Origin of the sequence: Corallococcus sp. AB038B (assembly GCF_003668955.1) — a bacterium.
Lineage (GTDB): Bacteria > Myxococcota > Myxococcia > Myxococcales > Myxococcaceae > Corallococcus > Corallococcus exiguus.
Genome location: NZ_RAWO01000020.1, coordinates 57,672 through 100,780, shown reverse-complemented (window position 1 = coordinate 100,780; position 43,109 = coordinate 57,672). Strand labels below are relative to the sequence as shown.

At 69.7% G+C, this 43,109-nt stretch carries 35 protein-coding genes; 16 read left to right on the top strand and 19 right to left on the bottom strand.

The genetic code is table 11. The features are described from left to right. Window positions 1–139 precede the first annotated feature (139 nt). Together D7Y04_RS44740 and D7Y04_RS41305 are read right to left on the bottom strand one after the other, a co-directional pair. Window positions 140–1,081 carry a hypothetical protein gene (locus D7Y04_RS44740; protein ID WP_158627682.1) on the bottom strand — a complete coding sequence of 314 codons (942 nt, stop codon included), beginning with the start codon at window positions 1,079–1,081 and terminating at the stop codon, window positions 140–142. A gap of 70 nt (window positions 1,082–1,151) precedes the next feature. After that, window positions 1,152–1,868, bottom strand: a complete 717-nt coding sequence (locus tag D7Y04_RS41305; protein ID WP_120599968.1) for a DUF429 domain-containing protein — start codon at window positions 1,866–1,868, stop codon at window positions 1,152–1,154. 78 nt (window positions 1,869–1,946) lie between these two features. Here D7Y04_RS41305 and D7Y04_RS41300 point away from each other — a divergent pair, with 78 nt between their 5' ends. Beyond that, window positions 1,947–2,966 (top strand): aldo/keto reductase, encoded by a 1,020-nt coding sequence (locus tag D7Y04_RS41300; RefSeq protein ID WP_120599969.1) that lies wholly within the window; start codon window positions 1,947–1,949, stop codon window positions 2,964–2,966. A gap of 429 nt (window positions 2,967–3,395) precedes the next feature. Here the strand turns inward: D7Y04_RS41300 and D7Y04_RS41295 are convergent, their stop codons facing one another. Next, window positions 3,396–4,118 carry a head GIN domain-containing protein gene (locus tag D7Y04_RS41295; RefSeq protein WP_120599970.1) on the bottom strand — a complete coding sequence of 241 codons (723 nt, stop codon included), beginning with the start codon at window positions 4,116–4,118 and terminating at the stop codon, window positions 3,396–3,398. Window positions 4,119–4,239: 121 nt separating this feature from the next. Next, on the bottom strand, window positions 4,240–7,356 hold the full coding sequence (locus tag D7Y04_RS41290) for a protein kinase (RefSeq protein ID WP_121762907.1): 3,117 nt from the start codon (window positions 7,354–7,356) through the stop codon (window positions 4,240–4,242). A gap of 249 nt (window positions 7,357–7,605) precedes the next feature. Between D7Y04_RS41290 and D7Y04_RS41285 the strand changes: the two genes are divergently transcribed. The 6 genes from D7Y04_RS41285 to D7Y04_RS41260 all read left to right on the top strand — a co-directional run bounded on the left by D7Y04_RS41285 (window position 7,606) and on the right by D7Y04_RS41260 (window position 12,196). Then, complete coding sequence (locus D7Y04_RS41285; RefSeq protein ID WP_233601821.1) at window positions 7,606–8,616, top strand: hypothetical protein; 1,011 nt, start codon at window positions 7,606–7,608, stop codon at window positions 8,614–8,616. A 35-nt stretch (window positions 8,617–8,651) separates the two neighbouring features. Further along, complete coding sequence (locus D7Y04_RS41280) at window positions 8,652–10,550, top strand: ribonuclease R family protein (protein WP_121762910.1); 1,899 nt, start codon at window positions 8,652–8,654, stop codon at window positions 10,548–10,550. Window positions 10,551–10,552: 2 nt separating this feature from the next. Continuing rightward, window positions 10,553–11,002 carry a hypothetical protein gene (locus tag D7Y04_RS41275; RefSeq protein WP_121754775.1) on the top strand — a complete coding sequence of 150 codons (450 nt, stop codon included), beginning with the start codon at window positions 10,553–10,555 and terminating at the stop codon, window positions 11,000–11,002. 258 nt (window positions 11,003–11,260) lie between these two features. After that, window positions 11,261–11,578 carry a hypothetical protein gene (locus D7Y04_RS41270; protein ID WP_147477310.1) on the top strand — a complete coding sequence of 106 codons (318 nt, stop codon included), beginning with the start codon at window positions 11,261–11,263 and terminating at the stop codon, window positions 11,576–11,578. Next, window positions 11,571–11,915: a hypothetical protein gene (locus tag D7Y04_RS41265; protein ID WP_147477309.1), complete on the top strand. Its 345-nt coding sequence runs from the start codon at window positions 11,571–11,573 to the stop codon at window positions 11,913–11,915. The genes D7Y04_RS41270 and D7Y04_RS41265 overlap by 8 nt, the downstream gene beginning before the upstream one ends. 2 nt (window positions 11,916–11,917) lie before the next feature. Next, on the top strand, window positions 11,918–12,196 hold the full coding sequence (locus tag D7Y04_RS41260) for a hypothetical protein (protein ID WP_121762903.1): 279 nt from the start codon (window positions 11,918–11,920) through the stop codon (window positions 12,194–12,196). Window positions 12,197–12,405: 209 nt separating this feature from the next. Here D7Y04_RS41260 and D7Y04_RS41250 read toward each other — a convergent pair whose 3' ends face one another. Together D7Y04_RS41250 and D7Y04_RS41245 are read right to left on the bottom strand one after the other, a co-directional pair. After that, window positions 12,406–13,143 carry a VCBS repeat-containing protein gene (locus D7Y04_RS41250; protein ID WP_233601820.1) on the bottom strand — a complete coding sequence of 246 codons (738 nt, stop codon included), beginning with the start codon at window positions 13,141–13,143 and terminating at the stop codon, window positions 12,406–12,408. Between the two features lie 39 nt (window positions 13,144–13,182). Beyond that, window positions 13,183–13,674, bottom strand: coding sequence for a YkgJ family cysteine cluster protein (locus D7Y04_RS41245; RefSeq protein ID WP_121762901.1), 492 nt, complete (start codon window positions 13,672–13,674; stop codon window positions 13,183–13,185). A gap of 424 nt (window positions 13,675–14,098) precedes the next feature. Here D7Y04_RS41245 and D7Y04_RS41240 point away from each other — a divergent pair, with 424 nt between their 5' ends. Then, window positions 14,099–16,141, top strand: coding sequence for a PilZ domain-containing protein (locus tag D7Y04_RS41240; protein WP_121762900.1), 2,043 nt, complete (start codon window positions 14,099–14,101; stop codon window positions 16,139–16,141). A 33-nt stretch (window positions 16,142–16,174) separates the two neighbouring features. On the opposite strand, the gene D7Y04_RS41235 is transcribed toward D7Y04_RS41240, so the two are convergent. Further along, window positions 16,175–17,155: an NYN domain-containing protein gene (locus D7Y04_RS41235; RefSeq protein ID WP_120597755.1), complete on the bottom strand. Its 981-nt coding sequence runs from the start codon at window positions 17,153–17,155 to the stop codon at window positions 16,175–16,177. Between the two features lie 205 nt (window positions 17,156–17,360). On the opposite strand from D7Y04_RS41235, the gene D7Y04_RS41230 reads away from it, so the two are divergent. Continuing rightward, the gene (locus D7Y04_RS41230; RefSeq protein ID WP_120597756.1) at window positions 17,361–17,792 is read left to right on the top strand and encodes a hypothetical protein; all 432 of its coding nucleotides are present in this window, start codon (window positions 17,361–17,363) and stop codon (window positions 17,790–17,792) included. On the opposite strand, the gene D7Y04_RS41225 is transcribed toward D7Y04_RS41230, so the two are convergent. From D7Y04_RS41225 to D7Y04_RS41210, 4 genes are all read right to left on the bottom strand, one after another. Continuing rightward, window positions 17,789–18,808 (bottom strand): ABC transporter substrate-binding protein, encoded by a 1,020-nt coding sequence (locus D7Y04_RS41225; RefSeq protein ID WP_120597757.1) that lies wholly within the window; start codon window positions 18,806–18,808, stop codon window positions 17,789–17,791. The two genes, D7Y04_RS41230 and D7Y04_RS41225, sit on opposite strands and share 4 nt — an antisense overlap. 68 nt (window positions 18,809–18,876) lie before the next feature. Beyond that, complete coding sequence (locus tag D7Y04_RS41220) at window positions 18,877–19,638, bottom strand: ABC transporter permease (RefSeq protein ID WP_120597758.1); 762 nt, start codon at window positions 19,636–19,638, stop codon at window positions 18,877–18,879. A 14-nt stretch (window positions 19,639–19,652) separates the two neighbouring features. Further along, window positions 19,653–20,570, bottom strand: coding sequence for an ABC transporter ATP-binding protein (locus D7Y04_RS41215; protein WP_121762899.1), 918 nt, complete (start codon window positions 20,568–20,570; stop codon window positions 19,653–19,655). 133 nt (window positions 20,571–20,703) lie between these two features. Then, window positions 20,704–21,249, bottom strand: a complete 546-nt coding sequence (locus D7Y04_RS41210) for a hypothetical protein (protein ID WP_120597760.1) — start codon at window positions 21,247–21,249, stop codon at window positions 20,704–20,706. 215 nt (window positions 21,250–21,464) lie between these two features. Between D7Y04_RS41210 and D7Y04_RS41205 the strand changes: the two genes are divergently transcribed. The 4 genes from D7Y04_RS41205 to D7Y04_RS41190 all read left to right on the top strand — a co-directional run bounded on the left by D7Y04_RS41205 (window position 21,465) and on the right by D7Y04_RS41190 (window position 26,292). Continuing rightward, the gene (locus D7Y04_RS41205) at window positions 21,465–22,559 is read left to right on the top strand and encodes a glucose 1-dehydrogenase (protein ID WP_120597761.1); all 1,095 of its coding nucleotides are present in this window, start codon (window positions 21,465–21,467) and stop codon (window positions 22,557–22,559) included. Next, window positions 22,556–24,409, top strand: coding sequence for a glycoside hydrolase family 15 protein (locus D7Y04_RS41200; RefSeq protein ID WP_121762898.1), 1,854 nt, complete (start codon window positions 22,556–22,558; stop codon window positions 24,407–24,409). The genes D7Y04_RS41205 and D7Y04_RS41200 overlap by 4 nt, the downstream gene beginning before the upstream one ends. Window positions 24,410–24,441: 32 nt before the next feature. After that, entirely contained in the window at window positions 24,442–25,584 is a 1,143-nt protein-coding gene (locus tag D7Y04_RS41195; RefSeq protein WP_121762897.1) for an App1 family protein, read from the top strand. Between the two features lie 126 nt (window positions 25,585–25,710). Then, complete coding sequence (locus tag D7Y04_RS41190) at window positions 25,711–26,292, top strand: hypothetical protein (protein ID WP_121762896.1); 582 nt, start codon at window positions 25,711–25,713, stop codon at window positions 26,290–26,292. Window positions 26,293–26,304: 12 nt separating this feature from the next. Here the strand turns inward: D7Y04_RS41190 and ppk1 are convergent, their stop codons facing one another. After that, window positions 26,305–28,470, bottom strand: a complete 2,166-nt coding sequence (gene ppk1 / locus D7Y04_RS41185) for a polyphosphate kinase 1 (protein WP_120597765.1) — start codon at window positions 28,468–28,470, stop codon at window positions 26,305–26,307. Between the two features lie 212 nt (window positions 28,471–28,682). Here ppk1 and D7Y04_RS41180 point away from each other — a divergent pair, with 212 nt between their 5' ends. Then, the gene (locus tag D7Y04_RS41180) at window positions 28,683–29,183 is read left to right on the top strand and encodes a hypothetical protein (RefSeq protein WP_120597766.1); all 501 of its coding nucleotides are present in this window, start codon (window positions 28,683–28,685) and stop codon (window positions 29,181–29,183) included. Window positions 29,184–29,195: 12 nt separating this feature from the next. On the opposite strand, the gene D7Y04_RS41175 is transcribed toward D7Y04_RS41180, so the two are convergent. The 3 genes from D7Y04_RS41175 to D7Y04_RS41165 form a co-directional block, all read right to left on the bottom strand. Beyond that, window positions 29,196–30,395 (bottom strand): peptidylprolyl isomerase, encoded by a 1,200-nt coding sequence (locus tag D7Y04_RS41175; protein ID WP_121762895.1) that lies wholly within the window; start codon window positions 30,393–30,395, stop codon window positions 29,196–29,198. A gap of 149 nt (window positions 30,396–30,544) precedes the next feature. Continuing rightward, window positions 30,545–31,558 carry a hypothetical protein gene (locus D7Y04_RS41170; protein ID WP_120578678.1) on the bottom strand — a complete coding sequence of 338 codons (1,014 nt, stop codon included), beginning with the start codon at window positions 31,556–31,558 and terminating at the stop codon, window positions 30,545–30,547. A gap of 154 nt (window positions 31,559–31,712) precedes the next feature. After that, window positions 31,713–33,941 carry a tryptophan synthase alpha chain gene (locus D7Y04_RS41165; RefSeq protein WP_121762894.1) on the bottom strand — a complete coding sequence of 743 codons (2,229 nt, stop codon included), beginning with the start codon at window positions 33,939–33,941 and terminating at the stop codon, window positions 31,713–31,715. 271 nt (window positions 33,942–34,212) lie between these two features. Here D7Y04_RS41165 and D7Y04_RS41160 point away from each other — a divergent pair, with 271 nt between their 5' ends. Next, complete coding sequence (locus tag D7Y04_RS41160) at window positions 34,213–36,483, top strand: ATP-binding protein (RefSeq protein ID WP_121762893.1); 2,271 nt, start codon at window positions 34,213–34,215, stop codon at window positions 36,481–36,483. Between the two features lie 6 nt (window positions 36,484–36,489). On the opposite strand, the gene D7Y04_RS41155 is transcribed toward D7Y04_RS41160, so the two are convergent. Next, window positions 36,490–37,389: an MBL fold metallo-hydrolase gene (locus D7Y04_RS41155; protein ID WP_121762892.1), complete on the bottom strand. Its 900-nt coding sequence runs from the start codon at window positions 37,387–37,389 to the stop codon at window positions 36,490–36,492. Between the two features lie 170 nt (window positions 37,390–37,559). Beyond that, window positions 37,560–37,994, bottom strand: coding sequence for a cupin domain-containing protein (locus D7Y04_RS46115; protein WP_217277931.1), 435 nt, complete (start codon window positions 37,992–37,994; stop codon window positions 37,560–37,562). Window positions 37,995–38,297: 303 nt separating this feature from the next. Between D7Y04_RS46115 and D7Y04_RS41145 the strand changes: the two genes are divergently transcribed. Next, window positions 38,298–40,841: a hypothetical protein gene (locus tag D7Y04_RS41145; RefSeq protein ID WP_121762891.1), complete on the top strand. Its 2,544-nt coding sequence runs from the start codon at window positions 38,298–38,300 to the stop codon at window positions 40,839–40,841. Window positions 40,842–40,851: 10 nt separating this feature from the next. Here D7Y04_RS41145 and D7Y04_RS41140 read toward each other — a convergent pair whose 3' ends face one another. Both D7Y04_RS41140 and D7Y04_RS41135 read right to left on the bottom strand, forming a co-directional pair. Beyond that, window positions 40,852–42,384, bottom strand: coding sequence for an ATP-binding protein (locus D7Y04_RS41140; RefSeq protein ID WP_121762890.1), 1,533 nt, complete (start codon window positions 42,382–42,384; stop codon window positions 40,852–40,854). Window positions 42,385–42,531: 147 nt separating this feature from the next. Then, window positions 42,532–43,014 carry a hypothetical protein gene (locus D7Y04_RS41135; RefSeq protein WP_121762889.1) on the bottom strand — a complete coding sequence of 161 codons (483 nt, stop codon included), beginning with the start codon at window positions 43,012–43,014 and terminating at the stop codon, window positions 42,532–42,534. Between the last annotated feature and the right edge of the window lie 95 nt (window positions 43,015–43,109).

The following is a 43,109-nucleotide window of genomic DNA, read 5'->3' as shown; positions in this document are numbered from 1 at the left end:
TCACGTACGAGGTCGCAAGCGAGCCGAAGCCGCGTGGTTGCTCGCACTCGTCGCCCACAACCTCCTGCTCGCCATAGCGCAAGGCTGGTTCGACGAGTCGGAAGGCTCATTTCTTCTCACGCCCTGAGTCCTCACGGGCTCACGGCGTGAGCGCGGTCCAATCGCTGTTGGGCACGGACACCGAGAAGTTGTATGTGCCGTTGGTCCAGCACAGGCCGTAGGGGCCCAGCTGGGTGCTGTTGCTGGTGGTGAGCGCGGGCCAGGCGCTCACGGTGTAGATCTGGATGCCAGAGGCGCGCACGCGCGGGAACGCGGGGCAGCGCTGGGCCACGTCCATCAGGTAGTGCGACTCCCACATCGTCCAGCCGGTGGCGAAGCCGGAGTTGCCGCAGATGGGCGTCAGCTTCTCCTCCCAGAGCCCCAGGGTGAAGTTGTAGAGCAGGCCGTGCGCGCAGCCACTGCCGTCCTTGTAGGCCTCCGTGAAGTAGCGCTCCTCGCCGTCCAGCACGCGCACGTACTTGCCCTTCCACGTCGCGTCCATGCCCTCGAAGGTCTGCCAGCCCGTGGCACCGTCGAAGCCGCAGTGGTCCCAGAAGCCGTGCGCGTGCGCCGTCGTCGCCATGCCCGAATAGCGCCAGTGTGCCGTTACCGTCTCCACGCACACGTTGCCCGCCGGCATGTGCGTGGGCGCATAGATGGTCGTCCCAATCGCGTTGTCCGGGATGACCAGGTCCGTCTGCGCGTCGTTGGCCGCGAAGATGCCCTGGCCCTGCGTCACCCAGAAGCCCCGGTCCCCGGAGCCCGGGAAGATGTCCGGGATGGGAACGCGCGGACGCGGCCGGCTGGCGCGCTCCGGCAGCCGCGCCGCCACGCCCTTCAACACCTCGTTCGCCTGCGGCTGGGTGTTGGGAATCGCCCGGCCGTGCACCGACTCGTCGAAGGGCTCCGGCGCCGCCGTCAGCTCCTGACCCTCCGGCACCGGCACGCCGTATGGCAGACGGGCCGTCGCGTCCTCCGCCAGCACCGGCGCGCCCACGAGCCCCACCACCACCGTCACGGCCTTCCACGACGTTCCACGCATGAGATGTCCCTCTCCAGTTGGAGTTGAGAGGGATTAAAACAGCTTAAGCAGTAAAAATAGCAATAGTGGATTATCGTCGACCGAGCAGATCCAGGATGCGCCCCTCGCGCAATGTTTCATCCGCGACACGCGTGAGGGGCAGGCCCACCGCGATGACATCCCGGGGCCGGGTGCGCGTGAGCCATCCCAGCCAGGCGCAGAGCGCGGCATCCAGCTGGTCGTGTGTGCACGTCCCCGAGTCCTCGAATCGCAGTCCGGATGCCTCCAGCAGGGCCTGTCTCCGTGCACGTCCCTCCGGCGTGGACTTTGCCCCCAACTTCTCCACAGCCAGCGCGCGCCAGGTGGCACCGGGGAAGGCTTCGAACAGGCGCGCGTGTGACAGCGACGGCGTGTCCAGGTCCAGCATGGGCACCCGGGCATGGGCCCGCAGCGCGGCGAACAGCAGCACGCTGCCGCGCACGAAGCCCGCGAAGGGCGCACCGGGCATGGGCAGCACGTCCGGGGTTCGGCCCGGGGCGCGCAGCTTCCGCTCCGCGTCCCGCACCTTCGCGCCGGGGTTCGCCAACGCCTGCGGCCCGTCCACCACCACGACGTCGCCGGGCCCCACGGCGAAGGCCTCCGCGAGCGCCTCCGGGTCCAGCCCGTACCGCTCCCGTGCCGAGGGCCAGACGCGCTGGGAGAAGCGCACGCGTCCGTCACCGTCCACGATGGCCTCGTCCACGGGGCGGGGCGCGCGAGCGAAGGGGTCCGTCAGGTCCCAGCCCACGAACCGGTGCGCGTCCGTCATCGCGTGTCTTCCTGCTGCGGGATTGCGCACCGGACGTTAAGAGGGGCCGCCTTCACTTCCACCCAAGGTGACACGCACATGCACTACCGTCCGCTGGGCCGCACTGGCCTGTTTGTCTCTGAACTGTGTTTCGGCGCCATGACCTTCGGTGGCGAGGGCTACTGGAAGAACATCGGGCAGCAGGGCCAGTCGGAGGCTGACGCGCTGGTGGGCCGGTGCCTGGACGCGGGCATCAACTTCTTCGACACCGCGAACGTTTATTCGTACGGGCAGTCGGAGGAACTGCTCGGCAAGGCGTTGGCGGAGAAGCGTTCGCAGGTGGTGCTGGCCACCAAGGTGCGCGGCCGCATGGGCCCGGGCCAGAACGAGACCGGCCTGTCGCGCTACCACATCTTCGACTCCGTGCACGCGAGCCTGAAGCGCCTGGGCACGGACCACATCGACCTCTTGCAGATCCACGGCTACGACGTGGCCACGCCGCTGGAGGAGACGCTGCGCGCGCTGGACGACCTCGTGAGCCAGGGCAAGGTGCGCTACCTGGGCGCGTCCAACCTGGCCGCGTGGCAGCTGATGAAGGCGCTGGGCCTGAGCGACCACCGCGGCCTGTCCCGCTTCGAATCGCTGCAGGCCTACTACTCCATCGCCGGCCGCGACCTGGAGCGCGAGCTGGTGCCGCTGATGAAGGACCAGCAGGTGGGCTTGATGGTGTGGAGCCCGCTCGCGGGCGGCTTCCTCTCCGGCAAGTACCGCCGCAACGCCGAAGGCCCCGAGGGCGCCCGCCGCACCACCTTCGACTTCCCGCCCGTGGACCGCGAGCGTGCGTACAACGCCATCGACGTGATGGATGAGGTCGCGAAGGAGACGGGCACCACCGTGGCGCGCGTGGCGCTCGCCTGGCTGCTGCACCAGCCGCACGTAACCACCGTCATCCTCGGCGCGAAGACGCAGGCCCAACTCGAGGACAACCTGGCCGCGTCCGAGCTGCGCCTCAGCGCCGAGCAACTCGCGAAGCTGGACGCCGTCTCCAAGCTGCCTCCCGAGTACCCGGGTTGGATGGTGGAGCGTCAGAACGCGGACCGCTTCCCGCCGGCCCGCTGAGCGGTTGCTCACGGAGTCCCACGCATGCGGAGTTTTCCATCATCGCTGGATGGACCCGACCTGACGCGTCTCAACGACGCACCGTGTGAGCGCGGTGCTTTCGTATTTACAGCCCGTCGGGGATGGCAGGCGTGGCGGGACGCGGGTTCCCCTGCGAGTCCTGCGGCGAAAGCGACGCTGGGTGTTTGGGATTGGGACGGGTTCCCGATATCTTGGGGACTGCGAAGCGTTCGGTCACTCGAGCGCGTTCCATGGGGCCCACGCGCCTGTCCGACGGCACTCCGGTGTGGTCGGCATCCACGTGGAAGGTAGGACGGTCGCCCGGATGACCTTGGAGGTCCGGTGTGCGGCGTCTCTTTTGCTTCGTGGGGGGCCTGTCCGGGCCCCGGGAACTCCCCGGGGCCCGGCTAACCTTTCCCGGTACCGCTGCTAGTTCGAGGCGTCGAGGCGCGAACCGCCGCTGACGTCCACGTTGGAGTTCTGGGGCCGCTTCGACAGGCGGATGATGCTGCCGCCGGAGGCGTCACCGGAGACGCTGGCGGGGGCATCGGCCTCCACGATGGAGCCGCCGCTGGCCTCTACCTTCAGGTCGGTGATGCCCTGGAGCTTCTGGGCGTGCACCTGCGCGCCGCCACTGGCCTCGGCCTCCAGCTGCGTCGCGCGGCCGGTCAGCGTGATTTCGGAGCCGCCGCTGGCCTCGGCCTCCACCTGCTTGGCGTCCACGCCGCGCACGGTGAGGACGGAGCCGCCGCTGGCCTCGGCGTCGAACTCGCCGGACGCGGTGACGTCCGCGTTCATGTGGCTGCCGCCGCTGGCCTCCAGGTGGTCGATGCGGGGCGAGGACACGATGAGCTTCACCTTGCCGTTGAGGCCGCTCCAGCCCTTGCGCTCCACGCGCGTGGTGAGGATGCCGTCCTCCACCTCCAACTGGAGGCGGGAGAGGTTTTCAGGGGAGCCCTCCAGGCGGACGGACTTGGGGCCCACCTTCACCTCCGCGTGCATGCCGTGACTCACGGAGACGCCGTGGAAGTCCTCCACCTGGCGCGTCTCGCCGGCGCCCTGGGAGGGCCGGGTTGCGTCCTCCGCGTGGGCGGTGCAGGCGGAGGTGACGAGGCAGCAGGCGGCGAGCAGGGACAGCGAGGACATCCTCATGGGCGGCTCCGGGCGAGGCGCGAGGACGTGGGAGCACGTCCCGGCGGAATGCCTCGGGTACGGAGGACCCCAGCGGATGATTGCGTGGCAAGGCGCGAACTTGTCCGACAGCCGGACAGGTTCAGGGACTGTCCAGCATCTCCAGGGGGACCCGGACGGAGGTGACGTCGTCGGGTTTGATCTCCACGAGGAGCCTCAAGGGGCGGCCGGTGCCGTCCATGAGCTTCAGGGTGTGCCTGCCCACCGGGAGGGCGACCTTGTTGAGAGGCGTCTCGCCCAGGGAACGGCCGGCCAGGGACACGCGGGCGGAAGGTTCCGTGACCAGGGTGAGGAAGCCCTGGGGCGCGGCCGCTTCGGTGGCGCCGTCATCCGGGGCAGGGAGGTCGGCATCCGAGTCGTCGACGGGCGCGGCGGTGCGGGACTTGCCGCGGACTGGAGTGGCCGTCGGGTCGCTGGCGTCGCGCTTGCCGGTCTTGCGGACAGGGGTGCGCGTCTTCGCCTTCGGGGCCTGGGCGTCGTCGGTGGCGGTTTCGTTGCTGGGAGGCGGCGGGTCCGAGGGCGCCGTTTCCGTGGGAGTCGCGGGGTCGGCGGGAGGCGTGACCTGGGCGACTTCCGTGGAGGGTTCCGGTGAGGCGGGTTCGGTGGGGGCGGGCTTCTGGGCCCCGGGCTCGGAAGGGGGCGGTGGAGAAGTTGTGGATGAGTTCGTGTCCGGCTTGCGCGAGAGCACGGAGCTCCACAGCGCGGACACGCGACCGCCGTCGAGTCCCAGGGCGACGGTTGTGCCGAGCCCCGCGATGGCGAGGAACACGATGCCGGCCGCGATGAGCCCGCCCTTGCCTCGGCGGGGGGCGGGGGCATCGGCGAGGAAGTCGTGCGGTTCGGTGGGGCGGCCGGAGGCGCGCGCCGGGGTGGAGCGTGCGGGAGGCGAGGACTGCTTGCGGCGGGAGGACGGGGAGCGGCGGACCGCGGGCGTCTTCTCGGGGGCCTCTTCGGGAGGCTTGGACGGCACGCGGGAGATGGCCGTCTCGCTGTCGTTCAGCAGGGCCTGCGGCGCGGTGTGGGGCTGGGTGACGCGGAGGCTGTCCTGTGTGGCGGACCGTGAGGGCCGGGGACGGGAGTCCTCGGAGCTGGTGTTCGAGGCGTCACGAGGAGGGCGGGGACGGGAGTCTTCCGCGCCGTTGTGCGAAGCATCGCGGCCCGACCGGGCACGTGCATCGTCCGCGGATCCGTTCGAAGCATCACGGCCAGACCGAGCACGCGCATCGTCCGCGGATCCGTTCGAAGCATCACGGCCAGACCGGGCGCGTGCATCGTCGGCGGATCCATTCGAGGCATCGCGGCCAGACCGCCCGCGCGCGTCCTCGGATCCATTCGAGGCATCGCGGCCCGACCGGGCGCGTGCATCGTCGGCGGATCCATTCGAGGAATCACGAGGAGGGCGGGGACGGGAATCCTCAGCGGACCCATTCGCGGCATCCCGCGCGGAGCGGGACCGCGCATCCTCACCGGACGCGCTGAAGGCTTCACGCGGCGGTTTCGGCCGAGCCTCCTCGGGAGGCGCGTTGAGGGCTTCGCGCGGCGGACGGGGCCGCGAGTCCTCGGCGGATCCATGGGCCGCATCACGTCCGGAGCGCTGCCGTGCATCGTCCGAGGCTCCAGACCGGGCACGGCCTTCCTCGGACTCCCGTCCACCCCGGGCGCGAGGCTCGTTGGGCGGCGGCACGAAGGCTGGAGGCTCCTTCGCATGGCGCGCCTTCGGCTCCTCGGGAGGCTGCGTGCCCATGCGCGACAGCGGCGTGAGGATGGTCTCGCTCTCGACGTGGCCGGGGGACGCCGTCACGGGCGCCGTGATGCGCAGCGACGAATCCAGCATCACCGGAGGCAGGGCCGGCTGGGTGCGCACGCCCGGTTCGGAATCGTCGGGCTGCGCGGACATCTCATTCGTGGGCGGAGGCGGCCGGAGCGGCTCCGTGGGAGGCGACACCCGGCGCGAAGGAGGCATCGCCGCGGGCTTGCGGACCGCCACCTCTTCCGTCGTGTTGCGGCGGCCCCCCGCGGCGGCAGCGGGAGCCGGCGGCGCCTTCGCCGGAGCGGGTGCCTTGGCAGGCGCCGCGGGCGCGCGAGGCGGCAGCGTGGAGGAGATCTGCGGCAGCGGACTCGCGGGCGGAAGCGTGGCCGGCTCCGGGACCTCTCCGCCCCGGGCGAGCACCTGCGCCACCTGCGTCTCGCTGGAGGTTCCGTCCCCGGTCGACTGCCCGCTCATGAGCAGCAGGCGGGTCTGGTCGCGGCGCTCGGTGAACAGCCGCAGCATCAACTCGCTGCTCTGTTCGGGGTGCCAGATGCGCTGGCCCACGGCGCGCTCGATGGCGCGGGCGAACTCCAGCGTGGTGCCGTAGCGGTCCTCGCGCCGTTTCGCGAGCGCCTTGAGGACGATGGCGTCCAGCTCCGGCGGCACTTCCTTGTTCACGCGCGAGGGCGGAGGCACGTCGCCGCTCAGCACGGCGTTCATCATGGCTTCGGCGCTCTTCGCGTAGAAGAGGCGCATGCCGGTGAGGCACTCGTGCAGCACCACGCCCAGGCTGAACAGGTCGCTGCGGGCGTCCAGCGGGTCGCCCATGATCTGTTCCGGGGACATGTAGCCGCTGGTGCCCTTCACCATGCCCACGGCGGTGCGGCCCGCGCGCGCCAGGCTCTTGGCGATGCCGAAGTCGAGCAGCTTGGTGACGCCCTCGTACGTCACCATGATGTTCTTCTCGGCCACGTCGCGGTGGACGACGGGCGAGGGCCGGCCCAGCGGGTCGGTGAAGCTGTGCGCGTAGTTGAGCGCCACGGCCGTGTCGCGCACGGCCATCAGGCTCAGGCCCATGGGGATGGGCTCATGGGCGGTGCGGCACGCGCGGGCCACCTCCACCAGGGTGGCGCCCGGGACGAACTCCATGGCGAGGAACAGCTCGCCGTCCGCCACGTCCAGGTCGTACACGTGGGCGATGTGCGGGTGGTTGAACGCGGCCGTGACCTTGGCCTCGTCCAGGAACATCCGGACGAACTCCTCCTCGCCGCGGATGTCGGGGAGGATCTGCTTCAGCACCACCATCTTGCGGAAGCCGGCCAGGCCCTTCTGGGCCGCGAGGAAAATCTCCGCCATCCCGCCTGTCGACAGGCGGCAGAGCACCTCGTACTTGCCCAGCACCCGGCCGCGGAACCCGTCCGGGGTGAGCGTCAGCGTCGTCCCAGCCATTGAAGGGGTCCGACTCTACACCGGTGCAGGCACCGGCGCGAAAGGCCCGGACCCCCGTTTCTGGCCGGATGCCAGGGTTTACGAGGATGCGCCTTCGTCCGGGCGAGGACAGGGTTTCTGGAACGGAGGCGCACGAACTGTCCGACACCGGAGGGGTCGCCTCCGGGACGGAGGGACAGCGGGAGGGGCACCAGTACTGTGCGTGCCATGCGGCTGCGAGGGCATCAGTCAGGCAGGTGGGGACGGCGCGTGGGGGCGCTCCTGGGGGTGCTCCTGGGGTGGGGTGGGGCGGAGGCGAAGGGGCTCCACGTGGAGTACGACCTGCAGACGCCGCTGTTCCTGGACCGCACGTACCTGTTCGTGTCGCCCAGCCGCATCCAGCGGCAGGGGGACCCGGACTCGCCCTTGCCGCTGGTCTTCGAGGGCCAGTTCGCGCCGAACCTCTTCCTGCCGCAGTTGAAGCTGGACGACTTCAAGGAGGACGGGCGGGAGACGCTGTTCTCGGCGGTGTTCACGCCGAACATCCGGCTGCGGATGGCGAACACGGACAGCAACCCCATCCTGCCGCCGTCGTACCTGATGAAGTTGACGCTCCAGGCGGCGCACCTGCGGCTCCTGCACGGCCCCGACAAGGACGGAGCGCCCCGGGTGCTGGCGCTGGGGTTGAACGTCATCGCGGGGCACTACTCCAACGGCGAGGACGGGTGCTTCTTCGCGAACCAGACGGGGACGGACCCGAACTGCGAGCCCGCGGAGGGCACGCTGCCGTTGAATGAAATCACGGGGAGCTTCTCCACGAACGTGCTGCGCTTCGAATTGCACAGCCGGCTGGGGTTCGGAGTGGATTTGCACCGGCTGAGTGCATGGCTGGTGGGGGCGAATGCCTTCTACGAATTGAACTCAGCCATTGGACCCGGAGGGATGAGCCCGGCGCAGCGCCACGTGTATGGGAATGGGCACTGGGGGGTGGGGTTGGTGGGGGAGCGCGAGGTGAACGGGAACCGCTTCCGGCTGGAGGGTTCGTTCTCGCATCCATTCGGTGAGACGCCGGCGCAGCGGGGAACGCTGAGCGTGGAGGTGGCGGCGAATCCGCGCTGGGCGTCCGGCTTCGGCGTGTTCGCCAGGTATGTGCGGGGGCAGGACTACTACAACATCCTCTTCCTGGAGCGCATCAGCCTCTGGCAGTTCGGGCTCGTGTTCGAGCTGAACCCGGGAGCGAGGTTGAAGACAGACAGTGGGAAGCCCCCTGGCTTCCAGTGACGTTCGTCCCGACGTGGGCTAAGCACGGCACCGACATGGACACCTCCGCTTCCCCGCGCACCGTCACCGGCCGCGTCGACGTGCATCCCCGTGGCTTCGGCTTCCTCACCGTGCAGAAGCCCGGCACCCCGGAGGTGCTGTCCGCCTTCATCCCTCCTCCGGACCTGAACCCCCTCTTCGCGGGTGACGTCGTCTCCGCCACCGTGACCGCGTCTGGCGAGGGCCGGTGGACCGCGTCTGGCCTGTCGCTCGTGGAGCGCACCCGCACCGTCGTCTACGGCGAGGTCGTGTCGCGCAAGGGCGCCTTCTTCCTGCGCATCGACAAGGAGGTCTCCAACACCGACTGGCCCCTGGACCCGGGCACCACCGCCGTCCAGCACAACGACGCCGTCGTCGCCCGCATCGCGGACGGGAAGGTCGTCCTCCTCTACAAGCTGGAGCCCGGCGCCGACCGCTCCCTGGAGCGAGTCATCGCCCGCCACGGCCTCCATCGGGACTTCCCCTCGGAGGTCGTCCAGGAAGCCCTCCGTGCGAAGGAGACCCCCCACGCCCTGGGCGGCGCCCGGCGAGACCTGCGCTCCATCCCCACCGTCACCGTGGATGCGCCGTCCACCCGCGACATCGACGACGCCATCTCCGTGCTGCCCGCAGGCCCCGACGGCGCCGTGCGCCTGCTCGTGTCCATCGCGGACGTGAGCGAGTCCGTGAAGGAGAACACCCCCCTGGACCTGGAGGCCCGCGCCCGCGCCACCAGCGTGTACCTGGCCGGCCGCGTGCTCCCCATGCTCCCGGAGGAGCTGTCCGCGCACTGGCTCAGCCTGGTGCCCAACGAGGAGCGCCACTGTCTCACCGTTGAATTGCGCATCGACCCCGACGGCCGCGTCACCGCCGCGGATGTCTATGAAAGCCTCATCCGCTCCTGGGCACGGCTGAACTACGACGAGGTCGCGGCCTTCCTCGACGACAACTCCATCTCTCCCGCCATGGAGCCCGTGCGTGAGGCCATGCCCTGGTTCCGCCTGGCATCCGCGCGGCTCGCCGTATCCCGAGCGGCTCGCGGCGGCATGGCCATGTCCCGCGACGAGGCGCGCTTCACCTTCGACACCGCCACCGGCGTCGTGTCCGGGCTCGCCGGGGAGAAGGACACCTCCGCGCACAACATGATTGAGCGCTTCATGGTCGCGGCCAACGAAGCCATCGCCACCTGGTTGATGACCCGTGGCGTGCCCACCGTGTACCGGGTGCATGAACAGCCGGATCCGCAGCGCGTGGCGGACGTGAACGCGTTCGCGTTGCACTCGGGATTCGCGGCGGGCTTTGGCGCGCAGATCACCCCGCTGGCCCTGGCAGCGTTCGACCGGCAGATCTCCGGAGCGAAGGCGGAGGCCGCGCTGCGCTCGGTGCTGCGCCGCTCGCTGGGCCCGTCCCGTTACACCGTGAAGCCGGGCCCGCACTTCGGGCTCGCGGCGTCGCTGTACCTGCACTTCACGTCGCCCATCCGCCGGTACGCGGACCTGGCCGTGCATCGGCTCATCAAGGCGTACCTCCACGGCCGGCGCGACTTCGTGCACGAGGACCCGGAGATTGAAAAGCTCTCCCAGCACATCAACGTGCGAGCCCGCTCCGCCAGCCGCGCGGAGGTGGACCGCCACCACGAGTTGGAAGCGCGCTTCATGTCCACCCGCATCGGGCAGCAGTTCCCCGCGCGCATCGTGCGCGTGAAGCCCTTCGGCCTGGTCGCGCAGCTGGATGGCATGTGGGTGGAGGGCATGGTGCCGGCGGAAGGACTCGCGGGCGGCCCCTACCGCCCGGACACGCGCGAGCTGTCCATGGTGGGCAAGACGCGGACCTTCACCGTGGGCATGCCCATCAACGTGAAGGTCGTCTCCACGGATGAGCAGCTGGGCCGGGTGGAGTTCGCCCTGGTCGAATAGCCATGGGCGCGATATCGGCCAAGGAGATCGACGGTTACGAATTCGATTGGCTCGCGAGCGACGTGGAGGGACACGTCGCCCTGCTGAGCACGGCGGGGGGAGGTTATGTGCCGTGCGAAGTCTTGCAGGACACGGACGCCCTGGATGCCGCCATCAACGCCATTCTCGTGTCCCCTGTCTCTTCAGAGGTGCGCTTCGCGCCGAGCGTGGCGGAGGGCTGCGAGAACACCTGGCGGATGATGGCGGAGCGGGGCGTGTTCGCGTTCGACGCGGATCCGTATGGGGGACCGTACAAGCGGGTGGCCATGCCCGAGCGACCCATCCAGGTCGGGGAGCTGGCTGAGGCCGCCAGACCGTTGGTGCGCCGGATGGCCCTCGAAGGTCTGCGGTTCTCCGAGCTCGAAAAGATCGACAACGACGTCCTGGTTCGACGGGACGGACCGAAACCCTGATTGAAAAGCATGAGTGAACCGACAGACCCTGGCTTTCATGGCACCTATACGTGGGAGGTGCCGGATGAAGGCCCCGGCGCACAGACCTCCCCACGGCATTTCTTCCCCGGGAACACCGCCGCAGGACAGGACGGCTTGCTGGTGCGTGTCACGCCAGCAGGCGGTGCACCCTGGCTGGGGATGTTCGCGTCCGGAAACGTGAAGGGTGCGGGAGTCAGCCGCGTCCTAGCAATGCCAAGCCCGGAGAAGCTCTGTGTCGTGTCACGAGGTGCGGGCTATCTCGTCACGGTCCGCGACCCCAGCACTTGGGAGCCAGTCCAGGTGGCGCCCGTGACGGACGTCCGCGCCGTGCCTGCGGCTGGAGTCGTGGTGTTCGCGGACTTCACCGAAATGGTGGCCTACGGCGCGGAAGGCCTGCGGTGGCGGACGAAGCGGCTGTCATGGGATGGCTTGAAGATCGTCCAGGTGACGGAGCGCTCCATCATCGGTGAGTACTGGGACATGCGGACGGAGGCGACGCAGACGTTCGAGGTCGACCTCGCCACGGGAGCGCAGAAGGGCGGCGTGGATGAGTGACGTGTTCTCGATTCCTGACGAGCTTGAGCTTCTTGAGTTCTTCAGCGCGGAACCGGTCGAACGGTCCGTCGAGGATGGCTACTGGTGCTACGAAGTCTCGGACCGCCGGGGCGTCAGGCTGCGGTTCTCATTCAATCTCTTCGAGCGCTCGGTGCAAACGGCCCTTCAGGTCATGGACTTGCCACTGATCACTGTCTCCCATGAAGGGGCAGAATCAATGACAGTCTCGGGCAAGACCATGACATGCCGCTTCTCGTATCAAGGAAGTGATGCCCGGCTGGTGCTGCGCCTGAATGATTCAATCAACCTGGATTGGTTAAGCCTTCGGAAATACTGAACATGGATTACGACGCCGTCATTGCTTCACTCCGCCCGGACGTCCAGCGTGGCCTCTCCGTGGATGATACAGTCGTGGCGCTCCATGACGCAGGCCTGCCTCTAGCCAAGAGCATCATGGGGCTGGCGCAGCTCCATGGCCTGCCCTTCGGTGATGCGAAGTTCATCGCCGCGGGCCACCCTGTCTGGCGCGGCATCGTCAAGGCAGCAGAGCCACTGCACCAGGAGCTGGAGGACTACGCGGAGAAGATGAAGGGGGGCGGTAATCCCGATGATCTCTGAGACAAGCAAGGCCTGGATTCAAGCCGGGAAGATCCTCGCGGAGAATCCAGGGGCCCAGGTCCGCTGCCCGGAGAAGGCAGACGGTTTCCTCACCGTTCACGATGAGGTCAGTTCAACAGACCCGACACGATTCGAGCGGTATCTGGTCTGTGACGTGTGCGGAGCACGCAACATCATCCTCATGCGTGCTTCGCCCGGGACGGAGTAACTCACCCCGCCAGCGGCAACCCGTCCGTGGACTCCACCAGGACGTTGCCGGGCACCCAGCCCAGCAGCCCGGTGGACGACCTCACCAGGTACAGGACCTCCCCCTTCGCGGGGACGCTCGCGGCCAGCACCGTCACCTTGGAGCCCTGCGCCGTCGTGGCCAGCACCGCGGAACCCGTGCGGCTCTGCGTCAGCGGGAAGGACTTCTTCACCGTGGCCGTGACCTCCTTCCCGGGCTCGGCCGTCACCGCGTACAGCTCCTGCGGCACGTGCACCAGCTTCCACGCCTTGCGGTCCAGCGTGTACTTGTCCCGCTTCTGCCAGAACGCCATCCACCTATCGACCAGGACGATGCCGTTGCCCTTCGCCTCGGTCAGCGCGTGCACGTTCCCCAACAGCTTCACTGCCTTGCCGTCGTAGCCGTAGACGAAGTAGCGGTGGCCGTCGTCCAGCTCCCCCAGCGTCTGGACCAGCAACTCCTTCCACTTGTCGCCCGTGTCCAGGTCCACCACCTGGAAGCCAGGCACTTCGTTGCCGGACGCGTCGCCCTTCAACGTCGCGCCGCCCACCTTCAAGGTGAACTTCCCGTCCTCCCCCGCCGTGAGCGACACCGCGTCCGGCTTGCCGTCCCCGTCCAGGTCCACCTGCGCGGACTTCACGAACTCACTGTTCTGCGCGGAGGCAGGCGCACCGGTGAGCAGCACAGCGGACGACAACACGGCCAGCAGGGACGTCTTCACGGGAGCAGGACCTCGGTCGGAGAACAGGACCCCGCCACGCTAGCCGCCCGAGCGGCGGAAGCGCCCCCGGAAGTGCTGGTCCAGGTACACCTCCGCGTGCGCCAGGGATTCTCGTGTCTCGGGAGCCAAGGTCAGCGAGGCCGCGGCTACCCGCGCCTGACGCATCGCGGGACCCCTTCCGCCCTCAGCGGAACCCACACCGCGCACCACCGTGTCCACCTTGGCGTGCGCGGTATCCACTACGCCCTTCGCCTCCTCCAGGGACACCTCTCCCTCCGCCAGCGCGTTGAACAGCTGGCAGCGGTAGCGGCGGCAGGCCTCCGGGCGGTCCGCGTACACCGTGCAGCACAGGCCCTCCAGGGCAGCGCAGCGCTGGGGAAGAGCCAGAGCGCCGTCCTCCTTCACTGTGAGAGAGAGGCCCCGCTGGCGCAGGGCTTCCGCCTCGGCGGGCCGCAGCGGCACCTGGGTGAAGAGGGTGCCGTCACAGCACATGCCGCAGTGGAGACAGAGGGTGGACAGGGCGGAGGACATGGCGGGCTCCCGGGATAACGCCTCGTGGGGAGGCGAGTCATCCCCGACGTGTGTCGCCCCGGCCTCCGTCCCTCCAAGGCAATCCATGTCTCACCAGTAGACATGCGACATGTCCCTCGTGTTCCATGTGTCGGAACCACCCTGTGTTTCTGGGGTCCGCACGACCCGAGGGGAGGGACAGAGCTGAACCTGTCTCGGAAGGCCATGCGTCTGTCCGTGAAGGAAATCCCCGGCGAGTGAGAAACCAATTCGCGACAGTCCAATGCGTGGCCGCCGCTCCAGCCCGAAGGTCTCAGTGCAGAAGGAGTGAATGATCTCCACTCTGTGGGAATCCGAGTTCCCCGGGTCACCCGTAACTTGGGGACACCACGGTTACTTCGGACGTCGTAGAATCAAGCCCCGTAGCACCTCAGGGAGCCCCCGCATGCACACTGACACTCACGACGCGCCGGCCGGCCGCGAAGCCCTCCTCGGATATCGGGTGGGAACCGAGCTCAGCGCGGCGGCCTCGTTTGGTTCGGACTTCTCTCCCGGGCGTCTGGTGCAGTTGTCCCTGGAGCATCTGACGCTCCACCTGGAGTCGCGCACGGTGCCCCGCAAGGGACAGGCCGCGTCCGTGGTGGTGGGTGAAGGCGAGCGGTGGGCCACCGCGCTGGACGCGGAAGTGATTGGCGTCAACGCCATGCGCCCGGAGGTGAGCCTGCGCTTCGTCGCGCCGCCGCTGGACGCGGGCCGCCGCATCGTGGGCCTGTTGGAGTCGCTGCGTGACAACGGCCTGTTGCTCACGCCGGAGACGCGGCCCGTGTGGCGCGAGCAGATCGACCACGCGGACCGCGTCGCGCGCATCTGTGAAGCGCTCGCGTCCCGCCAGGCCCGCGGTGTGCTGCGCTCGCGCGATGGCCAGACCGTGGCGGAGGTCACCTGCGCCTTCTTCGAGCCGCTCCAGGACGCGTTCGGCTGGCAGCTGCACGGCGTGCTCCCCCCCGGGCCCCTCACCCTGGAGGCGTTCGGCTACTCCAGCGTGGTGCACTTCCAGATGGACGCCGCGCGCGTGGAGGGCGGCCTGCTGCTGATGCCGGCGCCCACGTCGCTGGTGCGCTTCCGCCACCGCTGGCTGCGCCGCACGCAGGCCGCCGCGTCCTGCACGGTGGAGTTCGACCACCCGCTCTGGCCCCAGGTGCACGTGCACCGCGGCCTGCTGGATGTCTCCTACGAAGGCCTGTCCTTCCTCACCGAGCCCGGCGAGGACCTGATGTACCCGGGCCTGCGCCTGCCGGTGATGGAGGTCGGGCTGGAGGGCCACGCGCCGGTGCGCCTGCGCGCGGAGGTGCGCAACATCTCCAGCACGCCCAACGGCCGCCGCTGCGGCGTGAGCGTCCGGCCCCTGGACGCCGAAGGGGCCCGCGCGTGGCGCGCGCTGGTGGAGGCCCAGGCCCATCCCACCACCAAGGTGGAAGGCGACTGGAACGACGCCACCTGGAAGCTCTTCGAGCGCTCCGGCTACTTCCGCCTGCCGGGCAAGGAGCCGGAGAAGTTCACCAGCCTGCGCGACCAGTTCTCCCGCACGCAGGACAAGCTCCAGGAGGCGCCGCTGCTGGGCTACCGCGTGGTGCGCCCCGCGGAGGACGGCATGGAGGCCACGCTGTCCGTGCTCAAGCCCTACGCGGGCAGCTGGATGGCGCACCAGCTGGCGCGGCACCAGCCCCCGGGCAGCCGCTCCACCGCTCGCGAGGCCCTGCGCGACATCTACCTGCGCGGCTACGAGCCCACCCAGGTGGACCCGGAGGTGAAGTGGTTCTTCGCCTACTGCGAGGCGAACGTGCGCTGGGTGCGCTACACGAAGTTCGACTTCGCCACCTGGTACGCGCACACCGGCCAGACGTGCCTGGTGCCCTTCCGCCTGATGGAGGGCGAGGTGGACAGCACCTGGACGCAGCCCGCGAACATCCGCATGGGCACGCCCACCCAGGAGGAGCGCGCCAGCTTCTTCGCCCGCGTGGCCACCACCCAACCGGAGGCCTACCGGGAAGCGCTGGACCTGGTGCCGGAGCGCTTCGACCTGGAGACCACGCGCACCGGCTGGGGTGACGCGGGCCTGTCCCGCGAGCGCGAGCTGGTGGTGGCCCGTCATGAAGGCCGCGCCGTGGCCTTCGCGGTGTTCGAGTCCGCGCAGCCGGGCCTCAACCTCTTCAACGTGCTGGACGGCGTGCGCCTGGTGCCGCTGGAGGATGACTCGCGGCCGGAGGTACAGGACGCGTTCGTGGCGCTGCTGGGCCGCGCGGCGGAGTGGTACCGCGCGCGCGACCGCAAGGTGTTCGTCCACTACGTGGAGGCCACCTGCGTGGAGTACGCGGAGCGCGTGTCCCTGGCGGACCTGGGCGACGGCAAGCTGTGGGTGATGTCCGCCCGCCTGCTGCCGGAGTTCCTGGAGCACCTCTGCGAGTCCACCACGCCGCGCGCGACGTAGTGGACTCGTGGGCGGGGGGCCCTGGAGCAGCGGCTAGAGCCCTTCGTCGTCCGGGTCCGGGTAGGACTCCAGCTCCTCTTCTTCCTCCTCCACCGGGACGGGCGCCTTGGCGTGGCGGCCCTTGCCGCCCTTGGTCTCGCGCGCCGGAGCGCCGACGTCCGAGTCCGGGCCCACGATGTAGCCCTGGCGCCCCTGCTGGATGCGGCGCAGCAGCCCTTCCTGCTCCAGCGCCTCCAGCAGCCGCGCGAAGGTGGAGAAGCCGTGGTCGCGCTCGTCGAAGTCGGGCTCCTTGCGGACGATGGTCTCCTTGACGAGCGACGGGTTGAGCGGGCCGGTCGCGCGGCGCAGCAGGCTCTGCACCACCTCGCGCGCGACGGCGGGCACCTCCGCCTTGGGCTTGCCGCCCTTGGACTCGGCGGCTTCCTTGCCGCCCTTGTCGTGGCCCTTGTCGTGGCCCTTCCCGCCCCGCTTGCCGCCCTTGCCCTCGTCAGACTTGGAGCCCCGGCCGCCGTGGTCCTTGTCCTTGTGCGAGGACTCGCCCCGGTTCTTGGGCTTCATGTAGATGAACTGGTCGCACGCCCGCACGAACATCTGGGAGCTGGCCTCGCGCACGGCCAGGCCAATGACGGTGCGGCCGTTCTCACGCAGCTTGTACGCCAGGGGGCAGAAGTCGCTGTCGCCGGAGGCGATGACGAAGGTGTCAATCTGCTCGCGCGCGTAGCACAGCTCCAGCGCGTCGATGACCAGGCGCATGTCCGCGCTGTTCTTGCCAGCACGGGTGGAGGGGGGCACGTCCACCAGCTCCACGCCCACGTCGTGCAGGCGCTGCTTCGCGTCCTCGAAGCGCGACCAGTTGCAGTACGCGCGGCGGAAGACGACCTTGCCCTGCTCCAGGAGCTGGTCCAGGGCGGGCTGCAGGTCGAAGTTGTTGGCGCTGATGCCGGTGTTGGTGACCAGGTTCTCGAAGTCGATGAAGAGGGCGATGCGGTGCTGCTCGTCGGTACGTCCAGCCAAAGGTGCCTCGTATTCGTATGCGAGCGGTCCTTGGCTCGCGTGCGCGCCACCCTACTGTGGGGAAGCTGCCTCACGCACGGCCTGTGTTCCGCCGCTGAACATTCAGTGCTGCCCACCCTACGTTTGAGCGGAAAGCCCGGGGGCAGCGCCCCCGTGCCACGGAGGTGTCACCATGATGCACGGATTCACCAGACGTTGGCGAGCCATGGCGTGGACCGCGCCGACGCTCGGTCTCTTGTTGTGCGCGGGTCCCGCGCTGGCGAGTGAGCCCACGGTCACCAAGGACGGCGACCAATCCGGGCAGATGGTGGCGAATTACACCAATCCGGCGAGCAGCAGCCCGTCGAACGTCCCGAGCACCATCCCCACCCTGACGCCGAACATCGTCGCCCCGGGCCAGGCCGTGCGGCAAATCAACCTGGACCCGAACAAGATGCGTCAGGTCAGCGGACCCGTGGTGAAGCGGTCCGGGTTGATTCTGTACGTGCAGGACGTGACCGGGCCGGTGGTGCCACTGGATATGAGCAACCTGACCATCTACAAGCCGCCGCTCAAGGGTCAGCAGGTCCTGGCCCTCTACCAGGTGGACGAGACGGACAACGTGGCCCTGTCCCTCCAGGGGGAGAAGCAGGACTAGTTCGGTTTCGCGCCGCCGCCGCGCACCTCGTCCAGGACGCTCAGGTCCACGAGCCCCGCGACGTCGTCATTGGGGATGAAGCCCAGTGACTTCGCGTGCTCGGCGGACGTCTTCAGCGCGGCGGGCACCGGGTCCAGGCTCGGCTCCAGGCGGGAGAACGCGTCCTGGAGCACGGGCGCCGGCAGGGGCTTGCGCGTGAGCTGGCCGAAGGCGGCGTTGACGGACGTGGCGAAGGCCGCCGGGTCCGCGCGCCAGCGCTCGGTGAGCCGCACGTGGATGCCCAGGAGCGCCGCGATGCGCGGGCGCTGCGTCTCCAGCACCTTCTTCGTCGTCACCACCACCGTGGTGGGGAAGCGCTTGTCCGGCCACAGGTCGCGCTCGTCCACCAGGATGTGACCGCCCCCTTCGGCGAGCATGCGCGCGCCCCAGGGCTCGGGCACCCACGCGCCCTCGATGGCGCCCTGGAGGTACTGGGCCAGGATGTCCGGGTTGCTGATGGGAATCACCTGCACGTCGCCGCCCGCGTCCGTGGAGATGCTCAGCTTCTGGGCCTTCAGCCAGTGGCGCAGGGCGATGTCCTGCGTGTTGCCAAGTTGTGGGGTCGCGAGCTTCCTACCCTTGAGCTCCGCGGCCGTCTTCACGTTCTTCACCACCAGCACCGCGCCGCCGTTCACCGCGCCCGCGATGATGCGCAGCTCCTTGCCGGCCTTGAGGTACGTGTTGATGGCGGGGCCCGGGCCCACGTAGGCCACGTCCACGGAGCCCGCCACCAGCGCCTCCATGGCCGCGGGGCCCGCGTTGAACTGCCGCACCTCCACGTGGCCCATGCCGGGCTGAGAGCCGAAGAGCCCCTCCGCGTTCGCCACCAACGCCTGCGCGTGCGTGATGTTGGGGAAGAAGGCCACGCGCAGGGGCGCGTTGGCGCCAGAGGGCGTGTCCTTCTTGCAGGACGTGACACCCGTCAGGAGGAGGACGCAGACACCGAGGAGCAGGGACAGCGGACGCGCGGAAGCCATGGTGCGTCACGCTATTGGAGATTCCCCACCTGTTATCAATGCCCGTGAGGGCAGAAGCGTCTTTCGGCTCACACGGACGGCGTCAGGCCCCACCGGCGCCGCAGGCGCGTCTCCACCGTCTGGAAGAGGACGCGATCCACCGTGATGCCGATGAGGATGATGGCCAGCATCACCGCCATCACCTGCGACACGTCCATCAGCTCGCGGCCCATGGTGAGCAGCTGGCCCAGGCCGCCGGACACGAAGAGCAGCTCGCCCGCGAGCAGCGCGCGCCACGCGAAGCTCCACCCCAGCTTGAGGCCGGTGACGATGCCGGGCAGCGCGCCGGGCAGGAGCACGCCGAAGTAGAAGCGCAGGCCCCGCACGCCCAGCGTCCTGGCCACGCGGGCCAGCTGCGGGTCCAGGCCGTTGACCGCGTCCTCGGTGGCGATGGCGATGCCCAGCACGCTGCCCATCACCACCACGAAGAGGATGGCGGTGTCGTTGAGGCCGAACCACAACAGGGCCAGGGGCAGCCAGCAGATGGAGGGCAGGGCTTGCAGGCCCATCACCACCGGCTTCACCGCGTTGCGGAAGAAGGACAGCCGCGCGATGCAGATTCCCAGCGGCACGCCGATGCCCACGGACATGAGATAGGCGCGCGTCAGCCGGCCCAGCGAGCGCAGCGTGGCGCCGCCCAGCTGTCCGTCGCGGGCCATGGCGATGAGCGCCTGGACCACCTCCAGCGGTCCGGGGAACAGGTGCTTGTTCCACACGCCCGAGCGTGACAGCCCCTCCCAGAGCGCGAAGAGCAGCGCGATCATCCCCAGCTTCTGCGCCCACTTCAGCATGGCTGATGTCCCCTCTAACGGCCGGTCACGACGCTGGCGCGAGGCAGGCTGGACGGCGTGCGCGTGCGGCGCTGCACGGGCTCCGCGGGAGGGACCTCCAGCGCGTTGTCCTCCGAGGCACGCAGGCGGTGGCGGATGTCGCGCGCCATCGCGTCCAGGGACGGGTCCTCCAGCGAGCGTGGCATGGGCAGGTGGATCTCCAGGTCCTCCACCACGCGGCCCGGACGGGGCGCCATCAGCACCACGCGGGTGCCCAGCATCAGCGCCTCCTGCACGTCGTGGGTGACGAACACCACCGTCTTGCCGGAGCGCAGCCAGATGGCCTGCAACATCTCCTGCATGTGCACGCGCGTCTGGGCGTCCAGCGCGCCAAAGGGTTCGTCCATGAGCAGCACGGTGGGGTCCACCGCGAGCGCCCGGGCCAGGCTGGCGCGCATCTTCATGCCGCCGGAGAGCTGGTGGGGCAGCGTGTCCTCGAAGCCCTCCAGGCGCACGCGCTGGATGAAGGCGTTGGCCCGCTCGCGGCGCTCGGCGCGGGGCACGCCCCGGGCGCCCAGCGCGAAGGTGATGTTGCCGCGCACGGTGAGCCACGGGAACAGCGCGGCCTCCTGGAACATCAGGAGCCGGTCCGGACCGGGCCCGTGGATGGGCTTGCCGTCAATGGCCACGCGGCCGCCGGTGGGCACCACGTGGCCGGCGAGCGCGTAGAGCAGCGTGGACTTGCCGCAGCCGGACGGGCCGAGCAGGCAGACGAACTCACCCGAGCGGACGTTGAGGTTCACGTCCTTCAGCGCCACGACCTTGTTGGAGTAGTGGTGGTCCAGCTGGGCGATGGAGATCTTCGCCCGGTCCGCGTCCACGTTCGCGGGCCGCAAGAGGTAGGGCGCCGCTCGGCGCAGGCCCCGCATCCGCTCGATGAGGCGTCGAAACATTCGCCACAACCTATTCACCTGCCCCGCGGTCGCACAGGAGGGGCCTGGAAGCGGGCAGGCGCCTTGCAGTGTAGGGCAGGAGGTGAAGTCCGAGGTGCCCGTCCGCCTGCTTTTCGACGCGCTCTGTTGTCCGTCAGGAGACGGTGGCCCGCTCCGCCTTGCGGTGCGCCAGCGTGCGGGAGAGCAGCCACAGGCTCAGGGCGAGCACGCCCAGGCCCACGACGGTGAAGGCGCCGCCCACGCGCAGCGACGCCTTGCGGTCGTCCTGGAACACCTCGAGCGCGTCCGTGCGTGGACCCGTGAGGTAGCGCCGCACGGTGTCCGCGAAGGCCTGGGCCTCCGGCTCGGCTTCCGTCCACTGGTAGGCGAGCGGCTGGACGCCAGAGCGCGTCTGCAACTGGGCCCGGAAGATGGGCGCCGCGCCCTTGCGGGTGCTGCGGCTGCGGGCCACCTCCACGCCATGGATATCCGCGGGCGCGTAGCGGCCCACCTCGTCGTGGCTCAACCAACTGGAGCGGCTGAGGACGCACGGGCCCTGGGGTTCGCATCTCAGGTCCATGCGCGCGTTCTGGCCGAGGAAGAACACCCCCAGCACCAGGAAGGGCAGGGCGAGCATCAGGAAGGCCGTGGCACCGATGGCGGTGGCGCGGCTGCGTCGGTAGGCGGGGGGCGCACGCACGGCCTGTTTCTATAGACCCGCGCGCCCCAGGGGGGAGTGCTTTCGAGTGTCGCCCTCCAGGCAGGCGGGCGGCCCGGGCTGTTCAGCGGCGGTCCCCTCTGGCGGGCCGGGTGGGGAAACGCAGGGCGGCGGACGGGCACTTGCGACATGGGTCCCAAGTCCGCACCCCTTGTCCTGGGACATTCAGCACTTCGCCCGGAAGGAGTCCTCATCCCATGAAGGCCGTGGCCGTCATGTTCCCCTCGCGCGAGGTGCGCGTCCTCGACGTTCCCGAACCGCGGCTGCACTCGCCCACCCAGGTCAAGGTGCGCACGCTGGAGGTGGGCGTGTGCGGCACCGACCAGGACATCCTCAAGGGCCAGCACGGCGCGGCGCCGAAGGGCGAGGACCACCTCATCCTGGGCCACGAGTGCCTGGGCGAGGTGATGGAGGTGGGCGCGCACGTGCAGGGCCTGAAGCCGGGGGACCTGGTGGTGCCCCGGGTGCGCAGGCCCTGTCCGCACACGCGCTGCCCGGCGTGCAGCCACGGCTACCCGGACTTCTGCGTGACGGGGGACTACACGGAGCGCGGCATCCAGGGCGCGCACGGCTTCTGCTCGGAGCACTTCGTGGAGGACGCGGCCTACCTGCACAAGGCGGACGACGACTTGCGCGGCGTGGCCGTGCTCACCGAGCCGCTCACCATCGCGGAGAAGGGCCTGCGCGAGGTGGCGCACATCCAGTCCCGCCTGCCGTGGAAGCTGAACCCCGGCAAGGCGCTGGTGCTGGGCGCGGGGCCCGTGGCGCAGCTGGGGGCCATGGCGCTGATGCGCGCGGGCTTCGACGTGACGGTGTACTCGCGCAGCCCCAAGCCCAACGAGAAGGCCGCCGCATCCGAGGCGGTGGGCGCGCCGTACATCTCCTCGAAGGAGGTGACGGTGGAGGCCTTGAAGAAGCAGCTGGGCGGCGTGGACCTCATCTACGAGGCGACGGGGGCGTCGAAGGTGGCCTTCGACTCGCTCCAGGTGCTGGAGGAGAACGGCGTGCTCATCTTCACCGGCGTGCCCGGGCGTGAGGAGCCGCTGGAGCTGCAAGGTGACCAGGTGCTGGGGCAGCTCGTCCTGGGCAACCGGGTGATGTTCGGCACGGTGAACGCGTCGGACAGCGACTTCCGTGAAGCGCTGGAGGACCTGGCCCGCTTCCGCGCGAAGTGGCCGGGGCGGGTGGAGGCGCTCGTCACCCAGCGCCACCCGCCGTCGGAGTTCGCGAAGGTGGTGGAAGCGAAGGGCGGCATCAAGCACGTCATCTCATTCCAGGAGCATGCCCGGTGAACCTGCATCACTCGGACCTGAAGGGCGGCGTGGCCATCGAGGACCACGGCATCATCGGCGACCTGCGCACGGTGGCGCTGGTGGGCTACGAGGGCACCATCGACTGGATGTGCTTTCCACACTTCGACAGTCCCAGCATCTTCGCGGCGCTGCTGGACCCCGAGAAGGGCGGGTACTGGCGCGTGTCCCCGGAGCCGGACAACGTCCAGAAGCGGCAGTTCTACTGGCCGGACACCAACGTGCTGGTGACGCGCTTCTACACGCCCGACGGCGTGGGGGAGCTCATCGACCTGATGCCGCTGGGCAAGGGGGCGAGGGCGGAGGGGCGCGAGGTCCTGCGGCGCATCCGCGTGGTGCGCGGGCAGATGTCCTTCCGCATGGAGTGCTTCCCGGCGTTCAACTACGCGCGGGACGAGCATGAGACGCACGTGGTGAACGGCGGCGCGGCCTTCGTCTCCAAGGGCCTGAGCATGCAGCTGGTGACGCCCATCCCGCTGAAGCAGGACAAGAACGGCGTCGTCGCGCACTTCACGCTGAAGGAGAGCCAGTCCGCGGTCTTCACCCTGCGCGAGGGCGGCGTGGAGGGCTGCCACCACCACCTGCACACGCACGACTCCGCGGAGAAGCTCTTCCGCGACACGGTGGACTACTGGCGCCACTGGGTGTCCAAGTGCAAGTACACGGGGCGGTGGCGGGAGATGGTGCAGCGCTCGGCGCTGGCGCTGAAGCTGATGACCTTCGAGCCGTCTGGGGCCATCATCGCGGCGCCCACGTGCAGCCTGCCGGAGTCCCCCGGCGGCACGCGCAACTGGGACTACCGCTTCTGCTGGCTGAGGGACGCGGCCTTCACCGTCTACGCGTTCATCCGCATCGGCTTCAACGAGGAGGCCGCCGCCTTCATGCGCTGGGTGGAGAAGCGCTGCGCGGAGAACGGGGATGGGCCGCTGCCGCTGATGTTCCGCCTGGACGGCAGCCGGGTGCCGGACGAGGAGCAATTGCATCACCTGCGCGGCTATGGCGGCGCGCGTCCGGTGCGCATTGGCAACGCGGCGGCGGACCAGCTGCAGTTGGACATCTACGGCGAGCTGATGGACTCCGTGTACCTGTCCAACAAGTACGCGGCGCCCATCTCGTATGACTTCTGGCGGCACCTGCGGCGGCTGGTGGATTGGGTGTGCGACCACTGGCAGAAGGAGGACGAGGGCATCTGGGAGATTCGCGGTTCGCGCCGGCACTTCGTCTATTCGAAGCTGATGTGCTGGGTGGCGCTGGACCGGGCCATCCGGCTCGCGGACAAGCGCAGCCTGCCGGCGGACCGGGCGAAGTGGCTGAAGACGCGCGACGCCATCTTCGAGGAGATCATGGAGAAGGGCTGGTGCCAGGAGAAGGGCGCCTTCATCCAGGCCTACGGGCACGAAGCGCTGGATGCGGCGAACCTCCTGATGCCGCTGGTGTTCTTCCTGTCGCCGGTGGATCCGCGGATGATCTCCACGCTGGACGTCATCCGGAAGGCTCCGAAGGAGGGAGGCCTGACGTCGGACGGCCTGGTGTTCCGCTACGAGGCGGACGAGAAGCTGGATGGGATTGAAGGCAGCGAAGGCACCTTCAACCTGTGCAGCTTCTGGCTGGTGGAGGCGATGACGCGCGCGAGCAGCGTGCGGCCGGACCTGCTGGACGAGGCGCGGCTCATCTTCGAGCGGATGCAGGGCTACGCGAACCACGTGGGGCTGTACGCGGAGCAGACGGGCATGTCCGGCGAGGCGATGGGCAACTTCCCGCAGGCGCTCACGCACCTGTCGCTCATCAGCGCGGCATATAACCTGGACCGGACGTTGGGCCGCCACGATTGACGGAGGGGACGGTAGACTCGCGCGCACCCGCCATGCCCGACCTGTACCCGCTGCTGTTCCGTTTCGCCGTCAAGGCGGATGCCCAATACGACGTGCTGAGCCGCCGCGTGCGCAAGGGGCTGGGCATCGCCCCGCCGCTGCGCATCCTGCCGTACCGGGGCTACGGCACCCCGGAGCGCGTGGTCATCAAGGCGCGCGTGCTGGAGGAGCGCAAGGTGACGCCCCAGCGCCAGCGCCACACGCTGTGGAGCAGCGCCGTGGCCTCCTACAAGCGCTACATGACGCGGGAGATTTCCAGCGCGCACGTGGCGGTGCGCTGGGGGGACAAGCGCTGGGAGGGCGTGACGGACGAGGAGGGTTTCCTGGAGCTGTGGGTGCCTCCGCCCGAGGGCGTGCGCTCTGGCTGGCACATGGTGGAGCTGGAGCTCCTATCGCCGGAGGCGGAAGGGGTGCCTCGCGTGTCCGCGCCGGTGCGGGTGGCGGGGACGAGCGCGGAGTTGGGCGTCATCAGCGACATCGACGACACGGTCATCGCCACGGGGGTGACGGATCCGCTCAAGCGCGCGTGGGCGTTGTTCCTCACGGAGCACCGGGGGCGGCTGCCCTTCCCGGGCGTGGACGCGTTCTACGCGGCGCTCCAGGCGGGTGCGAGCGGCACGGCGGACAACCCCATCTTCTACGTGTCCAGCAGCCCGTGGAACCTCTACGAGCACCTGGACGAGTTCCTCTCCATCCACCGCATCCCCATTGGCCCGCTGCTGCTGCGCGACTGGGGCCTGTCACGGCATGGCTTCGCGCCGGGCGGGGGACACGGGCACAAGCTGGACAAGATTCGCGGCGTGCTGGAGACGCTGTCGCATCTGCCCTTCGTGCTGATTGGGGACAGCGGCCAGGAGGACGCGGAGCACTACCGCACCATCGTGCGCGAGTACCCGGGCCGCATCCGCTGCGTCTACATCCGCAACGTGCCGGGGGGCTCCAAGCGCGGCGAGGAGATGGAGACCATCGCGAAGGACATCCGCGACGCGGGCAGTGAGCTGGTCGCCGTGGACGACACGGTGGCCGCCGCGAGGCACGCGGCGCGCGCCGGATGGATCCGCTGGGAGGAGGTCCCGGAGGTGGAGGCCCACCGCCGCGAGGACGCCGCGCGGAGCGCCCTGGGCGAGCGGGGCTGAAGATTTCCAACCCCGCGCGTCACGGCGCGGTGACACGTGAACGGGTGACGTGTTGTGGCTTGAGGGCAGGGAGAGGGCTGTGGCACACGCGGGGCCTCCCTCGTTTCATCCCCCGAGGTCGTCCACATGTCGCGAAACACCCTGAAGTGGTCCGTGCTGGCTTCCGCGCTGTTCCTGGGAGCGTGCAACAACGCACCGTCCGAGCCGGCGCCCGAGTCCACCCAGTCCGTGCGCACGGTGGAGTCGAAGCTGAGCCAGATCGAGCTGGAGTGGGAAGGCCCCACGCCGCTGCTCGAGTCGATCATGGAGGCCGGCAACGACGAGTGCGACACGCACAACAACTGGTGTGACGGCACGCTGGACGTCTACGGCTTCCCCTGGTCGTCCACGCAGACGCCGACGCTGTCGGACGCGGTGGAGTCCGTGTTCGCGCTGATGCAGGACCCGCGCGAGCAGAGCCGCATCACCTGGCAGGACCAGGGCACCGTGCCGTTCAGCACGCTGTCCGACGCGCTCTTCTTCTTCGACGCGCTGGACCCGCACCTGCTCACGGAGATTGGCAACGGCACGGAGCAGGTGCAGATCCGCTACTTCTACAGCTCGTACCTGGTGGCGCCGGGCGCGCATGACTGGAACCACCTGTTCATCGTGCTGTTCCCCCAGTCGCACCGCGTGGCGGTGTTCAACCTGGTGAACCACGAGATTTGAGCCGTCCCCCGCTCAGGCCACGGGGCGCCCGCTCTGCATCTGCACCATGCGGATGGCGCGCTCCATGAGCTCACCCTGGGCGGAGCGCTTGTCGTTGGTCGTGGTGGCGGTGCGCCGCCGCCACGTGCCGTCCGTGCCCAGCTCCCACGCACCGCTGGTGTCCACCATGCAGCGCTCCACCACGTCGCGCACCTGCGCGGCCAGGGTGGGGTCCTCCACCGGCGCCAATATCTCCACCCGGTGGTCCAGGTTGCGCGGCATCATGTCCGCGGAGCCGATGTAGCACCGCGACGTCGCGCCACGCTCGAAGGTGTAGATGCGCGGGTGCTCCAGGAAGCGGCCCAGGTTGGACACCACCCGGATGTGCTCCGACACGCCCGGCACCCCCGGCCTCAAGCAGCAGATGCCTCGCACGTTGAGGTCCACGCGCACGCCCGCGCGGGACGCGTCGTAGAGCGCGCGGATGATGCCCGGGTCCACCAGCGCGTTCATCTTCATCATGATGCGCGTGGGCGTCTCCGGCGTGTGCGCCGCCTGCGTCTTCTTGATCTCCTCCAGCAGCCCTTCCCGCATGGTCAGCGGCGCCACCAGCAGCTTGCGGAAGGAGCGCGGCCGGCCGAAGCCGGTGAGGAAGTTGAAGACGTCCGCCACGTCCGCGCCAATGTCCGGGTCCGTGGTGAACAACCCCAGGTCCGTGTAGAGCCGCGCCGTCTTCGGGTTGTAGTTGCCCGTGCCGATGTGCACGTAGTGCCGCACCCGCTCGCCCTCGCGCCGCACGATGAGGATGGCCTTCGCGTGCGTCTTCAGGCTGGGAATCCCATACACGACGTGCACGCCCGCCTCTTCCAGCGCGTTCGCCCAGCGGATGTTGGCGCGCTCGTCGAAGCGCGCCTTCAGCTCCACCATGCACACCGCCTGCTTGCCGTGCTCCGTCGCGCGGATGAGCGCGGGCACCAGCGGGGAGCTGTCCGACGTGCGGTACACCGTCTGCTTCAGCGCCAGCACGTCCGGGTCCTCCACCGCCTCGCTCACGAAGCGCTCCACGGAAGATGCGAAGGACTCGTAGGGGTGGTGCACCAGCAGGTCGCCCCGGCGCATCGCGGACATCACCGTGCCCCCGCCGTCCGCGGACTCGTTGTCCGTGCGCAGCCGTGCCTGCGTCACCGGCGTCCACGGCGGGTCGCGCAGCTCGGAGAAGCCCGGCGTCATCGCCAGCGACATCACGTCCGCCAGGTCCAGCAGGCCGTGCTCCTCGTACACCTGCCGCGGCTCCAGCGTCAGCGCCTCCACCAGCGGCTCCAGCAGCTTCGCGTTCATCCCCGCTTGGATCTCCAGGCGGATGACGTCCCCGAAGCGGCGCTGGCTGATCTCCGTCTCCACCGCCTTGAGCAGGTCCTCCGCGTCCTCGGACACGGTGTAGTCCGCGTCGCGCGTCACGCGGAACAGGCTCCAGTTGAGGACCTCCATCCCGGGGAACAGGTCCCCCAGGTGCTGCGCGATGATCTCCTCCAGCGGCACGAAGAACGTGCCCCCCTTGAGCGGCACGAAGCGGGGCAATATCTCCTTGGGCACCTTCACCCGCGCCACGCTCTCGTCTTCCGCCACCGGGTCGCGCAGGAGCACCGCGAGGCTCAGGGACAGGTTGGAGATGTACGGGAAGTGCCGCCCCAGCCCGATGGCCAGCGGCGTGAGCACGGGGAAAATCTGTTCGCGGAAGCGCTGCTCCATCTGCGCGCGTTGATCCGCGTCCAGCTCCTTCATGGACAGGATGCGCAGCCCCTTCTCCGCCAGCGCGGGGCGCAGCACCTTCTCGAAGCAGTCCGCGTGGCGCCGGCCCTGCTCCAGGATGCCCGTGTGCAGCTTGTCCAGCGTGTCGCCCGGGGACGCGCCATCCGGCACCAGGCGGCCCACGCGCGCGGCGATCTGCTCGTGCAGCCGCGCCACGCGGATCATGAAGAACTCATCCAGGTTGCGCGCGTAGATGGAGATGAATTTCAGCCGCTCCATCAGCGGCATCTCCGGCGACTCGGCCAACTGCAGCACCCGGTCGTTGAAGGCCAGCCACGACAGCTCCCGGTTGAAGAACAGGTCGCTGTCCGGCAACTCCGTGCCCGGGGGAACGACGTCCCGGTCCATGGTCTTCTGGGGGGTGCCTTTGGCGGCGGCGCGCTTCGCCATGACGTGTGACTCCTCCTAGGTGTTTCTCAGGGTGTGCCCTCTAGCAGTCTCGCACCGCGCCGATTGTGAACTCGCACGCCTGGCCTGGAACCGGACATCCGGGCGTATCCCACCCTGGATGACCCTGGCAGTGGCCAGCGAGGCGTGCGGGCTGTGGACTCCCCGGCAGTCCATCGCTTGAATCCGGCGGCCACTGACGGCATTCAAGAGGGGTGAACGCTCCCAATTCCTCCTTCCCGGCCATTCCGGACGGTGCCCCGGCGGACACGTCCCCGGACGCCCTGTTCACGGCCTTCCGCGCAGGGTCCCAGAAGAAGTCCAACCGCTTCACCTTCACCTGGTTCGTGGCCGCGGCGGTGCCCGTGGTGCTCGCCCTGGGCTTCTTCACCCTTTGGCGTGCAAACGGAACGTCCTTCTCCGTCGTCACGCCGCACGGCATCAAGGTGCTGCGCGCGGGGATGACGACCCAGGAGGTCGGGGGCCTGCTGGGCCACCCGCTCACGCTCCAGAAGCAGGGCGAGCAGGACTGCTACCGCTACGGCCGGCCCAACTTCGTGAACGAGGTCTTCGTCGTGTACTCGGTCTGCTACGAGCAGGGGCAGGTGCGCGACGTGCTCACGCACCAGTACTCGGCCTGGCAGATAGACCCCGCGACCGGGGCCTTCATCGCGCCCGGCCAGGAGCCGCCCGCGCCCAAGAACCCGGCGGGGTAGCCGCTTTCAGCCCTAAGCGAGCCCCGCTTCGGCGCCCTCGAAGGTCACCTTCGCCTGCGTCATCACGTGCTCCACGGCGAGCAGGTGCCACGCGACGTCGGTCATCTGCGCGGACGCGGCCGGGTCCAGCATGGACTCGCGCAGCTGCGCCTCGGTAATGCCGAAGGGCTCCGAGGACTCCTTGAGCAGCTCCAGCGTGACCTGCGGCGTGAGCTGGAGCTTGTCCCGCTGCGCGATGGCGCGGAGCACCAGGGCAATCTTGAGGCGGCGCTCCACGTCGTCGCGGATGCCCGGGTGGTGCAGCCAGCCGTCCAGCGCCTCCTGCTGCTCCTCCAGGCTGAAGAACTTCTGCGCCAGCACCTCGCCCTCCGCCTGCTTCCAGCGGCGGCGGATCTCCTCGTCCACCAGCGCCTTGGGCACGGTGACGTCCGCGCGGGCGACGATTTCGTCCAGCACCCGGTTGCGCGCGTCCACCCAGAGCATGTCGGCCATCTCGCTCTCCATCTCCTCGACGATGGAGCTCATGACCTCCTCATGGGTGGAGCCGCGGCCCAGCTGCTGGAGGAACGCGTCCGACTCCGTGTCGGGCATGCTCACCTGGCGCGCGCCGCGCACGTCCACCAGGAAGCGCGCCGGCATGCCGCGCAGCTGGTCCGCCGGGTAGTTGTCCGGCAGCACCAGCCCCACCTCCACGCTGTCACCCACGCTGGCTTCCGCGATGACCTCCGCGAAGCCGGGCAACATCACCTGGGGTGCCAGCTCCATCCAGTAGCCCATGCGGGTGCTGAGCGGGATGAGGCGGCCGTTGGCGTAGCCCAGGATGTCCAGCCGCACGTCGTCGCCCATGACCAGGGCTTCGCCTTCGGCGCGCTCACGGACCTGCGCCTTCGCGCGGGCCAGCTCGTGGAAGCGCTCCAGCAGGTCCTCTTCCGTGAGGTCCTCGCCCTGGGGCACGCGGATGTTCAGGTTCTCCAGCGACGGGGCCTTCACCACCGGCAGGTCCGCCTGGTGGCCCAGGCCGGGCGCCACGGGCAGCCGCTGCACCAGCTGATGCACGGGAGTCTGCGCCGGGACGGCAGGCGCTTCCGGAGGCTTGGGGGTGGAGGGGGCGGCGGCGGACTTCGCCGGCTTCGCCGGGGTGGAAGACGGGCCGGGCGCCTTGGCGGCGGGTGCGGCGGACGGCTTCGCGGGAGGGTTCTTCTTCGTGGCCACCGGAGGGCCTCCTGGCAGGTAGCGACCGTGGTCCCAGAGGGGATTGAAACGTGCGCGTCTCACACGGCCACGGTGCCTACCAGAAAAGGACCCCCCGGGGACATCCCCGGGCGTGTTCCGCCCGGGGGCCCTTCAATTACTTCAACGGCTTACCCGAACAGGCCGCCGACGAAGCTGGAGACGGCGGAGACGGCGGCGCCCACCTGGCTGACCACCGGGATGTTGGTGGCGGCGGCGATGGAGCCCACGGCGGTGATGACGCCCGTGACCTTCGCGGTGGTGCTGGCGTTCGGGTCGCGCAGGGTGGAGACCGCGTTCGCCGTGTCGAAGGCGGCGATGGCGATGTTCGCGCCCGGGGCGAAGCGGCCGGCGGCCTTGGCCAGGGTGCCCGTGGCGGCCTTGGCGGCGGCGGTCGCACCGGCCTTGGCGGCGGCCTTGCCACCCTCGGCCAGCGCGGCCTTGGCGGCGGCGCGGGTCGCGGTGCCCGTGGCGGCCTTCAGGGCCACGCCGCTCTCGCTGACGGCGGTCTTCAGGGCGGAGCGCACGCCGCTCTTGATGGCGGAGGAAGCACCACCCTCGAAGGCGGCCTTGGCGGCGGCACCGGCGGCGGCGCGGGCCAGCTTGGGGCCAGCGCCCGGGACCGCGGCCTTGAAGGCGCCGCTGGCGGCCTTGTACGCGCTGCCGAACTTGTTCACGTCGCGGGCAACCTCGAGGCCACCCTTGACGGTGCTGACCGCCGTCTTACCGGCGGTGGCGACGGAGCCCAGCGCCTTGTTCCAGTCCTCGCTGCTGCCGGAGCGCACGGCGTTGCGCACGTCGGAGATGGCCGTGCCGGCCTGGCCCACCAGCTTCGTGGCGTTGGTGATGGTGCCGAAGGCCTTGCCCGCGATGCCCAGCTTGCCCTTGAGGTCGAGCTTGGTCTTCGGGTCCATGGCCTTGGAGACCATCTTGTCGACGTTGCCCTTCAACGTCGCCTTGAAGCCGTCCGTCTTCAGGCTCTTGACGTTGTCGAAGCCGTCCTTCACGGCCGTCTTCACCTTCGTGAAGGTGTCGTAGCCCTTCTTCGCCTGCGTCCCGATGTCCTTCGCCGCCTTGAGGGGGTCCTGCTGCACCTGGCGGATGGTGTTGGAGACGGCACTGCGGGCGCGGTCGATCAGGCTCATGTGGGGCTCCCTCGTCGGAGTTCGAGGAAATGGTTTGGAAGGGCTGCGAACGTCTTGAGGGGATTATCGCAGGAGCCGTCGATCAGTTGCGTAGCACCTCACATGTAGTGAGAAGGTGGGTGCGTGACGCTGGTTGTGGCACGACGCGTCAACGTCAGCGGCAGTCGGGGTCCGCGTCGTCGGCCCGGCCATCCGCGTCGTTGTCCGCGCCGTCGTGGCAGTGGCCGGCCTCGGACGGAGCCCATTCGGTGACGTGGAGGGTGTAGCGGATGGGGGTGTCCCGGTCCGGCCGGGCCATGCCGTCCACCACCACCAGCACGGACTGCCCCTGGGCCAGGGTGAGCTTCAGCACCGGGGCGCCCTTGGTGGTGGGATGTGGGTGCGCGGCGCAGCCCAGCTCCGTGCCCCGGCAGCCGGTGAGGAGGTACAGGGCGTGGCCGCCCGCGTCCGGGTCGTTGCCGGGCGAGGTGTCGAAGACGAAGGTGCCGGCCCTGGGCGCCGTCCACAGGTGGGCGCGGTCCTGTTGGAGCAGCGCGCCGCAGGTGCCCTGGAAGCCGTCGCCGGAGAGGGCCGTCTCGCCCTGGAAGGTGACGGGCAGGGCGCTGCCCAGGTCGTGGTGGGCGCAGCCCTGGCCCTTGCAGCGGGGCTCGTCGCGGCACTCGGTGTCCGCGCAGTCCACCCAGCGGTCCCCGTCATTGTCCATGCCGTCGAAGCAGGCGCCGGCCTCGGTGGCGCGCAATTCGTCGATGTGCAGCTCGAAGGCGCCCTGCGTGAAGGACCCGCCGGCCCCGGCGTCCACCGTCACCAGGACCCGCTGGCCTTGTGTCAGCGTCACCGCCACCCGGGCCCCACCTCCGTAGCTGATGCCGCCCGTGGCGCACGCCAGCTCCTCGCCGCCGCAGCCGTCCGCGTACACGGCGATGACGGACCGTATCGCCGAGCGGGCCGTGTCGAAGGTGAAGGTGCCCGCCCGGGGCGCCGTCCACAGGTAGCCCCGGTCCGGAGCGCCCGCGCCTCCGCACGAGGCGGCGTGGTCGTCCCGGGCCTCCACGGTGGAGCCCTTCAGCGACACGGGCAGCGCGCTGCCCAGGTCCCGGTCCACGCACACGGGCTCCGGAGGCGCGCAGACGTGGGGTACTCCCGTGCCGCCGCAGGTCTCCGGCGCCGCGCACCCACCGCAGTCGAGCGTGCCGCCGCAGCCATCCGCCACCGCGCCGCACGTCGCGCCCAGGAAGCCGCAGGTGGCGGGCCGGCATCCCGGGACCGCGCAGACGTTGGGCACGCCGCCCGCGCCGCAGGTGCGTCCCTCGCCGCACGCGCCGCAATCGAGCGTCCCGCCGCAGCCGTCCGCGACCTGTCCGCAGTTCTTGCCCAGGGCCTCGCAGGTGGACGGCGTGCACGCGGCCTTGCCGCAGACGTTGGGCACGCCCGCGCCGCCGCAGGTCTCGGACGCGAGGCAGCCTCCGCACTCCAGCACCGCGCCGCAGCCGTCGGACACGCGACCGCAGTTCGCTTCCAGGGCCGCGCAGGTCGTGGGCACACAGGTGCCGGCGCCGCAGACGTTGGCCTCACCCGCGCCGCCGCAGGTCGCGTCGGCCGCGCAGGCTCCGCACTCCAGGACGTCGCCGCAGCCGTCCAGCACTTCGCCGCAGCTCTTTCCCAGCGCGGCGCAGGTGGCCGCCTGGCACAGCGGGGCGGCGCAGACGTTGGCCACGCCGCCCGCGCCGCAGGTGAGCCCCTCGCCGCATGCGCCGCAGTCGAGCACCCCGCCGCAGCCGTTGGACACGGCGCCGCAGTTCTTGCCCAGCGCCTCGCAGGTGGTGGGGACGCACGGCGCGCGGCCGCACACGTTGGCGGTGCCGCCTCCGCCGCACGTCTCGTCCGGCCCGCACGCGCCACAGTCGAGCACCCCGCCACAGCCGTCCGCGACCTGGCCGCAGTTCTTGCCCGAAGCCTCGCAGGTGGTGGGGACGCAGGCTGGAGGCCCGCAGGCGTTGGGCACGCCGGCGCCTCCGCAGACCTCCGGGGTCGCGCACGTGCCGCAGTCGAGCACGCCGCCGCAGCCGTCCGAGAGCGGCCCGCAGGTGGCGCCCCGCGCCTCGCAGCTGCTGGGGACGCAGGGCTGGGGGCCGCAGACGTTGGGCACTCCGCCCCCGCCGCAGGCCTGGTCTTCCGCGCACTCGCCACAGTGGAGCGTGCCGCCGCACCCGTCGATGGCGTAGCCGCAGTTCAGCCCCTGGGACTCACACGTCATGGGCGCGCAGAGGGACGGGGGCCGCCAGGCCATCCGGGCGGAGACCGCCTCCTCCGGCAGCGTCCGGCCGCACGCCGTCCACAGCCCCAGGAGCAACACCCAGCCCAGCCGCCCGCCCGTCCGCCCCATGCCCCGTTCCCGCCGCCCGTGAAGGCCCCGTGCGCCATGGGCCCTGGGGACAAGGGTGGGGAGCGGCCCGGGTCTCGCGAAGCGGCGGCAAGCCCCGGTGCGTCTCCGGCGGTCGAAAAGGCGTCAATGTCCCACCCCGCCCGCCGGGAAGGCGCGCACTGGTGGACACCGGCCGGGCCAGGGAGGGGGGTGGGCGCGAGGGAGGGAGGGCCCCACCGTGAGTGGACGCGGGGGCGCGAAGGGACACGTGCGGCCAGCGGGGAAAGGACGCATGGCGGCGGGTCTCAGGCGCGCGCGACAGGAGGAGGGGTGGGGGCTCGGGGCGAGCCTCCTGGTGGCGCTCGTCCTGCTGGTCCTGGCCGTGGGGTCGCTCCTGCTGACGCGCGCCTCCGTGCAGTCGCGGGTGATGGAGCGCTCGCTGGACCTGCAGGAAGTGGGGCTGCTGGGGCGGGCCTTCAGCGACAAGGTGTCCCTGGCCAACAGCGCGCTGCTGGCGGGCGGGCAGTCGCTCTCCCGGGACACGGCGCAGGCTCGGCGGCGCTTCCTGGACACCGCGGAGCGGCTGGCCGCGCGACTGGAGGCTCCCGAGGACCAGTCGCGGGTGCGGGAGGTGCGCGCCGCGGAGCAGGCCCACGAAACCGCCCTGCGCGCGCTCATGGACACCCCGACGCCCCAGGAGCAGAAGCAGGCGCGCGAGCGGCTCGCCCGGGCCCATGGGCGGGTGCGGGAGGCGCAGGCCCAGCTGGAGCGCAAGGTGCAGGAGCGGCTGGCCTTGGAGAACCGGACCTCGGTGCGGGTGAACCGGTGGGAGACGGCGCTGCTGCTCCTGGCCTGCCTGCTGGGGCTGACGGTCGCGGGGGTGCTGGCGTGGGTGCTCCACCGCCGGCTCCATCCGCTCCGGCGCGAGGCGGCGGCCAGCGCGCACCGTTTCCAGGCGCTGGTGGAGGGCGTGCGCGACTACGCCCTGGTGCTGTTGGACGCGCGCGGACGGGTGGCCAGCTGGAACCCGGGCGCCGAGCGCATCAAGGGCTGGAGCGAGGCGGAAATCCGCGGCCGGCCCACCTCCGTCTTCTACACGTCCGAGGAGGCGGCGGCGGGCAAGCCGGAGCGGGAGCTGTCCCGGGCCCTCCAGGAGGGGCGGCTGCGCACGGAGGGCTGGCGGCAGCGCAAGGACGGCTCGCGCTTCTGGGCGGAGGTGTCCATCACCGCGTTGCGCGACGAGGACGGCGAGCCCCAGGGCTTCTCCGTGGTGACGCGCGACATCACCGAGCAGCGGCGCCAGGAGCGGGTGCAGGAGTTGCTGGCGGAGGCCGGCCGCGTCTTCCACCAGTCCCTGGACCCCGACCTGACGGCGGCGGAGGTGGCGCGGCTGCTGGTGCCGGAGGTGGCGGACGGCTGCATCCTCTACCTGCTCACTCCCGCGGGCGAGCTGCGGCCCCGAGCGGTGACGCACGTGCAGCCCGAACGCGAGGCGAGTCTGTGGGAGGCCTTGCGGCGGTTTCCGCCCCGCCCGGGCATGCCTCCGGTCGTCTGGGAGGTGATGCGCACCGGGCGCTCGCGGATGGACGTGGAGGTGGAGATGGACGACCTGGCGGCCTCCGCGGAGACCGACCAGCACCGGCTGCTCATCGAGCGCATCGCCATTGGTTCCTCCATGGTGGTGCCCCTGCGCGCGGGGAGCGACACGCTGGGCGCCTTCGTGCTGATGACGGCCCGGGGCCACCGCCGCTTCACGCAGGTGGATCAGGTGCTGGTGGAGGAGCTGGCCGGCCGCGCGGCGCTGGCCCTGGAGAACACGCGGCTCCTGCGAGAGGCGCGCGAGGCGGTGGACCTCATCGCCGTCACAGCGCATGACCTGGGCAACCCCTTGCAAACGCTGCAATTGCTGCTCAGCAAGGTGCAGCGCTCGCAAGCGGCAGGTCGCGACGAGGACGTGCGGCAGGGATTGGTGGTGGCGCGCGGTCAGGCCCAGCGGCTGGGACAGCTGCTCCACAACCTGCTGGACCTGTCGCGGCTGTCCTCCGGCAAGCGGCTGCTGGACGCGGCGCCCATGGACCTGGGGGAGCTGGCGCGCGAGGTGGTGGAGCGCTTCGCGGAGGCCGCCGTGGAGGCGGGCTGTGACCTGCGGCTGGAGGTGGAGGAGGGGCAGGTGGGGCAGTGGGACCGCATCCGACTGGACCGGGTGGTGACCAACCTCTTGTCCAACGCGCTGAAGTTCGGCCGGGGCCACCCGGTGACGGTGGCCGTGTCGGCGCTGGACGCGGACCACTCCCGGCTGCGGGTGCGCGACGAGGGCGTGGGCATCGCGCCGGAGGCCCAGCGCCGCGTCTTCGAGCGCTTCGAGCGGGAGCGCGCCGCGCGGACGAAGGCCGGGTACGGGTTGGGGCTCTACATCGCTCGCCAACTGGTGGAGGCGCACGGCGGCGCCATCCGCCTGGAGAGCGTGCCGGGGCGGGGCGCCACCTTCACGGTGGACCTGCCGCGCGTGCCCCGGCCGATGGAGGAGGCGCCGGTGGCGGAGCCTCCTCCGCTCCAGCAGTGACGCCCGCTAGAGGTGCAGCGAGGGCACGGGGGCGACGAGGCCGGGCTGGATGGGGAAGTCCGCGGGCAGCTTCTCGCGCTCCTCCAGCCGCTCGAACTCCAGCGAGTCGTGCGCGCAGAACACCGTCACCTGTTCGCCGTGGCGCTGCACCAGCTCGCGCAGCCGGCGCAGGTTGTACCAGCGCATCCACCCGTCCTTCTGCATCAGCTTCTGGTAGGCGCGCAGGCCGGCGGTGCACCGGTAGCGGTCCAGGTCCATCTCGCCGTGGTAGAAATACGCGTCGCCCGCGTGCAGCAGCCACCCTTCTCCGGTGTCGATGGCCACGCCCGCGTGCCCCAGCGTGTGGCCCACGAGCGGCACCAGCAGAATCTCCGGCGGCAGCCCGGTGAGCTCGCGCACGCAGTCGAAGCCGAACCAGCCTTCACCCCGGTTGGGGACGTAGGTCTCCCACCGCGTCTCCTTGGACCACTGCATCGGGCGGAAGCGCGCGCGGTCCAGCCAGGTCTTCTGCGCGGTGGCCACGCGGTACTCGTCCGCCAGCACGTGCACGCGCGCGTGGGGGAAGTCATCCAGGCCGCCCGCATGGTCGAAGTCCAGGTGCGTGAGGACGATGTCGCGCACGTCGCTGGCCTGGAAACCCATGCGTTCCAGTTGGCGGATGGCGGTGGACTCCTCCGCCAGGGCGGGGCGGCAGAGCACGTCCCGGAACAGGCCGTTGAGCCGCACGCGAGGCGCGTACACGTCATTGAGGCCGTAGCCGGTGTCCACCAGCACCAGCCCGCGCGGCGTCTCCAACGCCAGACAGTGGCAGGTGAGCGCCGCCGGGCCGGTGAAGCCTCGCCGCCCATCCATGAGCCGCCGGCCGGGCGGGCACATCGTGGTGCAGTTCAGGTGGTGGATGCGCATGGCGGCTCCGCTCCCAATCAAAGGCGGCGGCCGTCCGGCGGCGGGTGAACCGACGCGGGAAGCCCCCTTCCGTTCGTTCAGGGCAAAAGTGCGCCGTGGGCTCCGTGGGAGGAATCACCGCGCCCGGGCAGGACAAGGGCTCGCCCGCCCGGGGGGCGTCAGGACGCCATTCAGGGGACGGGCGACTGCCCGGCCGCTTCCCCTTCGAGCGATGGAGCCGACATCAGCACCAGCGCTTCCGCGTCAGCGACCGGACGGTGCTCGACGCCGCGAGGGACGATGAGCAGTTCGCCTTCCTCCAACTCCACGGTGCGCTCGCGCAACTCCACCCGCAGGGTTCCCCGGGTGACGAAGAACAGGGCGTCGCCAGTGGCGTGCCGGCACCAGGGGCCGGTGCCCGTCAGCCGCACCAGGTGCACGGGCTGGCCGTGGAGCATGCCCACGGGCCGGGCAATGCCAGGCGCTGGCAGGTCGGTGGAGGCGTGGGCCAGGTTCACCTTCTCCACGGGGGGAAGTGACGCGGAGGCAGGCGGGGCACGGCGGCGAGAATCCCAACGAGGGGGACGGCCACCGGCGAGGGGTGGGGTCCGGAGAATCGTGCTCATGCGACAGGGACTCCTTCAGGGGGGACGCAGTCCCACCCCCTCATGGGTTGTCTTTCTTTCTGCCAGAAACAGGGCCTGTGTTTCACCCCCTGCCACGGGGGCCGGTCCGGTATCCGACGGATGGCGCCGGTAAGATAGGGATTGCTCCGCCGGCATGCCGGACTCCGGGTGTCCACTGCCGGAGATTTCACCGTGCGGTGACGAACGGGCGGCCCCGGGGGGCGACAGGGTCTGGAGCCGCTGCCCCCTAGCGTCCCTGGCGCCGCGTGTCCCGACGCGGGGCTTCCAGAGGACGCCTTCCATATGCGCCACATCGCTCCGGTCCGTGCGGCACGGGCCCTGTCGCCGTTCGTGCTCCTCGTGGCGGCCATGGCCCACGCGGAGGGGCCGCCCACGCGCGAGGAATACTTCCGCTACGTGCCGCTTTCGTATCCGCGCATCGTGAGACAGACGGAGGCGAGTGTCGCCCTGTCGCTCTACGGCGACCCGAACGACCCGGCCTACCGGGACGAAGCCCCGCGCGACGGCGTGGATGACACGCGCCTTCAGGTCCTCCAATCCCTGGCGGTCCGCTTCGCGCCGTTCATGGTGAAGAACACCTACACCTTTCCCTCCGACCACAAGGTGTTCCGGGACCAGCCCGGGGGGTTGTTGCTCAACCTGGACACCTGGGACCTGGCGAAGTCCGGCGCGGTGTTGATGCGCAGCGACTCCATCAACTTCTCCAGCCTGGGCCGGCCCTGCCCTGAGGACGGCGCGCCGGAAGTCACGCTGCGCACGGAGTCCGCCGGCCAGGACGCGAGGGATGACTGCCGGTTGGTGGGCCTGCTGCGCGAGTTCCACCCGGACCACCCCACCATTCCCCGGCTGCGGCAGGACGCGGTGGACGCGGAGCGCGCGCCCTTCACGGTGATGTATTTCGACTTCCCCGGCTACGACCCGAAGACGTGGATGGCCGCGTACAAGGGCGCGGTGGACGGCCAGCCCGCGCGCCGCTACCTGGGCACGGAGAAGGTGTACGCGCACCCGTTCATCCACGCGGTGAAGGGCACGCAGAAGGCGCCGCCCGGCTACGAGCTGCTCATCCAGTACTGGTTCTTCTATCCCTTCAACGCGGGCGGCAACAATCACGAGGGGGACTGGGAGCACATCGCGGTGGCCGTCTCTCCGCGCTCGGCGGTGGGGCGCACGCTGACGGAAGCGGAGCTGCGACGCATCCTCCAGGGGGACTGGACCGCGGACGGCGCGGACCCGCTGGTGATGAAGCGCATCGAGTACTTCTTCCACCACAACAGCATGGTGTTCGACTTCGCCCGCCCCAATGCCTACCTGCCCCGAGAGCAATGGCAGGCGCAGCTGGACGCCCGGGGCGAGGAGCGGCCCGGGGAGAAGAAGCTCCTCGCGCGCGTGCGCCGCTACGTCTGGGCGGACGAGGCGGAGACGGTCATCAACACGCACCCCATCGGATACATTGGCGCGGACTCCAAAGGATTGGAGCAGCTGCTGGCATCTCCAGGACCGCACGCGCGGGAGTCGCACGCCACGTACCCGGTGCCGGGCGTCTTCAAGAATATCGGCCCCGCGGGCTCCACGGAGGCGGTGCGGCAATTCTTCGACCACCAGGAGTACCTCACCCACCCGGACAAGCCGCTGCCGGAGGAGGTGGTGCGCTACGACCTGGCGTCGCGCATCGACCTGGTGCCGGACTGGGAGCGCGTCTACGACCTGGCGCTGGTGGACAGGCAGGTGCGGCGCGAGTGGTCCTGGCTCATCCTGCCCCTGCGCTGGGGCTTCCCCATGGCGAGGTCACCGCTGTCGGGGCTGGTGGCGCACTCGGACATGGGCAACCTGTCCATCGTGGGGCCGGCCTTCAACGAGGGCTGGAACCGCCCGGCGCCCAGCGCGGGGTTCGACTTGTACGTGCCCAGCGAGCTGCCGTGGTTCTTCCCGCTGGACGTCCAGGACGACTTCTCCAACAACCTGGGGTTCCTCAACGCGCCGGTGGCATTGCTTATCACGCTGCCGCCGTTGGACTTCCTCTACCGGGTGGTGGGGTTGCCGGTGCGAGCGGTGGTGGAGAACCACCAGCCCGTCTACACGCCGCAGGAACGGCTGCCGCGCCGCCGCTTCACGGTGGAAGCGGGGGTGGGCGTGCAGTTGCTGGGAGACGACTTCACGGGGCTGCTGCTCAACGACCGGCAGTTGGACGAATGGTACGGACAGCTCACGGCGTTGGATCCGGCCATCGCCGGCAACATCAACGACCCGGACCTGGTCCGACCGGTAGTGAGTACCGCGGTGTCGGTGATGCTCAAGGTGAGCTTCTACCTGGGGGACAAGTTCACGTCGGAGAACACGCTGTTCCATTCGCGCAGCACGCTGGGGTTGGACGTGCCGCTATCGGACGGGATGTCTGTCTTCCAGCTGCGGACGAAGCTCGACATGTGGGAGTACGCGGGGAGTCTTCGCTACAACTTCCTGCGAGGCGGCTTCCAGCCCTACGCGAAGGTGGGCTACGGGCTGACGTGGTACCGGTTGGAGGACGGCAGCATCAACGGGCAGGGGATGGCGAACCCGAACTCGTATTGGGTGCGTCGGCCGGGCTTCTTCCGCAACCTGTGGCCCAACACGCTGCACCTGGGAGCGGGGGTGGACGTCATCCTGGTGAAGGACTTCATTCCAGGACTGCACGGCGTGGATGGAGGACTGCGCGTGGGCTACATCCTGTCGCGCCACGAATTGGGCGTGAAGGACCTGACCGGCGACAACGGGTTGCAGGGCATCGTCGTGGAGCCGGTGCACGTGTATCGCAACACCTTCGAACTGCTGGGCACGCTGAGCTTCTGACGGCCATGGTTCAGCCCCTGCGCGTGGTCCGGTAGGCCTGAGCGGGATGCGCGGGATTATCAGGGTGGGTCCGTTCGAGGAGGCCCTCTTCGACCATGGCCTTGAGGTGCCGCTCCGTCAGCTTGTCCGGGCTGAAATGCAGTGCCTTGGCAAGCTCCGTGGGGTGCCAGGGCCGAAGCGAAGTAAGCGCCATGATGGCCTCGCGCAGGGCTGCCTTTCTGGGTCGAGGGCCTAGCTCTTCGATGATTTCACGCGCCTTCGCGTCGATTTCTTGGCGGCCCGGAACCCCCCCCAATCCGTCCGGAACCCCCCCCAATCCGTCGGCAACTCCCCCTCGATCGAGCGCGAGCACCCCCCAATCCGCGGCCAGGGTCTGTCCCACATTCACCCGCAGCGTGACGACCACGGCGCCCGTGACCTCGGCGAACTCCGGGGCGGAGAGGCCGGCTGCACGGCACATCTCGGCGACGCGGTTCGTGCCCCGGCCCCATTTCTCGATGAGGCCGGCACGGTAGAAGACCTCCGCGATGATGGGATTGCGCTGCACCGACAGATGCGGACGTGTGAGCGATTCAGGCGTGATGCCTATCGGGTATCGCCCCGCGCTCCATATCTCCACGCGGTCGTCGAAGATGGCGAGCGATACCGCGCCACCCGCGATGCTGTAGTCCCGGTGGATGAAGGCGTTGACCAGGAGTTCGCGCATCGCATCCGGCGGGATGAGCGGACGGTCGACGCGCTGCAGGCGGCCCGATTCGATGCGGCCAGCCAACGGGAAATGGCGCTGGCAGAACAGCTCGGCTTCCTCAAGCAGCCGGAAGGCCGGTCCGCGCACGTTGCGTTGGTCGAGGAACTCGGTCTTGTCGGTGCCGCGAAACCGGGCCATCCGCAGCTCGCACTGGGGATGGTGGGGAAGGAACGTCTTGCCAAAGAGCACGACCGCCGCGCGCAGGAGCCTGCCCTTGTGGCGTACGCCAAGGCGGTCGAGCAGCTCGGGCAGGCCCCGTCCCACCGGTCCCACGAGCCGCCCGGCGGAGCGAGCTGCTTCGACGATGCGCATCACCTCCTGGCGGTCGAGCTCCTGGAGCGGAACCTCGTCGGCCTCCTGGTTCTCCCAGCGACGGCGGCTGTGTGCACGTTCCAGCAACAGCAGTTCATAGCGTTCCTGCGCCATCTTGCGGGTCGTGTTGCCCACCCGCTCATAGGCGCGACCGTCGAAGGTGTACGGCACGGAATCGCTGATGCCGCCCACGGTGAGCACGAGGACGCTCCGCCCTGAAGCGACCTCCACGCTCTGGATGTGGAGGTCGAGCGGGGGCTCGAAGCGCTCCCGCGCGGTCGCGATGTCATGCAGGGTCTGTTCGCTCACCTGCTGGCCGATGAGCTCTCCGCCAGGCTTCACGCCCAGCAGCACCTGGCCTCCCTGTCCATTCGCGAAGGCGCAAAGCGTGTGCATCGCCTCGCGCAATTCACCGGTCGAGCGCTTCAGCTCGAGTGTGACGGATTCTCCCCTGGCGGCGAGGCGGGCGAGGTCTGGAATCATGGCGGGCCCGTCTCTGCATCATCCGGGCCCGCCACATTCGACGCGGTTCCCTCCGGGCCGACGCCTCACTCGCGCGTGAGGCGTACGAACCGGGACCCTGCGTTCACGCGCGGAGACGGTGCGTCGCCGTGCGCCGGCGACCGTCGACTACAGGCAGTCCGCCAGGCCTTCGTAGATCGTCGTGCTGGTTCCGGGCAGCGTGGCGTAGAGGGGCGAGGTCCCGGAGAGCGCCGTCAGCAGCGAGGCCATCGTGGTGCCGCTGGCCAGCGGGCTCTGGCAGGTCCAGGTCTGCGTCTGCACGGAGAATTCACCCGTGGACGGGTTGAGCTCCTCGTTGCTCGCGGCGAACACCCAGACGCACTGGCCAATGACACCCGTCCCGCTGTTGACGGAACACTGGAAGCGCAGCGACTGGATGTTGCTGTAGTCGCCCTCGCAGAACGTGTCTCCACAGATGTCGTCGAAGTTGTCCTTCAGGTTCGAGCGCAGCTCCAGCCACGACAGGTACTCCGGCTGGGACGACAGGTACGACGTGGCGTCGACATAGCTGGACAGCGGCTGCGCCACGCCCAGCGGAGCGGACAGGGTCAATCCCAGCGTCGACAGCGCCAGCCACGAACGGATGTTCATCACGGAGCACCTTCCTGGAAATGACCGCCCCACGGACGGAACGGTCACCCGCAAGGCGACTCGGGTTTGACAGGAAGTTCAAGTAAACCTTCTTT

What these genes read in the sequence shown, in the direction of transcription:
- D7Y04_RS44740 (WP_158627682.1), bottom strand. Translation starts at nt 1,081, where the DNA reads ATGCGTGGAACGTCGTGGAAGGCCGTGACGGTGGTGGTGGGGCTCGTG.
- D7Y04_RS41305 (WP_120599968.1), bottom strand. Translation starts at nt 1,868, where the DNA reads ATGACGGACGCGCACCGGTTCGTGGGCTGGGACCTGACGGACCCCTTC.
- D7Y04_RS41300 (WP_120599969.1), top strand. Translation starts at nt 1,947, where the DNA reads ATGCACTACCGTCCGCTGGGCCGCACTGGCCTGTTTGTCTCTGAACTG.
- D7Y04_RS41295 (WP_120599970.1), bottom strand. Translation starts at nt 4,118, where the DNA reads ATGAGGATGTCCTCGCTGTCCCTGCTCGCCGCCTGCTGCCTCGTCACC.
- D7Y04_RS41290 (WP_121762907.1), bottom strand. Translation starts at nt 7,356, where the DNA reads ATGGCTGGGACGACGCTGACGCTCACCCCGGACGGGTTCCGCGGCCGG.
- D7Y04_RS41280 (WP_121762910.1), top strand. Translation starts at nt 8,652, where the DNA reads ATGGACACCTCCGCTTCCCCGCGCACCGTCACCGGCCGCGTCGACGTG.
- D7Y04_RS41275 (WP_121754775.1), top strand. Translation starts at nt 10,553, where the DNA reads ATGGGCGCGATATCGGCCAAGGAGATCGACGGTTACGAATTCGATTGG.
- D7Y04_RS41265 (WP_147477309.1), top strand. Translation starts at nt 11,571, where the DNA reads ATGAGTGACGTGTTCTCGATTCCTGACGAGCTTGAGCTTCTTGAGTTC.
- D7Y04_RS41260 (WP_121762903.1), top strand. Translation starts at nt 11,918, where the DNA reads ATGGATTACGACGCCGTCATTGCTTCACTCCGCCCGGACGTCCAGCGT.
- D7Y04_RS41245 (WP_121762901.1), bottom strand. Translation starts at nt 13,674, where the DNA reads ATGTCCTCCGCCCTGTCCACCCTCTGTCTCCACTGCGGCATGTGCTGT.
- D7Y04_RS41240 (WP_121762900.1), top strand. Translation starts at nt 14,099, where the DNA reads ATGCACACTGACACTCACGACGCGCCGGCCGGCCGCGAAGCCCTCCTC.
- D7Y04_RS41230 (WP_120597756.1), top strand. Translation starts at nt 17,361, where the DNA reads ATGGCGTGGACCGCGCCGACGCTCGGTCTCTTGTTGTGCGCGGGTCCC.
- D7Y04_RS41225 (WP_120597757.1), bottom strand. Translation starts at nt 18,808, where the DNA reads ATGGCTTCCGCGCGTCCGCTGTCCCTGCTCCTCGGTGTCTGCGTCCTC.
- D7Y04_RS41220 (WP_120597758.1), bottom strand. Translation starts at nt 19,638, where the DNA reads ATGCTGAAGTGGGCGCAGAAGCTGGGGATGATCGCGCTGCTCTTCGCG.
- D7Y04_RS41215 (WP_121762899.1), bottom strand. Translation starts at nt 20,570, where the DNA reads ATGTTTCGACGCCTCATCGAGCGGATGCGGGGCCTGCGCCGAGCGGCG.
- D7Y04_RS41205 (WP_120597761.1), top strand. Translation starts at nt 21,465, where the DNA reads ATGAAGGCCGTGGCCGTCATGTTCCCCTCGCGCGAGGTGCGCGTCCTC.
- D7Y04_RS41195 (WP_121762897.1), top strand. Translation starts at nt 24,442, where the DNA reads ATGCCCGACCTGTACCCGCTGCTGTTCCGTTTCGCCGTCAAGGCGGAT.
- D7Y04_RS41190 (WP_121762896.1), top strand. Translation starts at nt 25,711, where the DNA reads ATGTCGCGAAACACCCTGAAGTGGTCCGTGCTGGCTTCCGCGCTGTTC.
- ppk1 (WP_120597765.1), bottom strand. Translation starts at nt 28,470, where the DNA reads ATGGCGAAGCGCGCCGCCGCCAAAGGCACCCCCCAGAAGACCATGGAC.
- D7Y04_RS41170 (WP_120578678.1), bottom strand. Translation starts at nt 31,558, where the DNA reads ATGAGCCTGATCGACCGCGCCCGCAGTGCCGTCTCCAACACCATCCGC.
- D7Y04_RS41165 (WP_121762894.1), bottom strand. Translation starts at nt 33,941, where the DNA reads ATGGGGCGGACGGGCGGGCGGCTGGGCTGGGTGTTGCTCCTGGGGCTG.
- D7Y04_RS41160 (WP_121762893.1), top strand. Translation starts at nt 34,213, where the DNA reads ATGGCGGCGGGTCTCAGGCGCGCGCGACAGGAGGAGGGGTGGGGGCTC.
- D7Y04_RS41155 (WP_121762892.1), bottom strand. Translation starts at nt 37,389, where the DNA reads ATGCGCATCCACCACCTGAACTGCACCACGATGTGCCCGCCCGGCCGG.
- D7Y04_RS46115 (WP_217277931.1), bottom strand. Translation starts at nt 37,994, where the DNA reads ATGAGCACGATTCTCCGGACCCCACCCCTCGCCGGTGGCCGTCCCCCT.
- D7Y04_RS41145 (WP_121762891.1), top strand. Translation starts at nt 38,298, where the DNA reads ATGCGCCACATCGCTCCGGTCCGTGCGGCACGGGCCCTGTCGCCGTTC.
- D7Y04_RS41140 (WP_121762890.1), bottom strand. Translation starts at nt 42,384, where the DNA reads ATGATTCCAGACCTCGCCCGCCTCGCCGCCAGGGGAGAATCCGTCACA.
- D7Y04_RS41135 (WP_121762889.1), bottom strand. Translation starts at nt 43,014, where the DNA reads ATGAACATCCGTTCGTGGCTGGCGCTGTCGACGCTGGGATTGACCCTG.